The sequence below is a fragment of the Paenibacillus melissococcoides genome (assembly GCA_944800085.1).
Taxonomy (GTDB): Bacteria; Bacillota; Bacilli; order Paenibacillales; family Paenibacillaceae; genus Paenibacillus_B; species Paenibacillus_B melissococcoides.
In genome coordinates, this window is record CALYLO010000003.1 from 115344 (window position 1) to 173014 (window position 57671).

A 57671-nucleotide genomic window follows, 5' to 3' on the forward strand; every position below is an offset into this window, starting at 1 on the left:
GTTCGGACAGGGCGTATCGGTGACGCCGATCCAGCAGATTGCGGCCGTCTCGGCGACGATTAACGGAGGGAAGCTGTACCGTCCGCATGTGGCGAAGTCGTTCGAGCATCCCGAGACGGGGATGATCATCGACGAAGTCGAGCCGGAACTGGTCCGGCAGGTCATCTCTCCGGAGACGTCGGCGAAGGTGCGGGACGCGCTGGAGCATGTCGTCGCCCAAGGCTCGGGACGCAACGCGTTCATCGACGGCTACCGGGTCGGAGGAAAAACGGGCACGGCGCAAAAGGTTGTGAACGGACGTTATTCGCCGAATGAGCATATCGTATCTTTTGTCGGGTTCGCGCCGGCGGACGATCCGAAGATCGTCATCTATACGGCGGTGGACGATCCGCAAGGGATTCAGTTCGGGGGGCTGATTGCCGCTCCTATCGTCAAGCGCATCATGGAGGACGCGCTCCATTATATGGGAGTGGAACCGCGTCAGAAACAAGTACCCCGCGAATATAGATACAATGAGACGCCGATTGTGGCGGTTCCCAATCTGGTCGGCAAGACGTTGACCGATATTTACGAAGACATGAACATGAATTTTCAACTAGCCAAATCCGGCACGGGCAATACGGTCATACACCAGGCGCCCAAGCCGGGAACCCGTGTGGAGCGGGGATCGACGATCCGCATCTACATGGGCACGGAGACGGAGGAATAACTATGCAGGAAATGCGATTGTCCGAAGCATGCAAGCGAATGCTGAATGTGAAATGTACAGGAGACGAAGCTACGGTGGTGACCGGATTGGCGGTCGATTCACGCCAGGTCCGGCCGGGCGATCTGTTCTTCTGCGTCTCGGGCACGGCGGATGACGGCCACCGTTATGCGGAGCAGGCCGTGGACAAGGGAGCGGCGGCGCTTGTCGTGGAGCGGGAGCTGCCGCTTGCCGTTCCCCAGATTATCGTCCGCCAGGCCCGCCATGCGTTAGCGGTGCTGGCTGATGCCTTCTACCGTTCGCCGAGCCGGGACTTGAAGCTGATCGGCGTGACGGGAACGAACGGCAAGACGACGACGACTTATCTGATAGAGCGGATATTGACCGATGCAGGCCGCAAAAGCGGCGTGATCGGCACGATCGAGATGCGCTATGACGGGCGCAAGCTGCCGATGTCGGGCACGACGCCGAATGCGCTTGAGCTCCAGCGTTCGCTGCGGGATATGGCCGACTGCGGCGTGGGGGCGGTCGCGATGGAGGTGTCTTCTCATGCGCTCGACCAAGGCCGCGTGGAAGGCTGCCGCTTCCGGACAGCCGTATTTACGAACCTGACTCAGGATCATCTCGATTACCATGAGACGATGGAGTCGTACCGCGACGCCAAGGGCTTGCTGTTCTCCCGGCTCGGGAACACGTTCGCCGAGCAAGAGGCGGAGCGTTCCTATGCCGTGTTGAACGCGGACGATCCGGCATCGGCGCATTTCGCCAAGCTGACCGCCGCAGAGACGCTGACGTACGGCTTGTCGGCGTCCGCCGATATTCGGGCGGAGGACATCCGCATGAACGGCAAGGGAACGAGCTTCCGCGTCCATACGTTCCGCGGATCGGCCGACGTGCAGCTTCGCATGGTCGGCAAGTTCAATGTCTGCAACGCGCTCGCCGCCATCGCGGTCGGGCTGATTGAAGGCATCGCGCTGGACGACATTTGCGCCAGCCTCGAAGCGGTGCCGGGCGTGGCCGGGCGTGTCGAGGCCGTGGAGGCCGGACAGCCGTATACGGTCATCGTCGATTACGCGCATACGCCGGACGGCCTTGAGAACGTGCTGCAGAGCGTCAAGGAATTCGCCGAAGGCCGCATCATATCCGTATTCGGCTGCGGCGGGGACCGCGATCGGACGAAGCGGCCGATTATGGGCCAGATTTCGGCCCGATATGCCGACTACTCTATTATTACGTCCGACAATCCGCGCACCGAGAATCCGGACCGGATTCTCGAGGATATCGAACGGGGGCTGACGGAGATGAAGGTCAGCCGTGACCGTTATGAATGCATCGTTGACCGAAGAGCCGCCATTGCGAAGGCTATTGATATGGCAAGCCCGATCGATGTAGTATTGATTGCGGGGAAAGGGCATGAGACCTATCAGATTATCGGCCGCGAAACCTTTGATTTCGATGACCGCTTGGTAGCAAAAGAAGCGATAAGGGGAAAAGTGCAGTGATAGAGACAACCTTGGAACATATAGCGGAGCTGTGCGGCGGGACGTTGGCGGATCCGTCCGCAGGCTCGGCGAAGGTGCGCGGCGTATTTACCGATTCCCGCTCCGTGCTGCCCGGAGGGCTGTTCGTTCCTCTCGCCGGCGAACGATTCGACGGCCATGCTTATATGGAGGAGACGCTAAGCGCCGGGGCGGCCGGATCGCTCTGGCAGGATGATCGGGCGCTTCCCGGCGCTTCCGCGCCGCTGATTATCGTGGAGGACACGTATGCAGCGCTGCAGCGGCTGGCCGCCGCTTATCTCGCGGAAGCCTGGGTCCAGGTGGTCGCCGTTACCGGGAGCAACGGCAAGACGACGACCAAGGATCTGGTTGCGTCCGTCTTGTCGCAACGATATCGGGTACATAAGACCGATGGGAACTTCAACAATCATATCGGGCTTCCGCTGACGGTGCTCTCGATGCCGCCGGAGACGGAGATTGCGGTGCTCGAGATGGGCATGAGCGGCCGGGGAGAGATCGAGCTGCTCTCGAAGCTGGCGAGACCGGACCTGGCCGTCATCACCAATATCGGGGACGCTCATCTGCTCCAGCTCGGCAGCAGGGAGGAGATCGCCCGGGCGAAGCTGGAGATTACGGCCGGGCTGCGCGACGGCGGCTTGCTCGTCTGCCACGGGGACGAACCGCTTGTCGATCTGGCGCTGTCCGAACGGGAGCCGGGGGAGCGCATCCGCTTGCTCCGCTTCGGTGTGGGCGAACGATGCGAGCTGCGGCTGTCGCGCATGAGCGGCGACGGCAGCGGCACCGCATTCGCCGTGCCTTCCGCTGGCGGACAAGGCGAGGCTGTCTTCCGCATCCCGCTGCTGGGGCAGCATAATGTGATGAACGCCATGGCCGCTCTGGCGGTTGGACGCCGCTTCGGCCTGACGGACGAACAGATTGCCGCCGGACTGGCCGGGGCGCGCATCAGCGGCATGCGCTTCGAGCGTCATGTCACGCCGCAGGGCTGGATCGTGCTGAATGACGCGTACAATGCGAACCCGACCTCGATGCGGGCGGCCTTGTACGTGCTGGCCGACATGAAGGGCGGGCGGCGCATCGCCGTGCTGGCCGACATGCTGGAGCTGGGACCGCAGGAAGCGGCGCTCCATTACGAGATCGGAGCGGAGCTTACCCCGGATACGGTCGATCTGCTGCTCACGTACGGCGAATTGGGCAGACATATCGCCGAAGGAGCCCGCGGCTCGCTGCCTGCCGAGGCCGTGCGCCCGTTCCAAGATAAAATGTCTTTGAAAGCATATTTGAAGCAAGAAGTGAGACCCGGCGATATCGTGCTCGTCAAGGCATCCCGGGGAATGAAACTTGAAGAAGTTGTAAATGACTGGATCCGTAACACGGATTCGTCTGTGGGGCCACGGGAGGTGTAGGGATTGGACATCAAATTGATGTTAATGACAATGGGCGTATCTTTCATCTTGGCTGTCATCCTCGGTCCGCTAACCATTCCGCTGCTTCGCAGACTCAAGTTCGGACAGCAGGTCCGCGATGACGGCCCGCAAGGCCATTTGAAAAAAGCAGGCACCCCTACGATGGGCGGCGCCATTATTTTGCTCGCCTTCACGCTTGCTTTTTTGAAATTTTCGGTAACCGACATTGATTTTTATGTGCTGCTCATCGCGACGCTCGGCTTCGGACTGATTGGATTTCTTGACGATTATATCAAAATCGTGTTCAAGCGTTCTCTCGGCCTGACCGCGAGACAGAAGCTGATCGGGCAGCTGGCGTGCTCCGCCGTGATTTGCGTGCTGCTGTGGCAGTCGGATCACAGCACCGTGCTGGCGGTTCCGGGCACGTCGTGGGGCCTTGACCTCGGTTGGTTCTATTATCCGTTCATCATTTTGATGATGCTGGCGATCAGCAATGCGGTCAATTTCACGGACGGCCTGGACGGCCTGCTCTCCGGCACAAGCGCGATCGCGCTGGCGGCCTTCGCGCTGATCGCGATGCAGCTGTCCGAGATCGCGGCCGCGGTGTGCGCGGCAGCCATGATCGGCGCCGTGCTCGGTTTCCTCGTCTTCAATGCGCATCCGGCCAAGGTGTTCATGGGCGATACCGGTTCGCTCGGCATCGGAGGCGCCATCGGGGCGATTGCCATTTTGACGAAGACGGAGCTGCTGTTTCTCGTTATCGGCGGCATATTCGTTATCGAGATGCTGTCGGTCGTGATTCAAGTCGTCTCCTTCAAGACGCGAGGCAAGCGCGTATTCAAAATGAGTCCGATTCATCATCATTTCGAGTTGTCCGGCTGGTCGGAATGGCGCGTCGTCATCACCTTCTGGCTCGCGGGCATCGTGCTCGCCGGACTCGGATTATGGATCAACAAGGGGTTGTAGCAGATGGAACATCCAGATACGTACCAAGGAAAGCGCGTCGTCGTTCTCGGCCTGGCCAAGAGCGGCGTCAGTGTGGCTAAGACGTTTCATGAACGCGGTGCCCTCGTTACCGTCAATGATAAGAAAGAGCGCCACAAATGCCCTGAAGCTTCGGAGCTGGAAGCTTTGGGCATTTGTGTTGTATGCGGCCATCACCCGGATGATCTGCTCGATGCCGGCGTCCAGCTCGTCGTCAAAAATCCGGGCATTCCGTATACGGCGCCGCCTGTGCGCCAGGCGCTTGAGCTCGGCATCGAGGTCGTGACCGAGGTGGAGGTCGCTTACCATCTCAGTACGGCGCCGATCATCGGCATCACGGGCAGCAACGGCAAGACGACGACGACGACCTGGGTCGGCAATATGCTCGAAGCGGCAGGGCTTCGTCCGATCGTCGCCGGCAATATCGGCACGCCGCTCTGCCAGGCGGCCGCAGAAGCGAGCGCGGACAACGTGCTGGTCGCCGAGCTGAGCAGCTTCCAGCTCAAGGGGACATTCGCCTTCCGTCCGCGTGTCGCCAGCTTGCTGAACATGTCGGAGACCCATTTGGATTATCATGGGACGATGGAGGATTATGTCCAGTCCAAGGCCCGCTTGTTCCGCAATATGGCGAACGGGGATGTCGCCGTGCTCCATGCGGACGATGCGACCTGCCGGGCGCTCGCTCCGGAGATCGGCGCCCGAATCTGGTGGGTGTCATCCACGCAGCGCGTCGAATGCGGCGTATACGTCGAGCCTCCCTATCCGGCAGGGGCCGGGGAAGGGAAGGAGGAAGAACGTCAATTGGTGTACGCGGATGAAGCCGGGCGCTTGCATCCGATCATCGGCGTGCGGGAGATCGGCGTTCCCGGGCGTTACAATGTGGACAACGCCTTGGCGGCCGTGGCCATCTCGATTGCGGCGGGCGCCGAACCTGCGGCGCTGGCGGAGCCGCTCCGTTCGTTCCGGGGCGTGGAGCACCGGCTCGAGTACGTGGGCGAGGTGAACGGCGCATCGTACTATAACAACTCCAAGGCGACGAATACCAAGGCGACGCTGATGGCGCTGGAGGCGTTCGAAGCGCCGGTCGTCCTGATCGCCGGCGGCCTGGACCGCGGGCTTGATTTCCTGGAGCTCGTTCCGGTGCTGAAGGAGCGGGCCGCGGCCGTCGTCACGATGGGCGAGACGAGAAAGAGTTTGGCCGCCATCGCCGCGAAGGCGGGTTTAACGAACGTAGCGGTCGTCGACAATGTAGATAATGCATCGGAAGCCGTCTCGGAAGCGGTGCGCCTGGCGGCCGGCTATGCCAAGCCGGGCGATGTCGTGCTGCTGTCGCCGGCTTGCGCGAGCTGGGATATGTTCCCTTCCTATGAAGAGCGCGGACGAATGTTTAAGGCGGCGGTGCATAGTCTTTAAGTAGGGGGGTGTTCAAGCCCCTACATTGTCCAATGAGGTGTACCGCAATGGTCAAAGCACGGACCGCTCCCGATTTGTGGCTTATCGGCTCTATTCTCTCTTTGCTGGCGATAGGCATTGTCATGGTGTACAGTGCCGGCGCCGTCATCGCCTTTCACGATTACGGCGACTCGTTCTATTTCGTCAAGCGGCAGCTGCTGTTCGCCGTACTGGGACTGGCTGCCATGTTCGTCACGATGAACACCGATTACCGGATATGGGCCCGGTATGCGAAGGTCGGCTTGCTGATCTGCTTCGGGCTGCTGATCATCGTGCTTATTCCGGGCATCGGAGACGTCCGGGGCGGCGCGCGCAGTTGGCTTGGCATCGGATCGTTCGGCATCCAGCCTTCGGAATTCATGAAGCTCGGCATGGTTATTTTTCTGGCTAAAATGCTGTCCGACGAGCAGATAAAAATCGATCGGTTCATGACCGGGCTGCTGCCGCCGCTCGGGGTGATGGGGGCGGCGTTCGGGCTTATTATGCTTCAGCCCGATCTTGGGACAGGCACGGTCATGATGGGCGCTTCGCTGCTGCTCATCTTCACGGGAGGGGCCCAGATCAAGCATCTGGCCTCGCTGGCCCTCGTCGGGGCGGCCGGGTTCGTCGGCCTGATTCTCGCGGCGCCTTACCGTTTGCAGCGCATCACCGCGTTTCTCGATCCGTGGCAGGACCCGCTCGGCGCGGGGTATCAGTCGATCCAGTCGCTGTATGCGATCGGACCGGGCGGATTGGTCGGCCTCGGATTGGGGGCAAGCCGCCAGAAATACAATTATGTGCCCGAGCCGCAGACCGATTTTATCTTCTCCATCTTGGCGGAAGAGCTTGGGTTCATTGGCGGCGTTACCGTAGTAATGTTATTCTTGATTCTAGTATGGCGCGGCATGCGGGCGGCGATGACGGCCCCGGACACGTTCGGCAGCCTGTTGGCCGTCGGGATCGTCGGCATCGTGGCCGTGCAGGTTCTTATCAATATTGGCGTTGTCATCGGCTTGATGCCGGTGACAGGCATTACGCTGCCATTAATAAGCTATGGCGGCTCTTCCTTGACATTGATGCTGACTTCACTGGGCATCTTGTTGAACATATCACGTTATGCGAGGTGAACGAGATGCGCGTCGTGCTGAGCGGCGGCGGCACGGGTGGTCATATTTATCCGGCTGTCGCCATCGCGAGGGAATGCGAGAAACGCTATCCCGACTGCACTTTTTTATATATTGGAACCGATAGAGGCCTGGAGAGCCGGCTTGTTCCCGAGGAAGGTCTCCCTTTTGCCTCTATCGACATCACCGGATTTCGCCGCAAGCTCTCGTTTGACAACGTCAAGACGGTTATGCGCTTCCTGAAGGGCGTGAGCAAGGCTAAGGCGATGCTGGCCGAATTCAAGCCGGATGTCGTCATCGGAACCGGAGGGTATGTATGCGGGCCGGTCGTCTACGCGGCCGCCAAGATGGGCATCCCGACGGTCATCCATGAACAGAATGTCATTCCCGGGCTGACCAACAAGTTCCTCAGCCGATATGTCAGCCTGGTGGCGGTCAGCTTCGAGCAATCGGCCGCCTATTTCAAGAAGGCGAAGCAGGTCGTCTGCACCGGCAACCCGCGGGCGACCGCGGTCGCGCAAGCGAACCGGGAGCGGGGCTTCGCCTCGCTCGGCCTGCCGATGGACAGCCGCGTGGTGCTGATCGTCGGCGGCAGCCGCGGCGCACAGGCGGTCAACCAGGCGATGATTGGAATGGTCCCGCTGCTGAAGCGGCTGCCGGACGTTCATTTCGTCTATGTTACCGGCCAGCATTATTATGAGCATACGCGGGCAGCCGTCCTCAAATCGAGCGCGTCCGTGCGCAATCATCTCCATGTGCTTCCCTATATCGGCAATATGCCGGAGGTGCTGGCCGCGACGACGCTCGCGGTAAGCCGGGCGGGGGCCTCCTCGCTGGCGGAGCTGACATCGCTTGGCATCCCGTCGGTGCTCATTCCTTCGCCCAATGTGACGAATAATCACCAGGAGGCTAACGCGCGATCGTTGGCCGACGCCGGAGCGGCCATCATGATGCTGGAGCGGGAGCTCAGCTCGACCGCGCTCTTCGATACGATCAAGCGGTTGATGACCGACGAGGAGGCGCGAAGCCGAATGTCGGCCCGGGCCAAAGCGTTCGGCCAGCCGGACGCCGCGGAGCGCGTCGCAATTGAATTGGAACGATTGACGGGCAAGTGAACCTTGCCCGATTTGTGCGTCTCGGACCAGATGCAGGGAGGGCGTCCGCTCTCGCTGCGCACAGGTGCTTCCACCACGTTGCAGGGCTGCGGCGAGCGGGGTTAGCCGGGGGCCGTCCGTCGAAGGGCAGGGGCGGCCGGTATGGCGAAGCGACGCGCCCTTTCCGTCTGGGCACCTGTCACACAACGTGTTACGGCTACATAAGATACCCTATACATCGTGACAGCCAGTGCCGGTTGCCGGACACGGACGTTGCATCGTTCTATCGCGGACGACAGGATGAGTGGGTTTAAGGAGGTTCATCATATGCTGCAGCAATTTATATCCCGTTATTCGGATTTGAACTTAGGCAAGTACAAGGTAAATGAGCCGCTTGCACCGTATACGACCTGGAAAATCGGAGGTCCGGCGGATGTGCTCGTCGAGCCTGCCGGCAAAGAGCAGATCGTTCAGACTGTCCGGCTGCTTCATGACATGCAACTGCCATGGATGGCTATAGGGCGCGGCTCCAATATGCTCGTATCCGACAAAGGGGTGCGAGGCGTTGTCATTCATACCGGGCATGCGCTTGATTATGTCCGGCAGGAAGACAATCTGGTGCATGCCGGAGCCGGGCTTTCCTTCATCAAGCTGTCCGTGCTCACCGGCAATATGGGGTTGTCGGGGCTGGAATACGCGGGCGGCATTCCCGGCACGGTCGGCGGAGCCGTCTATATGAATGCCGGCGCGCACGGGTCTGACGTGTCACGAATATTTGAATCTGCTGAGATTGTACTGGAGACAGGGGAATTGGTGCGATACAGAACGGAAGATATGAAGTTCGCGTACCGCCATTCCGTGCTGCACGAGATCAGGGGCATCGTACTGGAGGCGACGTTCCGGCTGGAGCACGGAGACCGGCATGAGATTAAAGCCTTGAACGCAGCCAATAAGGAACGGCGTCTGCGGACGCAGCCCCTGCAAGCCGCATGCGCGGGGAGCGTGTTCCGCAACCCGCCGGGAGATTTCTCGGCCCGGCTGGTTGAAGAAGCCGGACTGAAGGGATTCCGAATCGGCGGAGCCGAAGTATCCACGTTACACGCCAATTTCATTGTAAACACCGGGCAAGCAACAGCGTCAGACGTGCTCACCCTGATGGAGCGCATCCAACAAACGATAAAAGACCGATATGGTGTCGAGTTGGTGCCGGAAGTGTTGGTGGTGGGTGAGCGGTAATCACGGAGGTGATACATTGGACAAATTGGTGATTGAGGGTGGGAAGCCTCTATCGGGAACCATTCGTATCCATGGAGCCAAAAATGCCGCTTTACCGATTTTAGCAGCCGCGATCCTGGCCGACGGTGTCGTCAAGCTCGATAATGTTCCGCAATTACTCGACATTGAAGTAATGCTGCACATTTTGCGCCGCTTGGGCTGTCGGGCCGTTCAAGACGGTTATACGGTCACAATGGATGCAGCCGGTACTCATTCGGTCCATGTGCCGGAAGATTTGATGCGACAGATGCGCTCATCCATTTTTTTAATGGGACCGCTCCTTGCGCGTTTTAAGGAAGTTCATATTTATCAGCCGGGCGGCTGCGCCATCGGCGAACGCAAGATCGATTTGCATCTGCGGGGCCTGCAGGCGCTTGGAGCGGAAGTGGAGCAGTGCGGCCACCGCGTCACATGCCGCGCAACGCGGCTCGTCGGAACGGATGTTCATCTTGATTTCCCGAGCGTGGGGGCGACGGAGAACGTGATGATGGCCGCCGTGCTGGCGGAAGGCACGACCGTCATCACGAATGCCGCCCGGGAGCCGGAAATAACCGACCTGCAGAACTTCTTGAATCAGATGGGGGCCAATGTAAGCGGAGCGGGCAGCGGAACGATCGTGGTTGAAGGCGTCAGCAATCTGTACGGCTGCCAATATTCGATCATCCCGGACCGGATCGTGGCCGGCACGCTGATGATTGCGGCGGCCGCGACCAGGGGGGCGGTGACGCTGACCAACGCGCATGCGGGACATTTGACCTCATTGATTCATATTCTTCGCCGCGCCGGTGTTCAGATCGCCACGAGTGATGGTATAATCAATGTAACCAGCTTCGGCAGGGCGAAGGCCGTTGATCGGATCGTCACATCGCCGTATCCGGCATTCCCGACCGATCTGCAGTCGCAGCTGATGGTGTTGATGGCGCTTGCCGACGGGGTCAGCGTGCTGAAGGAGACGATATTCGAGGGCCGCTTCAAGCATGTGGATGAATTGTCCCGCATGGGTGCCGATATCCGCGTCGATCTGAGCACGGCGTTCGTGCGCGGCGTGACTACGCTGTACGGCACGACGGTGGAAGCGACCGACCTCCGCGCGGGAGCCGCTCTCGTTATCGCGGGATTGGCCGCGCAGGGCCGAACGATTATTGAAAATGTCCATCATATTGATCGTGGCTATGACCGGATTGAGCATATATTCAGCCGACTTGGCGCGAACATCGAGAGGTTCGCCGCGGTACCCAAGCTTGACCTTGCCAATGGATAAAGCTACAGCGAGTCCCCTCCCCTAACAAGGAGGGGATTGTGGGTCTTGCGGCGAACTAACATTTAAGGAGAAAGAATGGAGGGGGTGAGCGGTTGCATTTACGTAGTATTCCCCCGCTTCCAGGGAAGCCGCCGAAGAAGAAGCGCGCAGCTGCGAAGCTCATTTGGCTGCTGTCCATTCTATGCATCGTGCTTCTGGTCGTGCTGTTCTTCCGTTCGCCGATAAGCAAGGTGACGGAAGTGCGTTGGATCGGAGAGCACTTCGTGACGAAAGCCGAATTGGGCGAAGTCAGCGGGCTGAAGCCCGGCGAACCGTTCTTCGGGACGAGCGAGGCAACGGTCAGCGCGCGAATTCAAGACAAATTCCCTTATGTCAAATCGGTGAAGATGGTCAAGCATTTCCCTGGCGTGGTCGAAGTATATGTTCATGAGTATGCCGCCGTCGCCTACGAATTGAGCGCCGACGGGCAGATTCTGGCCTGTCTGGAGAACGGAACCGTAGTGAAGCCGAGCGCGGAGCTGAAGACCGTCATGGAGAAGCCGGTTCTGACCAAATGGGATGGACAGGCCGAGATGAGAGGGCAGTTGAGCCAACAGTTGGCCAAGATTCCGAAGGGGCTGCTGGCCGACATTTCCGAGATTAGCTTCTATCCGTCTCCCTCGTACCCGGACCGGATCAAGATGTATACGCGCTCCGGATTCGAGGTCGTCACGACGGTAACGGCGCTGCCCGACAAGATCACCTATTTAAGCGGCGTGGTGGAGACGCAGGAGCCCGGCCGCATCACGATGCTCAAGGCCGATTCGTATATTCCGTATTCCAGCCTCCCGGAGGAACCGGACGAGATAGGCGCAGTCGAGGAACAAACGGATGCAAATGAGCAGGAAGTGGAAAAAAAATGAGAAAAACATGCAGAATGAACAAGATCAACAAAATGTGGATGAAGAAAAAAACTCTACTCAATAAACGGAATAAATGCTAGAATAAAGTTTATGGTATTTCCTGAACTCCCCTTCTTTTTGATCTGCATTTTTCAGAGTGTGGAAGACAAGACGGACCGGAAGTGGCACATGACAAATGGAAGGATTTTGTCTTTTAAAAAAAGTGTAGAAAAAAGAGGGAATGACCAATCCTTTGTTGAATACATAGTGAGTGTCCGGGGATACAAACATACCAATTGACTGGGAAGTAGGAGGTGCCACGGGTTGAGCAGCAATGACATCATTGTGAGTTTGGACATCGGTACATCCAAAGTGCGTGCTATCATTGGAGAAATTAACAACGGAACGCTGCAAATCATCGGCGTTGGATCTGCTGATTCAGAAGGTATTCGCAAAGGTGCGATTGTAGATATTGATCAGACTGTGCAATCCATTCGTAATGCTGTGGAGCATGCGGAACGCATGGTCGGTATAGAGATTACGGAAGTGTACGTTGGCATATCGGGCAATCATATCGGACTTCAGTCCAGTCATGGCGTCGTCGCGGTCTCGAACGAGGATAGAGAGATTGGCGAAGAAGACATCGAACGGGTCCTGAAGGCGGCCGAAGTCATTGCGCTCCCGCCTGAACGGGAGATCATCGACGTCGTTGCGAAGCAATATGTGGTCGACGGACTGGAGGACATCCATGATCCGCGCGGCATGATCGGTGTCCGCCTCGAGGCGGATGCGACCATTATTACAGGGGCGAAGACCGCGATACATAATTTGACCCGATGCGTGGAGAGAGCGGGGCTGCAGGTCAAGGAGCTGGTCCTGATGTCTTTGGCCGGGGGCCATCTGGCGCTGTCCAAGGATGAGAAGCTAATGGGTTCGGTATTGGTCGATGTAGGTGCCGGCGCCACGACGATTGCCGTGTTCCAAGACGGGACGCTAGCAGCTACTTCGACCCTGCCGATCGGGGGCGACTTCGTCACGAACGATATCGCCTACGGCTTGCGGACGATGTCCGATCAGGCGGAGAAGGTCAAGCTCAAGTTCGGCTGCGCCTGGGTGGACGATGCGTTGGAGGACCAAGTGTTCAAAGTCGTCCGCATCGGCAGCAACGTGGAGAAGGAATTCAATCAAGTGTTCCTCGCGAATATTATTGAACCACGCGTTCAAGAGATTTTTCACCTTGTGAAGAATGAAGTGAAGCGTCTAGGTTTCACAGAGCTTCCTGGCGGGTACATTCTTTCGGGAGGCACCGTCTCTATGGCTGGTGTGTTGAATGCCGCACAGGCCGAGCTGCAGACATCGGTTCGGATTGCGGTACCTGATTACATCGGAGTGCGCGATCCAGGATTCGTAAGCGGTGTTGGAGTGCTGCATCATGTGATGCGCTCCGTCCGACCACGCAGTGCAGGTGGCACCAAGAAAGCAGCCGCACGAAAGCCGGCTCCTGCAGAATCATCGAACAAGCCTGGTTTTATCGAACGGTTAAAAAATATGTTTAGCGAATTTATTTAAAGGGTCTTTGACTTCATGCCATCCATGCACAATGAAGGGGAGATGGAGAGCTCATGTTGGAATTTGAATTCGAAATGGAAGCATTAGCCCAGATTAAGGTAATCGGCGTCGGCGGCGGGGGGAGCAACGCGGTCAACCGCATGATCGACAACGGTGTCAAGGGCGTTGAATTTATTACGGTAAACACGGATGCGCAGGCGCTTCACTTTGCGAAATCCGAGCACAAGCTGCAGATCGGCGACAAGCTGACGCGCGGCCTCGGGGCGGGCGCGAATCCCGAAGTGGGGAAGAAGGCGGCCGAGGAGTCCCGCGAGCTGATTATGAACACCCTGAAGGGGGCTGACATGGTCTTTGTCACCGCCGGCATGGGCGGAGGCACGGGAACCGGTGCGGCTCCGGTTATCGCCGAGATCGCGAAGGAATGCGGGGCGCTGACGGTAGGAGTCGTTACGAGGCCATTTACGTTCGAAGGCCGCAAGCGTCTGACGCAGGCGGAGATGGGCATTGAAGCCTTGAAGGAGAAGGTGGATACGCTTATCGTCATCCCGAATGATCGCCTCTTGGAGATTGTGGACAAGAAGACGCCGATGCTGGAAGCGTTCCGGGCGGCTGACAACGTGCTGCGGCAGGCGGTCCAAGGCATCTCCGACTTGATTGCCGTGCCGGGATTGATTAACCTCGACTTCGCGGACGTGAAGACGATTATGACCGAACGGGGCTCGGCCCTGATGGGAATCGGCATCGCCAACGGGGAGAACCGGGCGGCAGAGGCCGCGCGCAAGGCGATTATGAGCCCGCTGCTGGAGACGTCGATCGATGGCGCGCGCGGCGTTATCATGAACATTACCGGCGGAGCGAATTTGTCGCTCTACGAGGTCAATGAAGCGGCCGAGATTGTGACCGCTGCCTCGGATCCGGAAGTGAACATGATCTTCGGCGCGATCATCGACGAGAACATGAACGATGACATTAAGGTGACCGTTATTGCGACAGGATTCGAGCATAAGCCGGCTCCGATGATGCCAGGGCGCCGCCCTGCGAGCAGCGGCAGCGAGACGAGTGGAGATTCCCGCGCTCAAGCGCCGCTTCGTCCGTTCGGCAATGCGCCATCCGGCGGAGATCAGCTGGACATCCCGACGTTCCTGCGGAACCGTCCGCGCAACAATAATAACGAATGATGATAGACGCGAGACGTCTGCCTTCCGAGGCAGGCGTCTTTTTGCATGCTTGTCCATGATCATGGTTCGCTGCTCCTCGACAAAAAAAGTAACAATCCCCCACCCACCTTTAGACAGACTTCGGATATCCGCCTCTATATACTTATCCTTATCTCACGATAGATTGGCGGTACAAAAGGAGGGAGCGCTGTGACCGTCATCTATGCCGATCTCGTATTCGGGCTGAATCTAGCACTGGATTGGACGCTGCTGACGATGACTGCCTGGATGCGCGGACTCTCTCATTCCCGCTGGAAGGTAGCGGCCGGAGCGGGACTTGGAACGCTCTATGCCCTCGTCTTGTTTATTCCGGCTTTTCCGCTGCTGTATACCTATGCGGGAAAGATACTGATATCCATATTTATGCTGCTCATTGCTTTTGGATTTCGCAATCCCGGATATTTTTTTAAAAATGTCGCCGTTTTTTATTTTTCCGCCTTTGTGCTCGCCGGCGGCGCCATTGGAATTCAATATATGCTGCAGGATGCCAGGCTATGGTCGATCGCCCACCGCACCTCGGAGTGGCTGTCTGCCAACGGCCAGCGGATGCAGGCCGGCATGGGGCTGGTCATGGCGGCCCTCCCCGCCTCGTATGGGCTGTTCCGCCTCGTCTGGAAATGGAGCAAGCGGCAGCAGCAAGTGGCGCGGCAGTTAGTAACCGTCGATATTCGCATCGGTGACATTCGCCGCCAGGTGACCGGATTGGTCGATACGGGCAATCATCTTAATGATCCGCTGAGCGGGGCGCCGGTGATGGTGACGGAAGCGAGGATATGGGAGGGCTGGCTGCCGGCGGATTGGCTGCAGCGGCTCGGCGCCTCGCAATCGCTCGATATGCTGGAATCGCTTAGCGGCGTCATCGATGTATCGAAGCTCCGGCTGCTGCCCTATCGCGGCGTGAATCAAGGAATGCAATGGATGATTGGCTTCAAGCCGGATGAGATCCGGATTGCGACAGAGACGGAGACGCTTCTCTGCGACCGGGCGATTATCGGGCTCGACGGAGGCGTCCTGTCACGGGACGGCGCCTTCCAGGCGATTGTCCATCCCGATATGCTCGAGACCGGGAAGCAGAAGCCGTCTGATCCGGTTCCGCCGGCCCACCGGGCATCGTGACGCTACACTTGGGCCATGCGGCGCCTTGGGCAGCTATCGGATTCCCGGGAAGAAGGAAAGCCTTTGCAGCAAATGCGTTCGGTGATTACAACGTATATAGGAGGAGTAGCCATGCGCTTGAAATGGAAATTGATCATGCAGCTCTATTATTACCGACTCTTGTTCTTATTGGGGTTGAAGCGCGATGAAATCTATTATATTGGCGGCAGCGAAGCGCTTCCTCCCCCGCTGACAAGAGAAGAGGAGGAGTACCTGCTCTCGAAGCTGAGCAGCGGGGAAGCCGCCGTGAGAGCGATGCTGATCGAACGCAATTTGCGGTTGGTCGTCTACATTGCCCGCAAATTCGAGAATACAGGCATCCACATCGAGGATCTCGTCTCCATTGGGGCCATCGGGCTGATCAAAGCGGTCAACACATTCGATCCGGAGAAGAAAATCAAGCTGGCCACGTATGCGTCGCGCTGCATCGAAAATGAGATTCTGATGTATTTGCGCCGCAACAGCAAGACGAGAACGGAAGTGTCCTTCGATGAGCCGCTGAACATAGACTGGGACGGCAACGAGCTGCTGCTGAGCGATGTGCTTGGCACCGAGAACGATACGATATATAAAAATATCGAGGAGCAGGTCGACCGGAAGCTGCTTCACAAGGCGCTTGACAAGCTGAGCGAGCGGGAGCGGCTCATTATGGAGCTGCGGTTCGGCTTGTCCGACGGAGAGGAGAAAACGCAAAAGGATGTGGCCGATTTGCTCGGCATTTCCCAGTCCTATATTTCCCGGTTAGAGAAACGAATCATAAAGCGTTTGCGCAAGGAATTCAATAAAATGGTGTGACCGTAATTTTTGCTTGATCCATAGCGAATTTGGGCTCATCCCCCGCTTGCGGGGAGACGGCGAAGGAATAAAATTGCACCCCGGGGAGATAATGTACATTAATGTTTCACCCTGGGAGGTAGTCACGAATGACCCGAAACAAAGTCGAAATTTGCGGTGTCAATACATCGAAGTTGCCCGTCCTCACGAACGCCGAAATGAGAGAATTGTTCGTGGCTCTGCAGGAGCGGAATGAACGTTCCGCACGGGAGAAGCTGGTCAACGGCAACTTGCGTCTTGTCCTTAGCGTGATTCAACGCTTCAACAATCGCGGCGAATTCGTCGATGATTTGTTCCAAGTCGGATGCATTGGCCTGATGAAGGCCATCGACAACTTCGATCTGGGGCAGAACGTTAAGTTTTCCACCTATGCGGTACCGATGATTATCGGCGAGATCCGGAGATATTTGCGGGACAACAACCCGATCCGCGTATCCCGCAGCTTGCGGGACATTGCCTACAAGGCGCTGCAGGTTCGTGATTCCTTGACCAATCAAAATTCGCGGGAACCTACGATTATGGAAATCTCGGAAGCGTTGAACGTTCCCAAGGAGGATGTCGTCTTCGCATTGGACGCCATTCAGGATCCGGTGTCGCTCTTTGAACCGATTTATCATGACGGCGGCGATCCGATATACGTCATGGATCAGATAAGCGACGATAAGAATAAGGACGTGTCCTGGATCGAGGAGATTGTGCTCCGGGAGGCGATGCGGAAATTGAACGAGAGAGAGAAAATGATTTTATCGATGCGTTTTTTTGAAGGGAAAACCCAGATGGAGGTAGCGGATGAAATCGGCATCTCTCAAGCTCAGGTATCCCGGTTGGAGAAATCGGCTATCAATCAAATGCAAAAGCATGTGCGAACATAATCCGGTTACGACCATTTTACAGCCGTCCGCCTTGAAGCGGCGGCTTTTTTTGTGCCGGAGCGCCGGGGAGAGGACATTTTGGCGGCTTCGGACATATATCTATATAAAAGAGGATGTTCCTCCAAAATAAATGCATAGTGGGGATCCCGATGAAAATATCCGATTTTCAAACGAAAGACGTTGTCAATATTGTAGACGGGAAAAAATTAGGGCAAGTTAGTGATGTCGAGCTGGATTTGAAGCAAGGGCGCATCGACGCGATCGTCGTGCCCAGCTACAGCAAGTTCCTCGGCTTCTTCGGCGGCGGCACCGAGCTGGTCATTCCGTGGCGGAATATTGTCAAAATCGGCGCCGATGTCGTGCTCGTCAAGATGGAAGAGGCCAAGGCCTCCCAGCGGGCGGAGGAATACGAGACAACGGTTATGCTTCCGAGACCGTAGGCTTCCGGCCGGAGTTTGTGGTACACTGGAGGTTGAGGTGAACGGTATGGAACCTTTTGTACGACGTCTAGGCGAGAAGCCGGATGAACCGGGCGTGCTCGAATTGGCGGGCTGGATGGCCGACACGCCCGGGCTGGCGGCCGGGTTCACGACCCGGCTGGGCGGGGTGAGCCAGGGCTGCTTCGATTCGCTCAATTGCGCGCTTCATGTGCGCGATGCGGAGGAGGATGTCATCGCGAACCGCCGGCGAGTCGCCGAGGCTGCCGGCATTCCGTTCGAGAACTGGGTATGCGGAGAGCAGGTGCACGGCAATCGCGTGCACGCCGTTACCGAGGAAGACCGGGGCCGGGGCTGGTTCGACCGGGCCAGCGCGATTCAAGATGCGGACGCGCTCGTGACCGATGCGGAAGGAGTGATGCTGGCTTCCTTTTACGCCGATTTCGTGCCGCTTATTTTTCTGGATCCGGTGAAGCGGGTCGTGGCGTTGGCGCATGCGGGCTGGAAGGGAACGGTAACCCGGATTGGCCCGGAGACGGTACATATAATGCAGGAGCGTTATCACAGTTCGATCGATCATATAAGAGCGGCCATCGGACCTTCGATCGGTCCGTGCTGCTATGAGGTGGACAACCGGGTGCTGGAGCAGGTCCGGGCGGTATGGAACGAACAGGAAGGCGAAGCGGAGCGCCCTGTCATTCGATCTTCCAGGCCGGGACATGCATGGCTCGATTTGAGAGAATTGAATCGACAATTGTTGAAGCAAGCAGGAATTTTGCCAACAAATATCGAATGTACTACTTTGTGCACCGGCTGCGATACCGGCATGTTTTTTTCCCACCGCAAGGAGGGGGGAGCAACTGGCCGCATGATGAGCTTTATTGGTTGGAAGAAGGGATGACGACATGACGCTGCAGCAGAGAATCGAAGCTGTGGAACGACGGATACAGGAAGCATGCGCCCGATCGGGGCGCAACCGGGAGGACGTCCGGACGATCGCGGTGACCAAGTATGTGTCGCTGGATCGGACAGGAGAGGCGATTGCGGCCGGTTTGAAGGACGTCGGGGAGAACCGGTGGCAGGATGCGGAAGCGAAGTGGATGCGGTACGGCAATCAGACGACCTGGCATTTTATCGGAACGCTGCAGTCGAACAAGGCGAAGGACGTGGTCGGCAAGTTCGCATACATCCATTCGCTGGACCGCCTCTCTCTGGCGAAGGCGATAGAGAAGCGCGCTGCCGAATTGAATCAATTCGTCCGCTGCTTCATTCAGGTTAATATATCAGGAGAAGCTTCGAAGCAAGGGTTGCCGCCGCAGGACGTCGCGCCTTTCCTCGAAGAGTTGAAGGCATTCCCGCACATTCAGCCGATCGGGCTGATGACGATGGCCCCGTATGAAGCGGAGCCGGAGGAGACGAGACCGGTATTTCGCGGTCTGCGCCAATTGCGGGATGAATTGAACGGGACGCGGGCTGAACCTCTTGCCCATCTCTCGATGGGCATGTCGAACGACTTCGAGATCGCCATTGAGGAAGGAGCGACGTGGATTCGGCTTGGCTCCATTCTGGTAGGGAAAGAGAGGGATGAATGATGGGCGTAATGAACCGTTTCATGAGTTTTCTCGGATTGCAGGAAGAGGAAGAAGTCATCGAACGAGAGCAGATCACCCATACGGATGACCAGGAGCTGGAAGCGCCTGCCTTCGATCAGCGCAAGGGCGCAAGAGGGTCCAACATCGTGAGCATCCATTCGCAGAAGGCTTCCAAGGTCGTCCTGTACGAGCCGCGATCCTATGATGAAGCTCAGGAGATCGCCGATCATTTGCGTTCCCGGCGGTCTGTCATCATTAATCTGCAGCGCGTCCGCAATGATCAGGCGCTGCGCATCATTGATTTCCTGAGCGGAACGGTGTATGCGCTGAGCGGCAACATTTCCAAGCTTGGAAGCAATATTTTTATCTGCACTCCGGACAATATCGAGATCCAAGGTTCGATAACGGAGATGTTTGCGGAGGATTTCGAATACACACAAACGAGGTGACCTGCTGTTGCTGGAATATACGATTATTCAATATTTGGGCTATCTGTATGAAATCTATACGTGGCTCATCATTATTTATGTGTTGATGTCCTGGCTCCCGAATGTCCGCGAGAGCTTTGTCGGCGAGATTTTGGGCAAGATCGTCGAACCGTATTTGAGCCTGTTCCGGCGCATTATTCCGCCGATTGGCGGCATGCTCGATATTTCCCCGATCATCGCCCTTTTCGCGCTCCGCTTCGTGTATATGGGACTGGTCGCTGTCGTGCAGTACCTGTTCTAGACATGATGATGCGCTCGGCACAGGAGAATGGCAGAAGGCGGAATGAGGAATGAAGGGTAACGAGAAGCTGTATGTCCACTTCCATCCGGACGAGCGGGAGTTCGTCGATCGCGCGTGGGAGTGGGTACGGCGCGCGTCCGAAGGACATGAGATAAAGCGGACGGACTTTCTGGATCCGAGACAGGCTTATATTACGGCGACGCTGGTTAACCGGAGCCGGGATGTACAGCTCCGGCTGGACGGCGGCTCCGAGCGGGCAGAGCGCAAGCGGGCCTTGATCGCGCCCGACTATGTCTATGCCGAAGGGGAAGATATGGGAATCTCCGTACTCCAGATCACCTCACCCGACCGGAAGTGGGACGAGCTGGAGCATGGTGATTTTCTTGGCGCGCTCCTTGGCTTGGGCATCAAGCGGGAGAAGATTGGGGATATTCATGTCTCCTCCGATCGTTGCCATGTCCTGGTAACGGAGGAGATGGCGCCGTTCATCAATACGCATCTGCGCCAGGTTCACCGGGTGATCGTCTTGACGGATATCCTTCCTCTGTCTGATTTGCGAGCGGCGCACGCGGAGATGAAGACGGCGAAGCTGAGCGTCGCTTCTTTGCGCCTGGACGGAATTGCTAGCGACGTGTTCCGCTTGAGCCGCACGAAGATCGTGGCGCCCATTAAGGCGGGCCGCTGCAAAGTGAATTGGAAGGTGGAAGAGAACCCTTCCGCCCCGCTTCAAGCGGGCGACGTCGTCTCCTTGCAGGGCTTCGGCCGGTTCAAGGTGATCGATGTGGAAGGGTTGACGAAGAAGGGCCGCTATTGGGTTACGGTCGGGACGTTCACCTGATGATCTTGCGGCACGCTTGTGCAGGAATTTTGGCAAGGGATGTCGAATTGCATATTAATCGCTGCAAGGCTTGTAATTATTAGGAGGTGCACAGCATGCCATTGACACCGCTCGATATACATAACAAGGAATTTAGCCGCAAGCTGCGCGGTTACGATGAAGATGAGGTAAATGAATTTCTCGATCAGATTATTAAAGATTTCGAAGCGCTTATCCGGGAGAACAAGGAACTGCAGAACCATGCGCTCAATCTGCAGGAGAAGCTGGATCACTTCGCCAACCTGGAGGAGACGCTCAGCAAGACGATCATTGTCGCTCAGGAAGCGGCCGATGAAGTGAAGAACAACGCGAAGAAGGAAGCTCAGCTTATCCTGAAGGAAGCGGAGAAGAATGCCGATCGCATTATCAACGATTCGCTGGCCAAATCGCGGAAGGTCGCAATCGAGATCGAGGAGCTGAAGAAGCAGGCTTCCATCTACCGCACGCGCTTCCGCACGCTGGTCGAAGCGCAGCTCGAGCTGCTGAGCCAGGACGGCTGGGACGGACTGGAACACGCGGAACGGACCGAAGTGAAGGAGCTCTATTGAGCGTCTGCCCAAATCGTTTGACATTTCGCCCAAAACGCGATATAACTATGTATTATTCGATACGTTATATGTTCGATACGGCCCGGGCCGATTTCCGGCCGCATCGTATATCTCATATTCAATGACGGGAACGCGCCGTCACGACTGTTGTTCGACCAGAGAATCGGGATGGGTGGGAACCGATGAACACAACGTGACCGGACATCATCCCGGAGAAGGCAAGCCGAGAACCCGGCGGTGCGCGGCATCGCGGCGGAGTTAAGCTTGTCCGGCAGCCGGCCGTTATCCGGGAGCGCCAGCAGCCTGCTGCGCGCACAGAGTGCCATTGCGCCCGATTCAGGGGCGGTAATGGAACAAGGGTGGTAACGCGAGAGACCTCGTCCCTTTTGGGATGAGGTTTTTTATGTTGGCGCGCCTAGCCAAGCTAGGCACAACTAGCCGGTGTGAGTCCGGTCGAGGTAAGAGCCAAGTCGCCTCGTAGCTGACAGGCAACTGGTGGAGAGACCCTAAGGTTGAAGCCCTGTGACAAAGTAACTCTCAAGAGAGTGCGAGCAAATCAGCAGGCCGTAACATGAAGTGAATCCTGCCGCATCGTCAAAAAGAACCTGCAAAGGACAAGAGAGAGCCGAGCCTCGGAACATTGGGCGAAGGCCATGGAACGCGTGAAGCTCTTGGAAATGCAGCGCGGAAGAACTCTCCGGTGTATGGGGAACGGCATGTTGAGAAAGTTGTGTCTGGAACTGGGGAAACCCTACCTCGCACGGCAACGCCGTAAAGAGCGACCCTATAAGCCCGAAAGGTGAAGTGGCGAGCTGCGAGAAGGGTGGCGGAGGGGGTTGTAGTACCCGTGAAGCAAGGACAACATAACCTTGTGGAGGAAAGAGCCCCTGCTTTGTTCACGTACTGGAGGAGGTAAGAGTCAGTGAATGCCCAAAAGGCTAACTACGCCAAAGTAAAAGCTCAACAACTCCAAAACGTACTATATCTAGCGGCCAAGGAAAATCCGAGGCGGCGATTTCATGCGCTGTACGACAAGGTACACCGCGGCGACATTCTTTGGGAAGCATGGAAACGGGTCAAGGCGAAGGGCGGAAGCGGTGGAGTAGATGGCATAACCATCGACCACATCGTCAAAGAGTTCGGGGAAGAGCGATTTGTCGATGAAATCCAAGGTAAGCTGAGGAACGGAAAATACCATCCACAGCCTGCAAGACGGAAAGAGATACCCAAACCGGACGGCAAGATGCGCCCGCTTGGTATCCCTGTCATCCGAGATAGGGTCGTTCAAATGGCGACCAAGATGGTTATAGAACCGATCTTCGAAGCGGATTTCAAGGATTGCTCCTACGGATTCCGGCCCAAGCGAAGCCAGCATGATGCAATCCGGCATATCCGCCGAGCAGTAAAGAAAGGCGTATACTGGGTCGTCGACATCGATATCACCGGATATTTTGACAATATCCCGCACGAGAAACTGATGCGACTGGTGGAACAGAGAATTAGTGATCGACGAGTGTTACAACTCATCCGCAAGTGGCTCAAGGCAGGATTCGTGAAAGATGATCAGTTTCATGAAACCGACCTCGGGAGCCCGCAAGGCGGAGTCATAAGTCCGCTCTTGGCAAATATCTACTTGAACTATCTGGATACCATCTGGGAGAAGAAGTTTGCGGAAGCAGGAACACTGGTGCGTTATGCCGATGATCTGGTCATCCTGTGCAAAACCAAAGAACAAGCTCTGAGGGCGATTGATGTCCTCAAAGCGGTATTTGGAAAGCTGGAACTTGAAATGAACAAGACGAAGTCCAAACTTGTTAACCTCTGGGGAGACAAAGAAGGCTTCGACTTTCTGGGGATGCATCACCGGAAAATACCGAGGATGATGAAAAGGAACAAGGAAGTTCATGTTCTTCGCAGTTACCCGTCAAAGAAGGCGATGAAGAACATGAAGCAAAAGGTAAAGGAAGCAACAGAACCGCGCAATCGTCTATTCTGGACGATGAACCGGATGGTAGATGAACTCAACCCGAAGATACAGGGATGGAGGAACTACTATGGTATAGACTCCTTTACTGACCAGTACCTGAACAAAATCGATTGGTACATCCGTAAGCGTCTCACCCTGTTCTGGAACAAGAAACGTAGCCGTCGTAACAAACACAGCAATTCCCGGCAAGCAGCCATTGCTGCACAACTTGCGGGATTAAAGAAACTCGCCAGCTAAGGGAAGTACCGTAATGCCGGAGGAAGAAGAGCATCGGAAAGCCGTATGAGGGAAAACCTCACGTACGGTTTGATGAAGGGGGAACTGAAAAAGTAAAGAAGAGGGTTTTCGCCCTCCAATGAAATTTCAGTTCTCTACTCTACAATCCGAGATGCATTTGCATGAGAAAGGAAGAGGAAGCGTGAAAAAAGTAGATGTAAAAGAGCGGGCCCGCGAGCGGGAGCTGCGGGTGCTGCAGAGATGGAATGAACAGAATACGTTCCAGAAATCGATCGAACAGCGCGAAGGCAAGCCGAACTATGTGTTCTATGAAGGACCGCCGACGGCGAATGGAGCGCCGCATATCGGGCATATGCTGGGCCGGGTTATCAAGGACTTCGTCGGCCGTTACAAGACGATGACCGGTTATCGCGTCCTCCGCAAAGCCGGCTGGGATACGCACGGCTTGCCTGTCGAGCTGGGCGTGGAGAAGCAGTTGGGGATCTCCGGCAAGCAGGAGATCGAGAACTATGGTGTCGAAAAATTCGTCAAGAAATGCAAGGCCAGCGTCTTCGAGTATGAAAAGCAGTGGCGGGAGCTGACGGAAGCCATCGGCTATTGGACCAATATGGACGATCCGTATATTACGCTGGATAATCGCTATATCGAAAGCGTATGGCATATTTTGTCCACGATTCACAACAAAGGCCTGCTGTATCGCGGCCATCGCGTCAGCCCGTACTGTCCGTGCTGCCAGACGACCCTCAGCTCGCATGAGGTGGCGCAAGGATATGAGACGGTCAAGGATCTGTCGGCCACCGTCAAGTTCAAGCTGAAGGACAGCGGGGAGTATGTGCTGGCCTGGACGACGACGCCATGGACGCTGCCGGCCCATGCGGCGCTGGCGATGAACCCGGACATGGATTATGTGCGGGCGCAGCAGGAGGACGGCGTCTATATCGTGGCCAAAAATCTCGTGGACGACGTCATGCAGGGCGAGTACACGATCCTGTCGGAGCATAAAGGGGCCGAATTTATCGGCAAGACCTATGATGCGCCATTCACCTACATCAAGCCGGAGAAAGGCCATCTTATCGTCGCGGCCGGGTTCGTCACGGATGCGAGCGGAACCGGGATCGTCCATATGGCGCCGGCGCACGGGGAAGACGACTACAAGAGCTGCCGCGACAACGGCATCAGCTTCGTCAGCGTCGTGGACACCCACGGGCGCTATACGCCGGAAGTGACCGACTTCGCGGGCCGCTTCGTCAAAGATTGCGATATTGACATCGTCAAGGCGCTGTCGGAGCAGAAGACGCTCTACAGCAAAGAAAAATACGAGCACAGCTATCCGTTCTGCTGGCGCTGCAAATCGCCGCTGCTCTATTATGCGACGGAATCCTGGTTCATTAAGACGACAGCGGTTAAAGATCAATTAATTGAAAATAACAGCAAGGTGGACTGGTATCCATCTCATATTCGCGAAGGCCGCTTCGGCAATTTCCTTGAAGATCTCGTCGATTGGAACATCAGCCGGAACCGCTATTGGGGTACGCCGCTCAATGTATGGGTATGCTCCTCCTGTAAGGAAGAATATTCGCCTGGCAGCCGCCAAGATATGATCGCGCGCGCGGCCGGGCCTGTATCGGAGGATATCGAGCTTCATAAGCCGTATGTCGACGAAGTGAAGCTGCGCTGCCCGCACTGCGAGCATGGCGTGATGGAGCGTACGCCGGAAGTCATCGACGTATGGTTCGACAGCGGCTCCATGCCGTTTGCCCAATTCCATTATCCGTTCGGCAATGAACAGGCGTTCCGCGAGCAGTATCCGGCCGATATGATCAGCGAAGGGATCGACCAGACGCGCGGCTGGTTCTTCAGCCTGCTGGCCGTATCGACGCTGTTCACGGGTCAGGCCCCATACAAGGCCGTCATTGCGACAGGGCATATTTTGGATGAGAACGGCCAGAAAATGTCCAAATCGAAAGGCAATGTCATCGATCCGTGGGAAATTATTAATGAGTACGGCACGGATGCCTTCCGTTGGGCGCTCCTGTCGGACAGCGCGCCTTGGAACTCGAAGCGCTTCTCGAAGCAGATTGTCGCGGAAGCGAAGTCCAAGGTGATCGACACGCTTGTCAATACGCATGCGTTCTATGTGCTCTATGCCAATATCGATCAGTACGATGCGCAAGCTTATGAAGAGCGCACATCCGCCAACAAGCTGGATCGCTGGATTCTGTCCCGGCTGCACTCGCTTATCGGGACGGTGACGAAGGGGCTGGAGGCGAACGACTTCCTGAATCCGGCCAGAGCGATTGAAGCTTATGTGGACGAGCTGAGCAACTGGTACATCCGCCGTTCCCGCGACCGCTTCTGGGGCAGCGGCATGACCGACGACAAGCTGTCGGCTTACCAGACGCTGCGCAAGGTGCTCCTGACCTTGGCGAAGCTGGTGGCGCCTTATGCGCCGATGGTGGCCGACGATATCTACGTCAATCTGGGCGGGGAACGCGAGAGCGTGCACCTGGACGACTATCCGCGGGCAGACGCGTCGCTCATTGATACGGAGCTGGAGCAGGATATGGAGACGGCCCGCCAGATTGTCGAGCTGGCCCGCAACGTGCGCAACGAGACCGGAATCAAGACGAGACAGCCGCTCTCCGAGCTGATCATCTCCCTTGACCGCCCGTTCCATCTGGCGGACTATGAGGCTGTCATCCAGGACGAGATCAATGTGAAGCAGATTCGTCTGGAGACGAGCGACAGCGGATTTGTCGACTTCGTCTTGAAGCTGAACCTGAAGGTGGCGGGCAAGAAGTACGGCAAAAACGTTGGCCCGATGCAGAACGCCCTGAAGTCGATGCCGGCTGACGAGACGCGTCGCATCGTGGAGCAGGGACAGTGGACATTTACGGCAGCGGATGGCGAGGAATTGACCGTAACGCGCGATGAGCTGCTCGTGGAGAAGCAGGCGAAGGCCGGCTTTGCATCGGCTTCGGGCTATCAGATGACGGTGGCGCTCAACACCGAGATTACGCCGGAGCTGGAGCAAGAAGGCTGGGTGCGGGAGGTCGTCCGCGGCATTCAGGATACGCGGAAGAAGCTGGATCTTCCGATTGAGAAGCGGGTCGATCTCGTCATTGACGCCGACGCGGAGCTTACCGCCGCCATTCAGGCGTTCGATGGGACGCTGCGCGATAATGTGCTGGTCAATTCGGTCACCTTCGGCGCAGTCGAAGGCATGGATACGATCGAAGTCGGTTCCAAGACGATCCGGGTGCGGATATCGTAATGCCCTTCGGGCGGATCGATTCTGTGCGGAATGAGCAGCCTGACTCGTGGCAACAATAAGACAGGCGCTTGAATCCGGAATGTGGCATGGAAGAAGAGCGTGGACCTTGGGGGAACCGGAAGGTCACGCTCTTTTTTGTCATTCGGCTTGTACGAGGGAGGCGTAATATTGGCATGCGCAAACAAGATGAGAAGGATAAGCGGGACATTCGAACCGAGAAGGAAAAAATTTGTACGGAACTTCCTGCCGATGTGCCGCAAACTGAGTGGGAAGAACGAAAAATGATGAAGACGATTCATGATTATACGGTCAGTCTGGCGCAAAAAATGGAGAAATCCCGCCTGGACGAGTATACGGCATTGCTCTTCAATCCGCGCAAGCTGATCTGGGTCAATCTGATGGGCGGCATCGCGCGGGGAGTCGGTATCGCCATCGGAGTCACGTTGTTCACCGCTCTGATTGCCTATATTTTACAGCTCCTCGGCGCCTTGAACTTGCCGATTATCGGCGATTTCATTGCGGATCTCGTCCACATCGTGCAGCGCCAGCTGGATACGAAGATGTATTGAGCCGGGCGAGCGAACTTTTAATGATAAGCATCGCCGGTATCATCGGAGCCGTCCTGCGAATAACCTGTCTCATCGGGCTCGAGCAGCGGCTCTCCTTCCCCGCTGTCCATATAGTGACGGTACCGCCGATTGCGAACGATGTACACATCGCTTCCGGTCATATCCGTGGCGAGGAAGCTCTCGAACGATTCGACGAAGCCGTCGACATCGTCGGACGCTTCGATGTACATATTGTCATAGTCATCGATATTGCCATCTTCCTGCATCGCCGGAGTGTTCGACGTGCCCCACGATTCGACAATCTGCCAGGCGTCCTCCCCGTCGAAGCCGTTCTGGGTATCCAATTCATCCAGACTGGTGCGCCCGAAGGGAGGCATCAGGAATTGCTCCTCCACCGGCCGGCGATCGGACACTTGGCGCTGCGGCTCATGCTCGATGCAGTACATCGTAAAAGGCACGGCTTCTAACCGCTCGAAAGGAATCGGGCGCCCGCAGACGGCGCAAATGCCGTAAGTGCCCTTATCGATCTGCTCCAGGGCGTCGTGAATGCGGTTGAGCAGAAATTCATCATGCTCGTTCAAGGCGATGTCCTTGCCCCGTTCGTACAGTTCGGTGGCGACATCCCCCGGGTGATTGTCGACATTGGACAATTCTCCGGTATTTTCGCGGAGCGAACCGGATAGTCCGTAATGGTTGTTGTCGGCCAGCTTGCGGCTAAGTTGAGCCTCTTTGTCGCGCAGCATCTGCTTGAGCGACTCCAATTGCTGTGATGTTAACGAATTCATGGCAGCCGTACTCCTTCCTTAAGGTGTCGTCTGCTTTATAGCATGTGCGATCGGGCGGAAAAACTACGTGGAAAAACGGTGACGGATTGGGTTGTATTGGACGTTATTTTTCAACCTGTGATACAATGAGCGGGGAGTCCGTGCCGTTCGGCCCCCATTTTGAGTTCAGCTTACATCCTGTAAATGAGGTGACAATTGTCTGTGTGGTACTACCTTATCGCTTTGATCGTGTTCCTCATCGATCAAGGCACGAAATGGGTTATCGCGACCCGATTGACGCTATATGAGCAAATTCCGGTAATCGGCAATTTTTTCTTAATCACGTCGCATCGCAATACAGGAGCCGCTTTCAGCATCCTTGAAGATCAGCGCTGGTTTTTCGTCATTGTCACGATCGTTGTCGCTATCGGAATCATTTGGTATATGTACAAAATCCGGCATCAGCAAGGGCATATTTTGCCCATCGGCCTGAGTCTTATCCTTGGAGGAGCGCTCGGCAATTTCCTTGATCGGCTGCTGACGGGCGAGGTTGTCGATTTTCTTCAATTTAATTTCGGAACGTATACGTTCCCGATCTTCAATGTCGCCGATATGGGCATTACGATCGGCGTCGGCTTGGTATTGCTTGACGCGATGCTGTCCGTGAAGCGGGAAAAGGCGCTCGAGGCGGAGATTCAGCGGCATGAAGCCGAGCAAGGCCGTCCAGAAGACGGACAATCGAAGGAAGGATCGGCGCAATGACAGACTTACGAACACCATCGTCAGAGGAAGAAAATCAAGAAGGCTTGGAACAAGATGCGCTGCATTGGACGGTAACCGAGGCGGAAGCCGGGGAGCGCATCGATAAATACATAACCGAATCGTTGGAGGAACCGGTATCCCGTTCGCAGGTGCAGCTCTGGATTCGGGACGCTCATTTGCTTGTGAACGGGCGGAGCGTCAAGCCGAATTACAAGGTCAGCTCCGGCGACGGGATCAAGCTGCGGATTCCGGAGCCGGCTTCGACGGATATTGTGCCGGAGGCGATTCCGCTCGATATTTATTATGAGGATGCCGATGTCATCGTCATCAACAAACCGCGGGGAATGGTGGTTCATCCCGCGCCGGGTCATCTGTCGGGAACGGTGGTGAACGCCCTTATGCACCACTGCAGCGATCTGTCCGGCATTAACGGCGAGCTTCGTCCCGGCATCGTGCATCGCATTGACAAGGATACGTCCGGCCTCCTGATGGCAGCCAAGAACGACCGCGCCCATGCGGAGCTGGCGGCTCAGTTAAAGGCGCACACGGTGCTGCGGAAATATAAGGCGCTCGTTCACGGCAATCTGGCGCATGATCAAGGCACGATTGACGCGCCGATCGGCCGGGATCCGCATGACCGGAAAATGTTCGCGGTGACCGACCGCAACAGCAAGCGGGCGGTGACCCATTTCCAGGTGGCCGAGAGGTTCGGGGATGTCACGTTGGTGGAGCTGCAATTGGAGACGGGGAGAACCCACCAGATTCGCGTCCATATGAAATATATCGGCCATCCGCTCGTCGGTGATCCGATGTATACGCGCGGCGTGCGCGGCATCACGATGGACGGCCAAGCCCTGCATGCGGCCACCTTAGGGTTCATTCATCCTGCCAGCGGTCAATTGCTGCAGTTCGAGGCTCCGCTGCCGGACGATATGGAGCATCTGCTGTACATGCTGCGCAACCGGTAAGACGGAACCGAAGACGATCTTCTCCCGGTTCAAGAAAACGTATTGACAAGTCGCGAGCAAAGTGGGATAATTCATAGCGAACCAAATATTGAACCTTTAAATCAGTCCCGAGAGGCTGGCAAGGTAACGTTCGTAACGAGAAGATTCGTGACGCGAGAGAACGGAGGGGTATGGTCTGCCCGTGAGCAGAGTACTCTTCGTCAACCTATCTCTTGCTGGATGTCGCGGCCTTCTGCGCTGTCATCAAGTAATGGACTCCTTGCCTGTGGGCAAGGAGTTTTTTTGTGCCCCGCGATGTGAATGGTAATAATAACGCCTCTGTGGAACATGCCAAATGCAACGTATAAGCGAAGGGAGTTATGCATTCATGAGTACGGCGGAGTGGAACATCATTATGGATGAGATAGCGATACGAAGAGCCTTGACCCGCATCACACATGAGATTCTGGAACGGAACAAGGGGATAGACAACTGTGTGCTGGTTGGGATTCGCACGCGCGGCATTTACTTGGCGCACCGGATTGCCGAACGAATCCGGCAGATTGAGAATGTGGATATCCCGGTCGGCGAGCTGGATATTACGCGCTACCGCGACGACGCCAAGCGCGAGCCGGAGCAGAACGGCGAGCTGAGCGCATCCTTTCCGATTCACGACAAGAAAATCATTCTGTGTGATGATGTCCTGTATACGGGTCGCACCATTCGGGCGGCGATGGACGCCTTGATGGACCAAGGCCGGCCGCAAATGATTCAATTGGCTGTCCTGGCAGACCGCGGCCACCGCGAGCTGCCGATACGACCGGATTATGTGGGCAAGAACGTTCCTACCTCTAGAACCGAAGAGATTGTAGTGGCCTTGAAGGAAGTCGATGGTTCAGATGAAGTGAAAATCATACATCACAGGGGGTAATCAACATGGCGGTAGTTCAACTGGAGCGTTCTCTGAAAGAACGGAGCTTGCTTGGTTTGAAGGAGATGAGCAAGCAGGAAATGGAGTCCATTTTGGACCGTGCCGATTACTGGAATCGTCAGCCCAACAAAGTAAGCCATGTGCTCAAGGACAAATTCGCCACGAATCTGTTCTTCGAGAGCAGCACCCGAACCCGCTGTTCGTTCGAAGTGGCCGAGAAGCGGCTCGGCGCGGAAGTCATTAATTTCACGGCCCAGGCTTCCAGTGTGGAAAAGGGAGAATCCATCTATGATACGGTGCGGACGCTCGAATCGATGGGGATGGATGCGGGCGTTATCCGCCTGAAGCCGGTAGGTCTCTTGGAACAAATTGCGGAGCGGGTCAAAATGCCGCTGGTCAATGCCGGAGACGGCAACAACGAGCATCCGACGCAGGCGCTCCTGGATATGTACACGATGCGGAAGCATTTCGGAGAGCTGTCGGGGCTGAACGTCGCTATCGTGGGCGATATTCAGCATAGCCGGGTGGCGCGCTCGAATCTGTGGGCGCTGCGGAAGTTCGGAGCGAACGTCAGCTTCTGCGCGCCGGAGCATATGCGGGCGAACGACCTGGATGCCCCGTATATCCCAATAGAAGAAGCGGTGCAGGCCGATGTCGTCATGATGCTGCGCCTTCAACTGGAGCGGCACGAAGGGGATAAGGTGGGGCCGGCGGAGCAATATCGGGCCCAGTATGGATTGACACTTGAACGCGTTGCAGGAATGAAGCCGCATAGCATCATTATGCATCCGGCTCCGGTGAACCGCAATGTCGAAATCGACGACGCGGTGGTGGAATGCGAACAGGCGCGCATCTTTGACCAGATGGCAAATGGAGTGCCGGTGCGGATGGCGGTAATGGAGCGAGCTATGGCGTAACCCTGCCGCGGCGCGGGCAGGTTGCTGAGATAGTCGGAGTCAAGTACAGAGATGAGAGGGGATCGTCTTCATGTTAGTGATTGCGAATGCGAACATATTAAATGAAGCAGGCGAACTTCAGCTTGCGGACTTATGGATAGAGGATGGACAAATTAAAAAAATCGTTCCGGCCGGCTCGGAACCGGCCGGAACGGCGGAAGTACGCGATGTGCAGGGGAAATTCGTCTCGGCGGGCTTCATCGATATGCATGTGCATTTGCGCGAGCCCGGCTTCGAACATAAGGAAACGATCGCTACCGGGACGCGTTCGGCTGCCAAAGGCGGCTTTACGACGATTGCCTGCATGCCGAATACCCGCCCGGTCCTGGGGACTGCCGAGACGATTCGCTCCATCTATGACAAAGCGGAGACGGAGGGCGTCGTGAAGGTGCTTCCGTACGGCTCCATCACGGTCAATGAGCTGGGCCGGGAGCTGACAGACTTCGCGGCCTTGAAGGAGGCCGGCGCGATTGGCTTCACCGATGACGGAGTCGGTGTCCAGAATGCGCAGATGATGAAGGACGCCATGACCTTGGCCAAGGAGCTGGACATGCCCATCATCGCTCATTGCGAGGATGATTCGCTCGTCAAGGGGCGGGCGGTCACCGAAGGAGAGTTCGCCCGCAAGCACGGATTGAAGGGAATTCCGAATGAATCGGAAGCGATTCATGTCGGGCGGGACATTCTGCTCGCGGAAGCGACCGGTGTCCATTATCATGTGTGCCATGTGAGCACGGAGCAATCGATTCGCCTTATCCGGCAGGCGAAGCAGTTGGGCATCCGGGTCACTGCGGAAGTATGCCCGCATCATCTGCTGCTCTCCGATGAAGATATTCCGGGAATGGACGCGAACTGGAAGATGAACCCGCCGCTGCGCTCGCCTCGCGACGTCGCAGCCTGCATCGAAGCGCTGGAGGACGGAACGATTGATATTCTCGTCACTGACCATGCGCCGCATAGCGAAGAAGAGAAGGCCAAAGGAATGGAGCTGGCGCCTTTCGGGATCGTCGGACTGGAGACGGCATTCCCGCTGCTCTACACCCGCTTCGTGGCCACCGGGAAATGGACGCTGTCCTTCCTCATCCGGCGGATGACGACGGATCCGGCCAATGTATTCGGACTCTCGGCCGGACGGTTGAAGCCGGGAGCGCCTGCCGATATTACGGTCATTGACCTGGAGGCGGAGCATGAGGTGAACCCGGAAGAATTCCTGTCCAAAGGACGGAACACGCCGTTCTCCGGATGGAAGCTGAAGGGATGGCCGGTCATGACGCTGGTAGAGGGACGCGTCGTATGGAGCAAGTCATAAAGCGGCCTCGGACTATATCTTATACATCTCAAAAGCACGATTATACATCTCAACGATTTCTTTTGATACCATCGTATTCTGGCTGTCAGGATACCGACATAATAGAATGACCGTCCCGCAAGGACCGACAGAGAGCGAGGAGTGAGAGATATGCAGACTAGATTATTATTGGAGGATGGCACGCTGTTCACGGGGTCCGGATTCGGCGCCGACGGCGAGACGACGGGAGAGGTCGTGTTCAGCACCGGGATGACAGGATACCAGGAGGTGCTGTCCGACCCGTCCTACTGCGGTCAAATCGTGACGATGACCTACCCGCTTATCGGCAATTACGGCATTACCCGGGACGACTTCGAAGCGATCCGCCCGCATGTGCACGGCTTCGTCGTCCGCCGACATGAGCTGGTGCCCAGCAACTGGCGCGCCGAATATTCGGTCGACCGCCTGCTGAAGGAATACGGCGTCGTCGGCATCAGCGGCATCGATACGCGGATGCTTACCCGCAAGCTGCGCCACTACGGGACGATGAAGGGAATCCTGACGACCGGAAGCGAGCCGGTCGAAGCGCTGATGGAACGGCTTGCCGGCACGGAATCGCGCACGGACCAGGTCGCGCTGACTTCCACGAAGCATATTTACTCCAGCCCCGGCCATGGCCCGCGCATCGTGCTGGTAGACTATGGCGCGAAGACCGGAATTCTCAGAGAGCTGACGAAGCGCGGCTGCGATGTCGTCGTCGTGCCGCATGATACGACGGCCGATGAGATTCGGCGCCTTCGTCCGGACGGCATTCAATTGTCGAACGGGCCTGGGGATCCGAAAAATGTGCCGCATGCGGTCGCTACCGTCCGCGAGCTTATCGGCGAATTCCCGTTGTTCGGCATCTGCCTCGGGCATCAAATCTTCGCGCTCGCTTGCGGAGCGGATACCGGCCGGCTGAAGTTCGGACACCGCGGGGGCAACCACCCGGTCAAAGAACTGGCGACGAACCGCTGCTATATTACATCGCAAAATCATGGCTATACCGTATTGGAGGATTCCGTCAAGGGCACGGACCTGCAGGTTACCCATATCAATAATAACGACAAGACGATCGAAGGATTGAAGCATGCGACGGCGCCTGCCTTCTCGGTGCAGTATCATCCGGAAGCTTCGCCGGGACCGTATGACAGCAGCTATCTGTTCGACCAATTCCTCGATATGATTCGCGAGCATCAGAGCAATCGGACATCGGTACCGCGACAGGCGGAGCTGGCCGCACAGCTGAAAGGAGCGCGTTAATATGCCGAAGAACACAGACCTCAAAAAGATTCTCGTCATCGGTTCCGGACCGATCGTCATCGGCCAGGCGGCAGAGTTCGACTATGCCGGAACGCAGGCATGCCAGGCGTTGAAGGAAGAGGGCATCGAGGTGGTGCTCATCAACAGCAACCCGGCTACGATTATGACCGATACCAATATGGCGGATAAAGTATATATCGAGCCGATTACGCTTGATTTCGTCACGCAAATCATCCGCCAGGAGCGTCCGGACGGCTTGCTGCCGACGCTCGGCGGGCAGACCGGCCTCAACATGGCGGTCGAGCTGGCGCGAGCAGGCGTGCTGGAGCAGGAAAACGTGAAACTGCTCGGCACGCAGCTCGATGCGATTGAACGCGCCGAGGACCGGGATATGTTCCGCGACCTCATGCGCGAGCTGGAGCAGCCGGTGCCGGAGAGCACGATCGTGACGTCGGTGGAGGAAGCGGTCGAGTTCGCGAACAGCATCGGCTATCCGATTATTGTGCGCCCTGCCTACACGCTCGGCGGCACAGGCGGAGGCATCTGCGACAATGAGGAGGAACTGCGCGACATCGTCGCCTCCGGCATCCGCTACAGCCCAATCGGGCAATGTCTGATTGAGAAAAGCATCGCCGGCATGAAGGAAATCGAGTACGAAGTCATGCGCGACGCCAATGACAACTGCATTGTCGTCTGCAATATGGAGAACTTCGACCCGGTGGGCGTCCACACGGGCGACAGCATCGTCGTGGCGCCAAGCCAGACGCTGTCGGATCGGGAGTACCAGATGCTACGTTCCGCCTCGCTCAAAATCATCCGCGCGCTCAACATCGAGGGCGGATGCAACGTGCAGTTCGCACTGGACCCGCACAGCTATCAATACTATGTCATCGAAGTGAATCCGCGGGTAAGCCGTTCGTCGGCGCTTGCGTCCAAGGCGACGGGCTACCCGATTGCGAAGATGGCGGCCAAAATCGCGGTCGGCTACACGCTGGATGAGATTGTGAACCCGGTGACGGGACAGACTTATGCATGCTTCGAGCCAACGCTGGACTATATCGTATCCAAAATCCCGCGCTGGCCGTTCGATAAATTCACGCAAGCGAACCGGAAGCTTGGCACCCAGATGAAGGCGACCGGGGAAGTGATGGTGATAGGCCGCACGTTCGAGGAGTCGATACACAAAGCAGTGCGATCGCTCGAAATCGGCCTCCATCGCCTCTGCCTGCCGGAAGCGGCTCAGCTCGAGAATGACGAGCTGGAAGCGCGCCTCAAATCGCCGGACGATGAGCGGCTGTTCCTGCTGGCGGAAGCGTTCCGCCGCGGCTATGAGCTGCAGCGTCTGCATGATATCACGAAGATTGACTGGTGGTTCCTGGATAAAATCGAAGGCATGATCGCCTTTGAAGCGCGGATTCAGGGAGAGTCCGCTCTAAGCGAGCAGACGCTGTATGAAGCGAAGCGCATGGGCTTCACGGACCGCGCCATTGCGGAGCTCCGCCAGGCCGCCCATCATGGCGCGGCGCATACGACGGAAGCGGAGGTGTCCGCGCTCCGCAAGGAGCTCGGTCTCCGGCCGGTCTATAAAATGGTAGATACGTGCGCGGCGGAATTCGAAGCTTCCACTCCTTACTATTACTCGACCTACGAGACGGAGAATGAAGTCTTGTCTACCGAGAAGGAGAAGATTCTCGTCCTCGGCTCCGGCCCGATTCGGATTGGGCAAGGCATTGAATTCGACTATTCGACCGTGCATGCGGTATGGGCTATCCAGGACGCAGGCTACGAGGCGGTCATCATCAATAATAATCCGGAGACGGTCTCGACGGACTTCAACACATCGGATCGCCTCTACTTCGAGCCGCTCTTCTTCGAAGACGTAATGAATGTCATCGAGCAGGAGAAGCCGGTCGGGGTCATCGTCCAGTTCGGCGGCCAGACCGCGATTAATTTGGCGGCTCCGCTGGCCAAGGCAGGGGTGCGGATTCTCGGCTCCAGCCTCGAGAGCATCGATGAAGCGGAAGACCGCAAAAAGTTCGAAGCGCTCTTGTCGCGTCTCGGCATCGCGCAGCCGACCGGAAGCACCGTCACTTCGATCGACGAAGCGGTCGGCACGGCACAGCGCATCGGATATCCGGTGCTTGTCCGCCCGTCCTACGTCCTCGGCGGACGCGCGATGGAAATCGTCTACTCGGATACCGAGCTGCTCAACTATATGGAATATGCCGTGAAAATCAATCCGGAGCATCCGGTCCTTATCGACCGCTACATGCTGGGCAAGGAAGTCGAGGTCGACGCGATTTGCGACGGCGAGACGGTGCTCATTCCGGGCATTATGGAGCATATCGAGCGGGCCGGGGTGCACTCGGGCGACTCGATTGCGGTCTATCCGCCGCAGCATCTGTCCAGGGAGCTGCAGCAGCAGGTGGTCGACATTACGATTCGCATCGCCAAGGAATTGAAGACCGTTGGACTTATTAATATCCAGTTCGTCATCTATCAAAATCAAGTCTATGTCATCGAGGTCAATCCGCGCTCGTCCCGCACGGTGCCGTTCCTGAGCAAGGTAACCAACATTCCGATGGCCAACGTGGCGACCAAGCTAATTCTTGGCGCGAAGCTGAGCGACCTTGGATATCAGGAAGGACTGTGGCCGGAAGACGACCATGTATCGGTGAAGGTTCCTGTCTTCTCCTTCGCCAAGCTGCTCCGGGTCGAGCCGACGCTCGGACCGGAGATGAAGTCGACCGGGGAAGTGATGGGGCGCGACAAGCAGTATGCCAAGGCGCTGTACAAGGGCCTCATCGGTTCAGGCATGAAAATACCGGCAACCGGCGCGATTATTTGCACGGTGGCGGATAAAGACAAGGAAGAAGCGGTGCAATTGATGAAGGGCTTCGCCGGTCTCGGCTATAAGCTGATAGCGACAGGCGGCACCGCCACGGCGCTGGAGGAAGCGGGGCTGAACGTCAAGCGCGTCAACAAGCTGACGGAAGGGACTCCGAATATTCTCGACCTTATCCGGAACGGGGAAGCGCACTTCGTCGTCAATACGCTGACGAAGGGCAAGACCCCGGAACGGGACGGCTTCCGCATCCGCCGCGAGGCGGTGGAGAACGGCGTCGTCTGCATGACCTCGCTGGATACGGTGCGGGCGCTGCTCGAGATGCTGGAGCAGATTAACTTCTCCTCGCGTCCGATGCCGGCCATCCGGAAATAACCGAGATAGACAAGATGCGCGACAAGCAATCGGGGAGGCCTGCGGGCCTCCCCGATTGGCGGGATGCGCATGGGACGGAAAGCATGAACGAGATCGGGAGGAAGAAAATGAGTCATACAGTATCATTTGAACAGGCGGCAGGCCGGGTAATGGTCGCGCTGGATTATGCCGGGACGGCGGAGGCACGGCGCCTCATTGAGCGGCTGGAGGGCATTCCTTGTTATATGAAGGTAGGCATGCAGCTGTTTTACGCGGGCGGCCCTTCCTTCATCCGCGAGCTCAAGGAGCGCGGGTACAGTGTGTTCTTGGATGTGAAAATGCATGACATTCCGAATACGGTAAAGGGCGGAGCGAACAGCATCGCGAAGCTGGGCGTCGACATGTTCAATGTCCATGCGGCCGGGGGCAAGAAGATGATGCAGGCGGCCATCGAAGGCGTCGAGGCGGCGCGCGCGGCCGACCCTTCGCTGCCGCGTCCCGTTGTTATCGCCGTCACGCAGCTCACGAGCACCAATAACGAAGTCATGAATGTCGAGATCGGAATTCCCGGGACAGTCGAGGAGACCGTCGTCCGCTATGCGAAGCTGACGCAGGAAGCCGGGCTTGACGGCGTCGTCGCTTCTCCGCATGAAGTGAAGAGCATCAAGGCGGCATGCGGCGATTCGTTCCGCACGGTGACTCCGGGCATCCGGCCGAAGGGCGCTCCGCTGCAGGATCAGTCCCGCGTCATGACGCCGGCGGAAGCAATGCGCCATGGCACGGATTATATCGTCGTCGGCCGGCCGGTTACGGAAGCGGAGGAGCCTAGGGCAGCCTTACTATCCATTATCGAGGAGTTGATGTCATGATGACCACGACGAAGAGAGAACGCGAGATTGCCGGACATTTGTTATCCATAGAAGCGGTGGCGCTGCGGCCGCATGAGCCGTTCACCTGGACGTCCGGAATCAAGTCCCCTATCTACTGCGATAACCGCTTGACGATGTCTTACCCTGAGATTCGGGGGGCTATCGCGGAAGGCTTCGCTTCCCTGGTCAAGGAATATGCGCCGGATGCGGAAGTCATCGCCGGGACAGCGACCGCCGGCATACCGCACGCGGCCTGGGTGGCGGACAAGCTGGGGCTCCCGATGGCTTACATTCGCGACAAGGCGAAGGGACACGGGAAGCAGAATCAGATCGAAGGCTTGATTCGGCCGGGGCAGAAGGTCGTCGTCATCGAGGATCTGATCTCGACCGGGGGCAGCTCGCTCAAGGCGGCGATGGCTGTCCGGGAAGCGGGTGCGGAGCCGCTTGCCGTATTCGCCATCTTCAGCTATGAGCTGGAAAAAGCGGAGCAGGCGTTCCGGGATGCCGGAATCCCGCTGCACACGCTGTCCCGCTATACCGCCCTCATTGAGACGGCTCTGGACAGAGGCGTCATTCAAGCGGCGGACCTCGATGTACTGGCATCCTGGCTCGTCAACCCGGCTGGCTGGGGCAATTAGCGGAGGAGAGCATCAGTCGAGCCTAACCGACATAACGGTTAGGTTTTTTTTCTTTTATGACAAACATTTAACAGAAAATCTAGTATAACGTAGTAGTATAAACAGGAAATGAACGGAAGCCGGGAAACCTTATTTTTAAGGGAAATGACGGAATAGCATTACAAAGATTGTAACTTTTCTTTCTTTCCTATCGTTTATACTTAGAATTAGTTTTTGACGATATGTCCGAGAAAGGGGCGAATAATGGAATGAAATGGCTTCGCAAACGGAAGAAGTCAGACCGTGCCGAGGCATCCCCGGCTCTCGCGGCGAACGAGCAGGAAGAAGTGGCGCAAGAGAAGACGGAATACATACTGGACAAGACACAAGCTGCAGCATGGCCTGCCCGGGCCCATCCGATCTCTCCGGATGAACCGCTCCTTGAAGTTCGCGGTGTGGAGAGGACGTTCCAGGTCGGCAGCCAGAAGCTGCATGTGCTCAAAGGAATCGAGATGGAAGTGCACCCGGGTCAACTGGTCATGCTGAAGGGCCGATCCGGGTCAGGGAAGACGACACTGCTGAACATGCTTGGAGGGCTCGATCTGCCCACGAAGGGAGAGATCCGGTTCCGCGGAGAACCGTTCTCGACATGGAGCGATGACAAGCGCACCGTGACGCGGCGCAGTGAAATCGGGTTCATTTTCCAAGCTTATGCGCTGATGCCGCTATTGTCCGCTTATGAGAACGTTGAATTGTCGCTGCGGATGGCTAACGTGCCCCGCCATTTGTGGAAGGAGCGGGTCCAATATTGCCTGGAGATGGTTGGTTTGGGCAAGCGCATGAGCCACCGTCCCTTCGAAATGTCGGGGGGAGAGCAGCAGCGGGTTGCGATAGCCAAATCGATTGCTCATAAGCCGCTGCTCTTATTGGCCGATGAGCCGACAGCGGAATTGGATTCACAAATGGGGGCTCAGGTCATGGGCGTATTTCGGCAAATCATTCGTTCGGAGAAAATCGCCATCTGTATGACCACCCACGATCCCACAATTTTGGAGGTAGCTGATCATGTTTATGAAATGGTCGACGGAAGATTCATCACCTAGACGCGGGCGCAAATGGCGCCGTGCCGCTCTGGCACTGATGTGCGGAATGCTGCTGTTCACGTCCGCCTGCTCGCTTCTGCCGGATGAAGAGGAAGAGGAAGTGTTGCCGACCATCACACCGCCTTCGGTATCGAAGAAGCCGGAATATGAAGTGGTTCGGAAGGATATGATTGTTCCTGTCTCCATGACGGGCAAGTTGATGTCCGATCAGGAAGATATCTTGTTCTTCACGCTGGATAATAAACCGATTAAGGACATTTATGTCAAGAACGGCGATTCGGTGAAAAAAGGCCAGGTCATCGCGGAGCTTGACGTGGATGACCTGAAAAAGGATCTTCGTCAGAAGCGTCTGCAGCTGCGGGCCGAAGAAGTGAAGATGAAGGAAACGCTGCGCAAAAAAGACGAGATGGATCCGGTGGAGTTCGAGGAAGCCCAAATTTTGTTCGAACAGAAGCAGCAGGAGCTGGCCGATCTGCAGACGGATATCGACAAGGCGACGCTCACCGCTCCGTTCACGGGCACGATCGTGTCGTTGACGGCGAAGAAGGGCGCGATGTCGAAGAAATACGATCCGGTGGCGATTGTGGCCGATACGACCCGGTTAACCGTAGCCGCGCAGCCGTCGAAGGACGATCTGAAGAAAATTACGCCGGGGATGGAAGCCGAGGTCAGCATCAACTCGGTTGAAGGCGTCATTAAGGGCAAGGTCAAGGCGCTTCCGCTGCCATCGAACGATAATAATGGGGGCGGCCAGGGCGAGCAGCCGGAGCAGGACCGGATCGACAAGTATATGACGATCGAGGTGGAGAAGCTGCCGAAGGGAGTCACCCGAGGCACGATGCTTAGCGTCACCGTCGTGACGAACAAGATCAAGGATGCTCTCGTCATTCCTCCTTCCGCTCTTCGCACGATCGGCTCGCGTACCTATGTCCAGGTCGTCGATGAGAACGGGAAGCGGGAAGTGGATGTCGAGGTTGGAGTGCAGCGGCCGACCGAGATTCAAATAATAGCCGGACTTGAACCGGGTCAGAAAGTAGTGGGCCGATAATATGGGAATTCCGTTACTGCGTTTTTTGTTCCGTAAAATGTGGAATACCCGCTGGCTGACGGTGAGCACCTTGGTAGGGCTTATCGTCGCGGTATCTTTTACGGTCAGCATCCCGATGTACTCCGACGGGGCGTTAAAGCGTGTCGTAACGAAGACGCTGCAGGAGAACAGCGGGGGATTGCCGGCGGGTTCGCTGTTGATGAGGTATCAAGGCTCGAGCGGATCGAAGCTTGATCCGAACGCGCTGCAGGAAGTCGACCGGTATATCCGGGAGGACGTGAAGGAGCAGATCGGCTTCCCGGTTCAGGAATTCGTCAACCTGCGCATTCTCCGCACGACGGAAGTCTATCCGGTCGATCCGACGAAGGTCGATGCGAGCCGGGTCCGTTCGATGACGTTAGGATCCCTGTCAGATCTGGATGACAAGGTTGAATGGACGAACGGCAAGCTGTATGGAGACGGAGAATCCGGAGGCGTCATCGAAGCGGTGATGCTCGAGGAAGCGATGTACCGGAACGACCTTCATGTCGGCGCAGAGCTGGAATATCCGATCAGTGGTTCTAATCCGACGACGCTGCGCATCAAGATCGTCGGGACCTTCAAGCCGAAGGACGAGACGAGCCCGTATTGGTTCCAGGGGCTGGAAGGATTGATGAGCTCGCTCATCGTCTCGCCGGATACCTTCGACAAGACGATTATGGGCGATCACAAAGTCGCTCTTCAGCAGTCAAGCTGGTATTATGCTTTCGATCTGCGCGAGGTGCAGACCAGTCACTTGTCGCCGTTGGAGCGGACACTGAATCGTCTCGGCATCGAACTGTACCAGAAGCTGCCCGGAACGCAGGTGGAGATCTCGTTCGCGAAGGTGCTGGAGGAATTCCGCAGCCAGAGCATCCAACTGCAGATGATGCTGTTCACGCTGGCGGCGCCAATGATCGCCATGGTCTTCTATTACATAGCGATGAATGCCAATCAGGCATTGGAGAAGCAGCAGAGCGACATTGCGGTTCTGCGGAGCCGCGGTGCCAGCACAAGGCAAATTATATGGCTCTATTTGCTGGAGGGCCTTATTCTTGGAGCGGTAGCGCTGGCGGTAGCGCCGCTCATAGGCTGGTTCATGGCCAAATCGATCGGCTCCGCCAACGGATTTCTTGAATTCGTCAACCGCAAATCGATTCCGGTCGGATTCACGACCGACGCGGTCATCTTCGGTACGGCTGCGGTCCTGATCGCGCTCATGGCCAGCGTCATCCCGGCCGTCGTGTTCGCGCGCCAGTCCATCGTCAATCTGAAGCAGAAGCTGGCACGCAAAGACAAGAGTCCGGTCTGGCAAAAATGGTTCCTTGATGTTCTGCTTCTTGCCGCAGCAGGATATGGATATTATATGCTGAACCAGCAGCAGCTCCTGTCCTTCAAGACGGGAATGACCTCGGATCAGCTGCAAGTGCAGCCGTTCCTGTTCTTTATCCCGGCGCTCGCGATATTCGCTTGCGGCCTGTTCTTTTTGCGGCTGTTTCCGCTGCTGCTGCGCCTGTTCCAATGGATTGGCGGCAAGCTGCTGCCGGTTCCGCTGTACTTGACGCTGACCCAATTGTCCCGCTCCGCCAAATCATATTATCCGCTTATGATTTTGCTTATTCTGACGCTCGGGCTTGGCGTATATAATGCATCGGCTGCACGGACGATCGACACGAATTCAACGGAACGCACGCTGTATCAATATGGCGCCGATGCCGTCATCGAGACGGTATGGGAAAGCACGCTCGTCGTCGATCGGAAGGATCAGGGGGGCAATCAAGGCGGTAACAATGGAGGCAACAATGGAGGAGGCGGTGCCGGAGGACCGGGAAGTCCAGGCGGACCTGGCGGGCAGCAGCCTCCGAAAGGGAAGCAGATTTTGAACGAACCTCCATTTGAAGTGTTCCGCAAGCTGCCGGGCGTCGAGGCGGCAGCCAGAGTCATGCAGACGAAGGCCAATGTCGTTGTCTCCGGACGTTCTATCGGCCAGGGGATGGTCGTCGGCATCGATAATGACGAGTTCGCGAAGGTGGCCTGGTTCCGGAACGATTTATTCCCGCAGCATCCGTTTAAATATTTGGATGCATTAGGGAAGTATTATGAGGGCGCGGCCGTCATTATTCCGACCAATGTCGCGAAGACGTATGAGTTGAAGCCGGGGGATGTCATTTCTATCTCCCTTCAGGATCAGATGGTAGAGTTCGTTGTCGCGGCGATACTCCCGTACTGGCCGAGTCAATATCCGGATCAGACGCCGTTTTTTATTACGAATCTGGAATATATTTATGATCAGGTGCCTCTTATGAAATACGATGTATGGCTCAAGATGAAGGAGAAAGCGCCGCTTGCGCCAGCGCTTGAAGAGCTTCAGAAAGCAAACATCGAGATCGTCTCCTACAAGGATGTGCGGAGCGAACTGGCGAGACTGAGCAAGCATCCGACTCGCGGAGGCATCTTCGGCATCCTGAGCATGGGCTTCCTGATTTCGGTAATCATTTCGCTTATCGGTTATTTGCTGTACTGGTTCTTCAACTTATCGAGCCGTGTCGTGCAGTTCGGGATTTTGCGGGCGATGGGTCTGTCGCGCCGGCAGTTGACAGGGATGCTGCTGCTGGAACAAATCTTCACCGCGGGTTTATCGATCGGAATAGGTATTTTGCTTGGGAAGCTGGCTAGCCGCCTGTTCCTTCCGTTCCTGCAATCTGCCGAAAATGCGAAGATGCAGGTGCCGCCGTTCCGAATCATTTTCGATGCGAAAGATACGATGCAGCTATATGCCGTTGTCGGGGTCATGATTCTGACTGGCGCGACGCTGCTGTTCATGCAGATTCGCAGGCTGCGGGTGCATCAAGCCGTGAAGATGGGAGAGGAGCGTTAAGCGATGATTCATTGTGAAGGTCTTGTCAAAATTTACAAGACAGACGAAATCGAAGTCGTAGCCCTGCAAGGCTTGAACTTGACCGTCAAGCAAGGAGAGCTGATGGCGATCATCGGGAACAGCGGCAGCGGCAAATCGACATTGCTGAATACGTTGGGCGGCTTGGACCGCCCTTCTGCCGGTACCGTGCGGGTCGATAAATGGGATCTGCTGAAGATAACCGATGAGCAGTTGGTCGAATACAAGCGGGATACGGTCGGATTCATTTGGCAGAACAATGCCCGGAATCTGCTTCCTTATTTGACCGCACTGGAAAATGTGGAAGTGCCGATGATGCTCGCAGGGAAGATGGACCGGGCCTATGCGAAGGAGCTGCTGGAGGCGGTCGGCCTGGGCCATCGGATGAACAACAAGCTGCACCAGCTCTCGGGCGGGGAACAGCAGCGGGTGGCCATCGCCATCTCGCTGGCGAATCGTCCTCAATTATTATTGGCGGACGAACCGACGGGGTCGGTAGACACGCAGACTTCCGATATGATCATGGATATTTTCCGCCGCATGAACCGGGAGATGGGAGTCACGGTTGTCATTGTCACCCACGATCTGGCGCTGGCGGGCAAGGTCGATCGGGTCGTTGCGATTCGCGACGGCTTGACCAGCACCGAGTTCATCAAGCGGAATCCGAACCTGAACGGGGAGGAGGAGCAAGGGTTTGCAGGGCAAGGACTGCAGGATCATCATGAAGCGTATGTCGTCGTCGACCGCGTTGGACGCCTGCAGGTGCCGAAGGAGTACCTGGAGGCTCTCCAAATTACAGATAAGGCATCCATGGAGATAGACGGAGATAAAATTATTATCCGCACACCGAAAGAGTTGGAGGGGTAACCAGTGGGTTCAAAAAAATGGGTACGAAAGCTGTTATTGGCGACCATGGCCATGGCGATGATTATTCCGATGCTGGCAGCTTGCACGAAGACAGATGAAGTGAAGCCGGGCCAAGAGCGCGTGCTTCGCATCGGCGTCTTATACGGCGGGAATGACGACACTTATTTCCGTTCTCAGTATACCGACGTGTACGAGTTTTCGAAGCAGGGGGCCGTTCGCATTGAGATCGTCCCTGCTGTGGATCAATCCGACCGATGGGGGTCGAATGGGGAGTATAAGCAGCCGGATTATGTAGAGGCATTGAAGAAGATTATGACCGGAGCCAACCCGGTGGATGTGGTGGTTGTCGATGCCAGCCAGTATCTCCAGCTTGCCCGGGACGGCCTGCTTAAGCAGCTCGATCCGCTCATTCAACAGGATAAAATCGATACGAACGAATTCGTGCCGACGGTCATTGACGGGTTGAAGGCGATGGGAGACAATAACTTGTACGGCTTAGCCCCTACATTCAGCTCTCAGGCTTTATTCTATAATAGAACATTATTCAATGAAGCAGGGGTCGAGCCTCCGACCGACAATATGACATGGGATCAAGTGTTCGACAAGGCTAAGCTTGTATCCAAGGGCGAAGGCAAGGATCGCGTCTATGGCTTCTCCTTCAATCATTATTTCGGCAGCGACCCGTTCTGGGATATGGTAAATACCTATGTTGATCCGCTTAATCTCCGGTTGATCGATGACAAGGCGGATAATATGACAGTCAATAGTCCGAAGTGGGAGAACGTCTGGACGACGATCTCCAAACTGGTCGCTGAAAAAACAATTCCAGGTCCCAATGCGGAAATGCCGGAGACCCCGGATGGCCAATTCAATCCATTCCAGTATGATAGCTTCCTGTCCGGACGAGTCGCGATGGTGCTCGGCGATTACTCGTTCATCAATTCCGATCTGTCGGACGCGATGAAGAACGCGGACAAAATCAAAGGGTTTACGAAATTCGATTGGGATGTCGTCACGCTTCCTTCCCATGCGGAAGCCCCTGGCGTATCCGGGTTAGTCTCTCTGAACAATATTTTTTCGATCAACCAGAAGGCTCCGAATCCGGAGGATGCCTGGGATTTCGTAAAATTTGTGTCAAGCGAAGAATGGGCGAAGCTCCGCTCCCGCAGCAGCTATGAGCTCGTAGCGCGCCAGAAGTATATTCAGCCCAAGGATGGGATTGACTTTAATATTTCCGCTTTCTACACCGTGAAGCCAATTCTGCCTTCAACGCACGATGAGGACGAATTATTTGGAAAGTATAGTTTATACGAATTGTACGAGATCGGGCGCAACTTGTTCCAGGAAGTGATGGACAACAAGAAGGGCGTAAGCGAAGCACTGAAGGAATGGGAGACGAAGGGAAATCAGGTCTTGAAAAAGAAACAGGCCAATCCCGTCTACAGCAAATAAAGAACTTCACAAGGACCGGCATGCCTGTATAGGCATCGCCGGTCTTTTTCCGTTGCGGCAGCCTCTACTGCCGATCTGCAGCCGCCGCTGGCCGTCCGCCATTGGCCGTCCACCGCAGCTGCCCCGTCCGCCCAACATGGCTGCATGATTGTCGAGCATATCGAACACAATAGTAGCGACTGATGAAGAAAGGAGCCAGGATGGCAATGCATTGGATTTATTGGGGCAAGCTGTATAACACGAAGTTCCAGGCCCGCTGCCTGCAGGAACGGCTGGAGCAGGATGCATGGATTTATGGATATGACACGCCGTATGAAGTTGAGGTCTTCCGCTCCCGCAAAGGAAAGTACGGAGTCCGCTTCGTTCTCTGAAGCGGAAAGGTAAGAAAATATCATTTTTTTATACATTTTTCTGTCAATCGTCTGTGAAAATGTCACTTTAACTGTGCTATGAAAATGTCACTTGTGTGATCAGAGGTCAGCCTTACCAGGTGACCTCTGCATAGCTATTATGTTGCGAATACATTGCATCTTGGAACGAACTGTTTTTTGTGGTACGCTTATTTTTAGTGTTATCATACGTGGTTTTCCACGGATGATTCTGGGCGGGTTTGCGTGGCGACGCAGAACTCGCCTTTTTTGATCCAGACGTCTTGCGCTGTGGCTTCTGAGTTTCTTTGAGTGCCCAGGGCTGGCCTTGGTGCCACAACAATACATCCCCTGTTAACGTCTCCCGCACTTCAACCGTCGTTTTTGCATCCAGACGAAGGGAAGCAGGCTGGGCAAGGGTATAGCACTTTCCGTTGTACGAGAGGGTGTTTCCGGTCCCGAGTTGCCGATAATTGCGAAGCGTGAACACATGATTTAAATCGATAGACGGATCAAGCTTCAGGTAAGCCGAATCGGTCATTTTTGGCTCTATGGCAAATTTGTGATTGTGCTTCTGCAATAGGCTGGGCAGAGCCGCGTTCGCCTCTTCCAGCGTCTTGATGCCAAGAAGCCGCAGTTCGATCACCAAGCGATCCTGAAATGTTTGCCAGAGGCGTTCTACCCGTCCCTTGGCTTGCGGTGTAATTGCCTTGATGTGCTCAATATGCAAGTCAGCCATCGCTTTGCCGAAGTGGGAGAGCGGTTTGGTCTCCCCAGCGAGCTCTTGCTCGAGCGTCAGCTTTTCGTTAGGCGACCGGAAAATCGTATGCCGATCACTGTAAAGCCCAAGGGGAACCCCGTATTTTTCTATCCCTTGCTGCATGACTAGAGAGTAGGCCTCCCGGCATTCGTTCGGACGAAAGACGGCACCGACAACGGTACCTGTTGCATCGTCAATCGCAGCATGCAGCGTAAAGGATGAAGCCCGATCCTCCAACCATGCATAAGGAGTTGCGTCAATCTGCCACAGCATGCCGGCTTGCGGTTTGCGTTCCCGTGGCGGATGGGCTTTACTGCGACGCCGCTGCTTGGCTTGCTTGAGCCCACTAGCCAGAAGGATACGTCTCACGCTGGAAGCGCTCAGTGTCAACGATTCATGCTCCTCAAGAAGCTCTGCGAAGTGGCAGCAATTGCTTCCGTAATACTTGGCTGTGTACAGCTCAACGATTCGTTCCTTCACTTCATTGGGAAGGGCGTGATGAGGCTGTTTCCCCCGATTCTTGTGTATAAGTTCTTGTGCTCCTTTTCCGGATTGGTATTTCTTCTTTAGCCGAATGACTTGGCGTTCTGATAAACCCAGCGCTGCCGCTCCCTCCCTATTGGTCATCCGCCCATCTATGATTTTCTCCACAACGAGTACCTTCTTCATTTCTGCTTTCGTCAATGTCAATATCTCCTGTCCCATAGTGACATTATCTCAGAACAGTTATAGGGTGACATTATCACAGAAGAACAACATTTTTTATACATTTTTCTTGACTGTTCATGTAATGATATAGTATACTAATACTTGTCGCTGCGAAAGAAAGACCGTAATAAAATGTCGCGGGGTGGAGCAGTCCGGTAGCTCGTCGGGCTCATAACCCGAAGGTCGTAGGTTCAAATCCTGCCCCCGCAACCAATATTTTGCAATAAGCAATGGCGTAGGGGCCCTTAGCTCAGTTGGTCAGAGCGGTCGGCTCATAACCGATTGGTCGTGGGTTCGAGTCCCTCAGGGCCCACCAAAACCGTTGTTTTCAAAGATTCATAGTGTTCGCACACTGATGTGCCGGGGTGGCGGAATTGGCAGACGCACAGGACTTAAAATCCTGCGGTAGGTGACTACCGTACCGGTTCGATCCCGGTCCTCGGCACCATTAATTGAAATGCCTGTACATAGAGAGTTCTGGATGACAGCGGTCATTGGCAGAGCTTTTTTTTCTGTGAAAATCCAAACGCACTCATGAACGATTATCGTCTTTAAAAAGCTGCAGTTTTCTGAGAAATGACCATAAGATGCCCGGTCCACCTTCTTTGAAGGGGCCTTGTTTAAAATCGCTATGTTTCGTCAATGCTGTAAGGTTAGTTGATCTGCATGAGTGGTGCTTGTGGTCCACCTTCGATGTAAATTTGTTTGTTCTTCAGCATGTGGTAAGCAATGATAAGTATCTTACGTGAAATGGCAATGCAAGCTTTTTTCTTTCCTCGTCGTGAAGCAATCTTCCAGAACTTTGTTGCCAAGACCGTGTTTCGTGAGCGAGCGATTGCCCAAGACGCTTCGCATAGTGTCACTTTTGCATGAGGATTGCCTTTTACGCTTTTTGTACTTTTTTTTTGCCTGCACTCTCGTGGTTGCCGGGTGCTACGCCAGCCCAAGAGGCAAGGTGATCTGCGGATGGAAATTGCTCCATATCGGCCCCGATTTCTGCAAGGAGTGCTGCAGCTGTTCGTTCGCTAACACCTGGAATGGTCTGAAGCAGTTCGTACTCCGTACGATAGGGCTCCAAGTGATCGTTAATTTCGGCTTCCAACCGAGCAATGGACTTCTCTAAGTATTCGATATGCTCCCAACAATCTTTAATCAATCGAATTTGATGCGGGGTCATCGTGCCAAAAAGAGAGTCAGTAACTTCACTTTTTTTGTTCTTGATCGAACCCTTGACGCTCGCTTCAACATCTTCCGCGTCAACGTAACCTTTTTCGATTAAGCGTTGCAACAAACTGCGCCCGGATACACCGAATACGTCTGAGATGACACTGCCTAGCTTGACGTTACCTGCTTCAAGATACTTCTGGATTCGGTTTTTCTCCGCTGTTAGGGAGCCGATTCGTTTTTTTCGAAGTCGGCAGAGGTCCCGTAGCTCCCTTAAGTCCTCGGATGGCACAAAGCTGGGCTCAATTAGACCGACTCGAAGCAGCTTCGCGATCCATTCGGCATCACAAACATCCGTCTTGCGGCCAGGAACATTCTTAATGCGCTGCGCATTCGCCAGTACGACGGTGAAGTAGCCTTCAAGGATGTTGTAGACAGGTTTCCAATAGATTCCCGTGCTCTCCATTGCGATGTGTGTAACGCCTTGGGACTCCAGGTACTTAAGCAGTTCGAAAAGATGTTTGGTCATCGTTCCAAAGGTTCGGATCTCGCTGTGGGCCTCCCCCGCAGCATCTGTGGTCATCACACAAACGACGATTGTCTCTTGGTGAACGTCCATTCCAGCACAGCGTTCAAGCAATACTTCCATCTTGGCTTCCCTCCATAACTGAAATACATGACGGCGGATGAATTCGAGCTTGAGCATTTTTCTGTTCGCGGTTCTCTGATTGGGCATACAGAGCCAGCACAGGTTTGTACACAGAACTCATCCTCAACAGTTTATTTGTCGGGGTTACACCACCATTAAAAAGAACGTGTTTCGCGTCATGTAGTAGCAGTATGGGAAATAGGTCCGACCACTAAACCCTCGCTATTTTCATGCTAGGTTTGCGAACGAGAGTTCATGAATGTTTATTTTCATCGATATGGCAAGGAAGCTGCCGTACGCTGTTATATTGCTTATTAATGTGACGAAAGGGGAGGAAGCGGTTATGGCGATAAAGATTCAAGAGGATTGGGCAGCATTGCTGCATGACGAGATTAGGCAGCCCTATTTCAAGCAGCTATGGGGATGGCTGAAGCAGGAGTATGAGCGTACGGTGGTATATCCGCCATTCGATCTTATCTTCTCTGCGCTCCATTATACTTCGTATGCGGACACAAAAGTGGTTATCGTTGGACAAGACCCGTATCATGGACCTGGACAGGCGCATGGACTGAGCTTCTCTGTGCAGCCGGGCGTCCGCATTCCGCCCTCGCTCGTGAACATGCTGAAGGAGAGCGCAAGCGATATCGGCACGACGATGCCGCAGCATGGCTGCCTCATACCTTGGGCGAAGCAGGGCGTGCTGATGCTAAATACGGTGCTGACCGTGCGCCAGGGGCAAGCGGCATCCCATCGCGGCATGGGGTGGGAGCGATTCACCGATCGCATTATTCAGCTGTTGAATGAGCGGGAGCAGCCGGTTGTCTTCGTGCTGTGGGGATCCTTTGCCCAAGCGAAGCAATCCATGATCGATACGAGACGGCACGGCATCGTCAAAGGCCCGCATCCAAGCCCGCTGTCGGCGCACCGCGGCTTTTTTGGGAGCCGCCCGTTCTCGCAAGTTAATGAATGGCTGCGCTCATGCGGAGAAACCGAGATCAATTGGCAGCTTCCTCCCGTTTCCGATATGGCTGTGGAAGAATTGCCGCAAATGGATAAGAACGCCTAGAGTTGACGGAAGCCCTCTGTCTGTGCAGGTCCCGAAACCCAACGGACAGAGCGGCTTCCCTCCATACCGGCCGGGGCTCAGCGGCCTTATGGAAGGAACTGACGGGGCAGGTACGAATAATTTGTTGACAAGAGCACTTCCCGATGATAAGATATGTCTATCGATGTGTTCTGATAGCTCAGTAGGGAGAGCACCATCTTGACAGGGTGGGGGTCGGCGGTTCGAGCCCGTCTCAGAACACCATACTGTTACTGACGACGTCCTTGAATTTTCAAGGGCTTTTTTATATTTTCTATCCTTCTAGCCGCGCTCAAGCCTCCCGGTAATACTCATATATTAGCAGTGATATTTTAAGGTGGGGTTTCTTCAACAACGCAGGAAAGTGAAATCCTTGGGTCTGTCTCTTATGCTCAGTATCCCAATAACGCAGGAAAGTGGAATACACCATCTGCCCTTATCCACTGCAAAGGAAGGTGGTTGTTGGGCGTATAGCTGGGACGAATGGTTCGGTGTAAGGCTCCGTGGAAACCTGACTCATTGGGAGAATGAGCTTAAATCAATTAATGTAAGGATGTTGTCCAGAGGCAATGGGGAATTAGTAATTTGCTAGAAACGGTCGTACTGAGCCAAAGGGAGAATATACAAAAGAACTGGAGAAGGGCCTGCTGTGTCGACGGGAGGATGAACAAAAGGAACGGGAAACGGGGCGAGCGAAAGAACTAAAAGACCGCCTTACTGCAATAGTTCTCTCCAAAATCATGCACCAGGGTTATGGGTCTGGGAAGACGTAATCAGAAAACATAAGCGAAGGGGAGAATATTTAAAAAAGACGGAGAGCGGCTTTTGAACACGGCGAGGGTAAGTAAAGATGGGTTCAGATACTAGGCCGTTCGAGAGCGAATGGAACGGGGCGGTATTCGGGTGTTCAGGTTTAAAAGCACAGGGTTCAGGGGAAAATGCCAATAGTGATTTTTCACGTTGCGGAGCATTCGGAGGGATTACGGATGAATAATCGCATGCAGTGGCTGGTCTTTATGGCTGCGATGGTGAGTATCCTATTGGTTGCTGTCGGCTGTACCGCGTGGGCTCGCGGCGCCGCTCCCTTGCCGCAGCCGGATCGTCTAGGACCGTCTTCACCCGTGATTCAACTGGATGTGTACGGTACCGGCGTCCCGGCCCGTGTATACTCGCCATAACTTGACAGAAGGCCTTGTTCCGGTCCAGAAATTCACTTTCTGCGGCGCTGGAACAAGGCCGTTATTGTGATGATTAGGGCTTCGCGACGGCGCCGCCTCCCTGCTCTTCTTCACGGGCTTGATCGGTATCAAGGAATGTCGTCTCCTCTTCCCATCTGCGGGAGTAAGCCTTCTTGGTGACGAACAGACATAGCCAAATGGTTAGAATGAAGAAAATGACCGATACAATAATGGTGACCATTATTGAATTCAATGCGTTCCCTCCTTCAAATCACTGTGAGATGGATCACATCTAACTATACATGAAATCTAATTTTTTGTATAATGATATCTTATCTAAAACCGAAAAATTGTGCACAATTTTGACAAATGGTTGACAAGGAAGGTGCAGCAATGGCAGCAGAAGTGATTGAAGTGAAAACCGAAGGACAGCTTCAGCAATGTTTGGAGATTCGCAAGGAAGTATTTGTGGAAGAGCAGCAGGTGCCGCTAGAAGAAGAAATTGATGAGTTGGATAACCTGGACGCGGAAAGCAATCATATTCTTATCACGGTAGACGGACAAGTCGCGGCGACCGGTCGTATTAAATGGTTGGACGAGACGACAGCGAAAATGCAGCGCATCGCTGTATTGAAGCCGTTCCGGGGGAGCGGGATCGGCCGTTCGCTCATGGTTGCGCTCGAGCAGCTTGCCCGTTCCATGGGAGCGGAGAAGAGCGTGCTGGACGGGCAGTGCCAGGCAGAAGGATTTTACCACTCGCTTGGCTATACGACTGTGTCGGAAGAGCCATTCTACGATGCCGGCATTCTGCATGTCCGTATGGAGAAGAAGTTATAATATTCCCCAGTTCTCCGGGCAAGCTAAGATAGTCTGCTTGATGCAGAACATCTTCTTCAGGAGGCGAGCGAATGGACAACCGAGAGACGATCGTGGCAGTGCAGAAAAATGGGGATGGCGATTTGACCGCATTCCAGACAAGCACGGGAAGACAGCTGTCCTACGAACAAGCTCTGAATGAGGTTCAGGCGGGGAATATTGCCGGAGTCAATGTCTTCAAAGGCAGAGACGGAGGGATGTATCTGCGCGGGGACGCAGACGGAGACCCGACGAATAATTTGGATAATCTGCCGCTGTTCTGACAGGAGGAATGGCCCGGCAATAGATCACCGGCAAGCGGTGCGCGGTAGCGCTGCTTGCCGTTGCTGTGTCTGCTAGTGAACCTCCATCTGTTCTTGCTGCTTCACGAACCTCATTCGCCCGGTCCGGCCATCGAAGTCCTCCCGTTCGTCCCCATAATGCATCAGCCACAATCTCTCCTGAATGAAATCCGGCAGGGTGAGCAGATCGTCAAGCCCCGCGTGTACTTCGGCTTTACCGCGCAATTGGCAATCGTGGAAGATGGTCGTTACGCCTTGCTCTTGAACGAGCCAACGGAGCAGATCTGGCTGGAACTGCATGTCTGCGCTGTAGAAGAATGTGTCATTGAATAAAAACGAAAAGCTTCGTTTCCCGGGAATATGCGGGGTCTCCAGCAGCTTCACCTTCAAGCCGGGCAGCAGCTCCGAAGTCTGCCCAGGCTCTAACGGTTGCACCTCGAAGGCATCCTCCAGGCAAGTCAAGCCTTCTTGCGTCAACCCGCCCTTGAGCGTATGCTCCCAGAGCGGAGCAACGAGCGGGGCGGCGATGAACATCTTCGGCTTGCGATGGTATCGGAATTTCATCTGGAAAGCGTATTCCTCCAGCCCGCCCACGTGATCGCCATGTATATGGCTGATCAGGACGCCGTCCAATTCATCGAAGGATACGCCCAATTGGTATAGCGCATGGGGGGCAGTGATGCCGCAGTCCACGAGCAGCTTGCCGATGTTCGTATATATTAACGCATTATTATTGAAATATTTTTTGGCGAAGGCACTTCCTGTGCCAATCATTTGTATGCGCAGTGTCATCCAATCCCTCCGTCACGGTTCATCAACAAATTGTCGGCATGATTTTGCTTTTACTCTAACACCTGCATCGGGAATTCACAAGTCAACGAGCGGGCGGAGACAGAGCATGCGGAAACGCCGCGCCGCAAAAAACACCGGAAGCGAAAGGTTTTTTCCGCAACTCTCTATGCTTAGCTGAGTATAACTTAACAACTAAGCAGTTGGAGGTATCGCGATGACAAGCAGAAGAAGAATCGCAGCACTGGCTCTGCTCGGTACCATCATGAGCGGAATGTTCGCAACGGTACAAGTCTCGGCGCAAGAGGCAGCATCGACGGCTACAGTAGGAGAAAAAGTACAGGTCGTCGTCAACGGGAGCACGGTTCAGGACGGGGGGCTTATGGTCGATGGACGAGCGTTTTTGTCCGTTCGCCAATTGAGTGACACGCTGCAGGCGTTCGTCACATGGGATGATGCCAATAAAAAAGTCATTATCGAGAAGCCTAACGTAGATATCCTTTTATCCAAAGACAATTCCCCGTTCGGAAAAGTTCAGACGGGTAAAGCTTCGTTTTCCATATTTGCGCAAGTCGATAATTTTCCTTCTTCCTTAGAGGCCGTAAAATTTACGATTACCGACCCGAAAGGGAATGCGACGGAGATTCAGCAGTTTAACGTCGAGGACAAAAAAGATGACCCTCTCTGGCTGCGTACGGACGATTTCAAGTATGATTTCAAGTCGAAGGGCGACTACCTGATCTCTTGCTATCTCAAGCAAAAGGATGGGGAATTTACACTGGTGTCGCAGAAGAAACTGCCGGCCATCTGATTGCGCACATCCCATTCGTTTCACTAATATGTGAACTTATGAACGGATCATCCGCCGCCTACATACGTGACATCGCTCCTGCTTCGTTGACCTGCCCTTCAGAAAGTGGTACGATACGGAAGTGTAACCAACACATTACCTGAAAACAAAGGAGATTCACGCATGAGCGAACATCAACATAACCATGACCATGACTGTGGCTGCGGACATGATCACGAACATGACGAATTGGTCGTCACACTCGTAGATGAAGAAGGAAATGAGATCGATATGGCTCTCGTTGAGACGTTCAATGTAGGCGAGCAAGTATACGCTCTGTTGCTGGAACGCAACAATCCGGAAGCGGATGGCATCATTGTGCGCGTGGACGAAGAGGATGAAGATATGGTTCTGAATCCGATTGAAGACGACGAGGAATGGGAGCGCGTCCAGCAAGCCTACGATCAACTGGTTGCTTCCCAGGAAGACTAATCTGAGCAATGCAGGTCTTCATCGGCAGGCCCGGTGAAGACCATGAAGCTCCGAGCGGCCGCTCGGAGCTTTTTGCTGCTATCACGTTTGTAATCTGCCGTTGTTGCTCGGAATTATTTCCGCGGATTGAAGTACATGGTCCGGCCGTTGAACAAGGTCAACTCAGCCTTCCATTTCTTCGCTAAATATTTGCACAGCTCGTTGCCTTTTGCTTTGTCGCCATGGGTCGCTCCTTCCGGGAGGACCACCTGCACGCGGGAACGGGGCGGATCTCCCTCCTTCGTCCCGGTGCCGAACACGATATAATGATATTGGGGAGAGGTCCCCTTCAGGTAGAACCAATGCTCTTCCTGTTCGGGCTTCGTCTCGATCGTATACGGGAACGCGGCGTCGGCGTATTCCCATCCCAATTGCTCTCCGGTCAAGCTGGTCTGGTGTTGGTAACTGAGGAGCTGTTCTTTCAGTTCATCCAGTGTGACGGATGGTACGGCCGATCCTTCCACAAATGTAATGAATGCGCTTTGGCTCATCCTTCCACCTCCATGCAACCTCGGATCATCCTCATCATATCATCGCGCCCATCCGTTGGCAATATTTTCATGACGCATCAGAGACAGCCGATCTGCTCCTGTAGATACAGGACAAGCCGCCCATAGCTGGGCGGCTGCTCCTTTAAAAGATCGCGGTTTCTTCCACGATGACTTTGACGTATTCTATATTCCGATCTTCCGGACCCTTGACCGGCAATCCGATGTCGACGTGGTCCCGAATGTAATCGATATTTTGCTGCGAAATGACCTCGCCCGGCAGGAGAATCGGAATTCCGGGCGGATAAACATAAATAAACTCGGCAATAATGCGTCCAGCAGACTCCTTGAACGGGACGACTTCCGTGTCGGCGTAGAACGCATCCCGCGGAATGAGCGAGAGCTGCGGGATTTCCGGTATTTTAACGATAAGCTCTTGCACCTCGTTCTTCTCGAAATGCGTTGCGGACAGCTCCCGCAGAGCTTCTAGAAGCGTCTCTATCGTTTCCCTGGAATCGCCCGGCGTCACGAGGCACAAAATATTGTACATATCGCTGAGCTCGACTTCGAGCTGGTAATGATCCCGGAGCCAATTTTCGGTCTCGTAGCCCGTGATGCCAAGGTGGCGCACGTGAATGGTCAGCTTGGTCGGATCGAAGTCATAGGTCGCTTCGCCCCCAAGAATGTCCTCCCCGAAGCAGTACAAGCCCGGAATCCCGTTGATCTTCACTCTCGCTTCCTCGGCCAGTTCAATGGTGTGCTCCGCGATCGCGTGGCCGTTCAGGGCCAGATTGCGGCGGGACGTATCCAGTGAAGCGAGCAGCAAGTAAGAAGTCGAGGTCGTTGTGAGCATGCTGAATATGGTCTGGACCCGGTACGGATTGACGAGCCCGTTCTTGACATTGACATTGAGAACCGAGCTCTGGGTCATGGAGCCTCCCAGCTTGTGGACGCTGGTCGCCGCCATATCCGCGCCCGCTTCCATCGCCGATATCGGCAGCTTCTCATGGAAGTGGATCAGGACGCCGTGGGCTTCATCGACCAGCACCGGCACGCCGTAGGAATGGGCCAGATCGACAATCTCCTTCAAATTGGCGCAAATGCCAAAATAGGTTGGATTGATGACCAGGACCGCCTTCGCATCCGGGTGCTTCTCCAGCGCCCGGCGGACCGATCGGGTCGTGATGCCGTGATCGATGCCGAGATTGGCGTCCCTTGCCGGCGATACGAACACCGGGCGCGCCCCGGCGAAAATAATGGCCGTCATAATCGATTTATGGATATTGCGAGGCACGATAATTTTGTCGCCGGGTGAACAGACGGACATAATCATCGTCATGATGGCCCCGCTTGTGCCCTGTACGCTGAAAAACGTATAATCTGCGCCAAAGGCATCCGCAGCCAAGGCTT

The 57671-nt window shown here is 55.5% G+C and carries 52 protein-coding genes, 4 tRNA genes and 1 pseudogene (2 of these 57 cut by a window edge); 50 read left to right on the plus strand and 7 right to left on the minus strand.

Features of this window, described 5'->3' with window-relative positions; genetic code table 11:
• From OCY70_RS12160 to OCY70_RS12285, 26 genes are all read left to right on the plus strand, one after another.
• On the plus strand, positions 1–709 hold the end of the coding sequence (locus tag OCY70_RS12160) for a stage V sporulation protein D (RefSeq protein ID WP_213427910.1). Its footprint begins 1220 nt before the window's first position; only the last 709 of its 1929 coding nucleotides appear in the window; the start codon falls outside the window, past its left edge; the stop codon is at positions 707–709.
• A 2-nt stretch (positions 710–711) separates the two neighbouring features.
• A complete protein-coding gene (locus OCY70_RS12165; protein WP_213427909.1) occupies positions 712–2208 on the plus strand; it encodes a UDP-N-acetylmuramoyl-L-alanyl-D-glutamate--2,6-diaminopimelate ligase in 1497 nt (498 codons plus the stop codon).
• Positions 2205–3629 (plus strand): UDP-N-acetylmuramoyl-tripeptide--D-alanyl-D-alanine ligase, encoded by a 1425-nt coding sequence (locus OCY70_RS12170; RefSeq protein WP_261944883.1) that lies wholly within the window; start codon positions 2205–2207, stop codon positions 3627–3629. Before OCY70_RS12165 ends, OCY70_RS12170 begins: the two co-directional genes overlap by 4 nt.
• Positions 3630–3632: 3 nt before the next feature.
• Positions 3633–4595: a phospho-N-acetylmuramoyl-pentapeptide-transferase gene (gene mraY, locus OCY70_RS12175; RefSeq protein ID WP_213427907.1), complete on the plus strand. Its 963-nt coding sequence runs from the start codon at positions 3633–3635 to the stop codon at positions 4593–4595.
• 3 nt (positions 4596–4598) lie between these two features.
• Positions 4599–6026, plus strand: a complete 1428-nt coding sequence (gene murD, locus OCY70_RS12180) for a UDP-N-acetylmuramoyl-L-alanine--D-glutamate ligase (protein ID WP_213427906.1) — start codon at positions 4599–4601, stop codon at positions 6024–6026.
• A 47-nt stretch (positions 6027–6073) separates the two neighbouring features.
• Positions 6074–7171 (plus strand): stage V sporulation protein E, encoded by a 1098-nt coding sequence (spoVE, locus tag OCY70_RS12185; RefSeq protein ID WP_213427905.1) that lies wholly within the window; start codon positions 6074–6076, stop codon positions 7169–7171.
• Between the two features lie 5 nt (positions 7172–7176).
• A complete protein-coding gene (gene murG, locus OCY70_RS12190; protein ID WP_213427904.1) occupies positions 7177–8283 on the plus strand; it encodes an undecaprenyldiphospho-muramoylpentapeptide beta-N-acetylglucosaminyltransferase in 1107 nt (368 codons plus the stop codon).
• A 306-nt stretch (positions 8284–8589) separates the two neighbouring features.
• Positions 8590–9498 carry a UDP-N-acetylmuramate dehydrogenase gene (gene murB / locus OCY70_RS12195; protein WP_213427903.1) on the plus strand — a complete coding sequence of 303 codons (909 nt, stop codon included), beginning with the start codon at positions 8590–8592 and terminating at the stop codon, positions 9496–9498.
• 16 nt (positions 9499–9514) lie between these two features.
• Positions 9515–10798: a UDP-N-acetylglucosamine 1-carboxyvinyltransferase gene (gene murA / locus OCY70_RS12200; protein ID WP_213427902.1), complete on the plus strand. Its 1284-nt coding sequence runs from the start codon at positions 9515–9517 to the stop codon at positions 10796–10798.
• 92 nt (positions 10799–10890) lie between these two features.
• Positions 10891–11700: a cell division protein FtsQ/DivIB gene (locus OCY70_RS12205; protein WP_249724950.1), complete on the plus strand. Its 810-nt coding sequence runs from the start codon at positions 10891–10893 to the stop codon at positions 11698–11700.
• A 303-nt stretch (positions 11701–12003) separates the two neighbouring features.
• Entirely contained in the window at positions 12004–13248 is a 1245-nt protein-coding gene (gene ftsA / locus OCY70_RS12210; protein ID WP_213427901.1) for a cell division protein FtsA, read from the plus strand.
• A 53-nt stretch (positions 13249–13301) separates the two neighbouring features.
• A complete protein-coding gene (gene ftsZ, locus OCY70_RS12215; protein WP_213427900.1) occupies positions 13302–14426 on the plus strand; it encodes a cell division protein FtsZ in 1125 nt (374 codons plus the stop codon).
• A gap of 189 nt (positions 14427–14615) precedes the next feature.
• Positions 14616–15581: a sigma-E processing peptidase SpoIIGA gene (locus OCY70_RS12220; protein ID WP_213427899.1), complete on the plus strand. Its 966-nt coding sequence runs from the start codon at positions 14616–14618 to the stop codon at positions 15579–15581.
• Positions 15582–15692: 111 nt separating this feature from the next.
• On the plus strand, positions 15693–16415 hold the full coding sequence (gene sigE / locus OCY70_RS12225; protein ID WP_006675641.1) for an RNA polymerase sporulation sigma factor SigE: 723 nt from the start codon (positions 15693–15695) through the stop codon (positions 16413–16415).
• Positions 16416–16543: 128 nt separating this feature from the next.
• The gene (gene sigG / locus OCY70_RS12230) at positions 16544–17326 is read left to right on the plus strand and encodes an RNA polymerase sporulation sigma factor SigG (RefSeq protein ID WP_213427898.1); all 783 of its coding nucleotides are present in this window, start codon (positions 16544–16546) and stop codon (positions 17324–17326) included.
• Between the two features lie 149 nt (positions 17327–17475).
• Positions 17476–17766: a YlmC/YmxH family sporulation protein gene (locus tag OCY70_RS12235; RefSeq protein ID WP_213427897.1), complete on the plus strand. Its 291-nt coding sequence runs from the start codon at positions 17476–17478 to the stop codon at positions 17764–17766.
• A gap of 46 nt (positions 17767–17812) precedes the next feature.
• Positions 17813–18664 carry a peptidoglycan editing factor PgeF gene (pgeF, locus tag OCY70_RS12240; RefSeq protein WP_261944927.1) on the plus strand — a complete coding sequence of 284 codons (852 nt, stop codon included), beginning with the start codon at positions 17813–17815 and terminating at the stop codon, positions 18662–18664.
• Between the two features lie 4 nt (positions 18665–18668).
• Complete coding sequence (locus tag OCY70_RS12245) at positions 18669–19355, plus strand: YggS family pyridoxal phosphate-dependent enzyme (RefSeq protein ID WP_213427896.1); 687 nt, start codon at positions 18669–18671, stop codon at positions 19353–19355.
• Positions 19355–19804 (plus strand): cell division protein SepF, encoded by a 450-nt coding sequence (locus OCY70_RS12250; protein ID WP_197258311.1) that lies wholly within the window; start codon positions 19355–19357, stop codon positions 19802–19804. Before OCY70_RS12245 ends, OCY70_RS12250 begins: the two co-directional genes overlap by 1 nt.
• 7 nt (positions 19805–19811) lie before the next feature.
• On the plus strand, positions 19812–20084 hold the full coding sequence (locus tag OCY70_RS12255) for a YggT family protein (protein WP_168178934.1): 273 nt from the start codon (positions 19812–19814) through the stop codon (positions 20082–20084).
• Positions 20085–20133: 49 nt separating this feature from the next.
• Positions 20134–20922, plus strand: a complete 789-nt coding sequence (locus OCY70_RS12260; protein ID WP_213427895.1) for a YlmH family RNA-binding protein — start codon at positions 20134–20136, stop codon at positions 20920–20922.
• Positions 20923–21017: 95 nt separating this feature from the next.
• Entirely contained in the window at positions 21018–21509 is a 492-nt protein-coding gene (locus OCY70_RS12265) for a DivIVA domain-containing protein (protein ID WP_213427894.1), read from the plus strand.
• 237 nt (positions 21510–21746) lie between these two features.
• The gene (locus OCY70_RS12270; RefSeq protein WP_261948766.1) at positions 21747–21875 is read left to right on the plus strand and encodes a hypothetical protein; all 129 of its coding nucleotides are present in this window, start codon (positions 21747–21749) and stop codon (positions 21873–21875) included.
• 556 nt (positions 21876–22431) lie between these two features.
• Positions 22432–23733: a group II intron reverse transcriptase/maturase gene (gene ltrA / locus OCY70_RS12275; RefSeq protein WP_261944884.1), complete on the plus strand. Its 1302-nt coding sequence runs from the start codon at positions 22432–22434 to the stop codon at positions 23731–23733.
• A gap of 181 nt (positions 23734–23914) precedes the next feature.
• Positions 23915–27007, plus strand: a complete 3093-nt coding sequence (gene ileS, locus OCY70_RS12280; protein WP_261944885.1) for an isoleucine--tRNA ligase — start codon at positions 23915–23917, stop codon at positions 27005–27007.
• A 173-nt stretch (positions 27008–27180) separates the two neighbouring features.
• Positions 27181–27576, plus strand: a complete 396-nt coding sequence (locus OCY70_RS12285; RefSeq protein ID WP_213430051.1) for a DUF5665 domain-containing protein — start codon at positions 27181–27183, stop codon at positions 27574–27576.
• Between the two features lie 17 nt (positions 27577–27593).
• Here OCY70_RS12285 and OCY70_RS12290 read toward each other — a convergent pair whose 3' ends face one another.
• Positions 27594–28361, minus strand: a complete 768-nt coding sequence (locus OCY70_RS12290; protein WP_213430052.1) for a TraR/DksA C4-type zinc finger protein — start codon at positions 28359–28361, stop codon at positions 27594–27596.
• A gap of 201 nt (positions 28362–28562) precedes the next feature.
• On the opposite strand from OCY70_RS12290, the gene lspA reads away from it, so the two are divergent.
• The 15 genes from lspA (at position 28563) to OCY70_RS12365 (ending at position 46966) form a co-directional block, all read left to right on the plus strand.
• A complete protein-coding gene (gene lspA / locus OCY70_RS12295; protein WP_213430065.1) occupies positions 28563–29102 on the plus strand; it encodes a signal peptidase II in 540 nt (179 codons plus the stop codon).
• Positions 29099–30070 (plus strand): RluA family pseudouridine synthase, encoded by a 972-nt coding sequence (locus tag OCY70_RS12300; RefSeq protein ID WP_213430053.1) that lies wholly within the window; start codon positions 29099–29101, stop codon positions 30068–30070. The genes lspA and OCY70_RS12300 overlap by 4 nt, the downstream gene beginning before the upstream one ends.
• Before the next feature lie 367 nt (positions 30071–30437).
• Entirely contained in the window at positions 30438–30980 is a 543-nt protein-coding gene (pyrR, locus tag OCY70_RS12305) for a bifunctional pyr operon transcriptional regulator/uracil phosphoribosyltransferase PyrR (RefSeq protein ID WP_213430054.1), read from the plus strand.
• A 5-nt stretch (positions 30981–30985) separates the two neighbouring features.
• Positions 30986–31897 carry an aspartate carbamoyltransferase catalytic subunit gene (locus OCY70_RS12310; RefSeq protein ID WP_213430055.1) on the plus strand — a complete coding sequence of 304 codons (912 nt, stop codon included), beginning with the start codon at positions 30986–30988 and terminating at the stop codon, positions 31895–31897.
• A gap of 70 nt (positions 31898–31967) precedes the next feature.
• On the plus strand, positions 31968–33245 hold the full coding sequence (locus tag OCY70_RS12315; protein WP_213430056.1) for a dihydroorotase: 1278 nt from the start codon (positions 31968–31970) through the stop codon (positions 33243–33245).
• Positions 33246–33395: 150 nt separating this feature from the next.
• Positions 33396–34526: a carbamoyl phosphate synthase small subunit gene (locus tag OCY70_RS12320; protein ID WP_213430057.1), complete on the plus strand. Its 1131-nt coding sequence runs from the start codon at positions 33396–33398 to the stop codon at positions 34524–34526.
• A 1-nt stretch (position 34527) separates the two neighbouring features.
• A complete protein-coding gene (gene carB, locus OCY70_RS12325) occupies positions 34528–37746 on the plus strand; it encodes a carbamoyl-phosphate synthase large subunit (protein ID WP_261944886.1) in 3219 nt (1072 codons plus the stop codon).
• 107 nt (positions 37747–37853) lie between these two features.
• Positions 37854–38594, plus strand: coding sequence for an orotidine-5'-phosphate decarboxylase (pyrF, locus tag OCY70_RS12330; protein WP_213430059.1), 741 nt, complete (start codon positions 37854–37856; stop codon positions 38592–38594).
• Entirely contained in the window at positions 38594–39232 is a 639-nt protein-coding gene (pyrE, locus tag OCY70_RS12335; RefSeq protein WP_213430066.1) for an orotate phosphoribosyltransferase, read from the plus strand. The genes pyrF and pyrE overlap by 1 nt, the downstream gene beginning before the upstream one ends.
• 248 nt (positions 39233–39480) lie before the next feature.
• The gene (locus OCY70_RS12340; RefSeq protein ID WP_249725462.1) at positions 39481–40314 is read left to right on the plus strand and encodes an ABC transporter ATP-binding protein; all 834 of its coding nucleotides are present in this window, start codon (positions 39481–39483) and stop codon (positions 40312–40314) included.
• Positions 40277–41362 carry an efflux RND transporter periplasmic adaptor subunit gene (locus tag OCY70_RS12345; RefSeq protein ID WP_213430061.1) on the plus strand — a complete coding sequence of 362 codons (1086 nt, stop codon included), beginning with the start codon at positions 40277–40279 and terminating at the stop codon, positions 41360–41362. Before OCY70_RS12340 ends, OCY70_RS12345 begins: the two co-directional genes overlap by 38 nt.
• Position 41363: 1 nt before the next feature.
• Positions 41364–44258, plus strand: coding sequence for an ABC transporter permease (locus tag OCY70_RS12350; RefSeq protein WP_213430062.1), 2895 nt, complete (start codon positions 41364–41366; stop codon positions 44256–44258).
• A gap of 3 nt (positions 44259–44261) precedes the next feature.
• On the plus strand, positions 44262–45143 hold the full coding sequence (locus tag OCY70_RS12355) for an ABC transporter ATP-binding protein (protein WP_213430063.1): 882 nt from the start codon (positions 44262–44264) through the stop codon (positions 45141–45143).
• A gap of 3 nt (positions 45144–45146) precedes the next feature.
• Positions 45147–46595 carry an ABC transporter substrate-binding protein gene (locus OCY70_RS12360; RefSeq protein WP_213430064.1) on the plus strand — a complete coding sequence of 483 codons (1449 nt, stop codon included), beginning with the start codon at positions 45147–45149 and terminating at the stop codon, positions 46593–46595.
• Positions 46596–46801: 206 nt separating this feature from the next.
• Positions 46802–46966, plus strand: coding sequence for a hypothetical protein (locus tag OCY70_RS12365; RefSeq protein ID WP_164776213.1), 165 nt, complete (start codon positions 46802–46804; stop codon positions 46964–46966).
• A gap of 112 nt (positions 46967–47078) precedes the next feature.
• Here OCY70_RS12365 and OCY70_RS12370 read toward each other — a convergent pair whose 3' ends face one another.
• Positions 47079–48407 (minus strand): ISNCY family transposase, encoded by a 1329-nt coding sequence (locus tag OCY70_RS12370; protein ID WP_261944557.1) that lies wholly within the window; start codon positions 48405–48407, stop codon positions 47079–47081.
• A 160-nt stretch (positions 48408–48567) separates the two neighbouring features.
• Here OCY70_RS12370 and OCY70_RS12375 point away from each other — a divergent pair.
• From OCY70_RS12375 to OCY70_RS12385, 3 genes are all read left to right on the plus strand, one after another.
• A tRNA-Met gene (locus OCY70_RS12375) sits at positions 48568–48644 on the plus strand.
• 26 nt (positions 48645–48670) lie between these two features.
• A tRNA-Ile gene (locus tag OCY70_RS12380) sits at positions 48671–48747 on the plus strand.
• A gap of 43 nt (positions 48748–48790) precedes the next feature.
• A tRNA-Leu gene (locus OCY70_RS12385) sits at positions 48791–48879 on the plus strand.
• Positions 48880–49084: 205 nt separating this feature from the next.
• Here the strand turns inward: OCY70_RS12385 and OCY70_RS12390 are convergent.
• Positions 49085–50244 (minus strand): annotated as a pseudogene (locus OCY70_RS12390) (IS110 family transposase).
• Between the two features lie 343 nt (positions 50245–50587).
• On the opposite strand from OCY70_RS12390, the gene ung reads away from it, so the two are divergent.
• The gene (gene ung / locus OCY70_RS12395; protein WP_213431005.1) at positions 50588–51310 is read left to right on the plus strand and encodes a uracil-DNA glycosylase; all 723 of its coding nucleotides are present in this window, start codon (positions 50588–50590) and stop codon (positions 51308–51310) included.
• Between the two features lie 167 nt (positions 51311–51477).
• Positions 51478–51553 (plus strand) — tRNA-Val (locus tag OCY70_RS12400).
• Between the two features lie 1026 nt (positions 51554–52579).
• Here OCY70_RS12400 and OCY70_RS12405 read toward each other — a convergent pair.
• On the minus strand, positions 52580–52759 hold the full coding sequence (locus tag OCY70_RS12405) for a hypothetical protein (RefSeq protein WP_133380499.1): 180 nt from the start codon (positions 52757–52759) through the stop codon (positions 52580–52582).
• A gap of 140 nt (positions 52760–52899) precedes the next feature.
• On the opposite strand from OCY70_RS12405, the gene OCY70_RS12410 reads away from it, so the two are divergent.
• Both OCY70_RS12410 and OCY70_RS12415 read left to right on the plus strand, forming a co-directional pair.
• A complete protein-coding gene (locus tag OCY70_RS12410; RefSeq protein ID WP_213431006.1) occupies positions 52900–53343 on the plus strand; it encodes a GNAT family N-acetyltransferase in 444 nt (147 codons plus the stop codon).
• Positions 53344–53414: 71 nt separating this feature from the next.
• The gene (locus OCY70_RS12415; protein WP_087442190.1) at positions 53415–53645 is read left to right on the plus strand and encodes a DUF3892 domain-containing protein; all 231 of its coding nucleotides are present in this window, start codon (positions 53415–53417) and stop codon (positions 53643–53645) included.
• Positions 53646–53717: 72 nt separating this feature from the next.
• Here OCY70_RS12415 and OCY70_RS12420 read toward each other — a convergent pair whose 3' ends face one another.
• Positions 53718–54455 carry an MBL fold metallo-hydrolase gene (locus OCY70_RS12420; protein WP_213431007.1) on the minus strand — a complete coding sequence of 246 codons (738 nt, stop codon included), beginning with the start codon at positions 54453–54455 and terminating at the stop codon, positions 53718–53720.
• A 214-nt stretch (positions 54456–54669) separates the two neighbouring features.
• Here OCY70_RS12420 and OCY70_RS12425 point away from each other — a divergent pair, with 214 nt between their 5' ends.
• Together OCY70_RS12425 and OCY70_RS12430 are read left to right on the plus strand one after the other, a co-directional pair.
• Entirely contained in the window at positions 54670–55263 is a 594-nt protein-coding gene (locus tag OCY70_RS12425) for a stalk domain-containing protein (RefSeq protein WP_213431008.1), read from the plus strand.
• A gap of 162 nt (positions 55264–55425) precedes the next feature.
• On the plus strand, positions 55426–55734 hold the full coding sequence (locus OCY70_RS12430) for a DUF1292 domain-containing protein (RefSeq protein ID WP_168178910.1): 309 nt from the start codon (positions 55426–55428) through the stop codon (positions 55732–55734).
• Between the two features lie 113 nt (positions 55735–55847).
• Here OCY70_RS12430 and OCY70_RS12435 read toward each other — a convergent pair whose 3' ends face one another.
• Positions 55848–56264 carry a DUF1885 family protein gene (locus OCY70_RS12435; protein ID WP_213431009.1) on the minus strand — a complete coding sequence of 139 codons (417 nt, stop codon included), beginning with the start codon at positions 56262–56264 and terminating at the stop codon, positions 55848–55850.
• Between the two features lie 142 nt (positions 56265–56406).
• Positions 56407–57671: the 3' portion of an aminotransferase class I/II-fold pyridoxal phosphate-dependent enzyme gene (locus OCY70_RS12440; protein WP_213431012.1), read on the minus strand. The gene runs 211 nt beyond the window's last position; only the last 1265 of its 1476 coding nucleotides appear in the window; its start codon lies off the right edge, out of view; the stop codon is at positions 56407–56409.

Bases quoted from the DNA above. Each gene is read 5' to 3' on its own strand.
- murD (WP_213427906.1), top strand. From the start codon at position 4,599: ATGGAACATCCAGATACGTACCAAGGAAAGCGCGTCGTCGTTCTCGGC.
- murB (WP_213427903.1), top strand. From the start codon at position 8,590: ATGCTGCAGCAATTTATATCCCGTTATTCGGATTTGAACTTAGGCAAG.
- OCY70_RS12290 (WP_213430052.1), bottom strand. From the start codon at position 28,361: ATGAATTCGTTAACATCACAGCAATTGGAGTCGCTCAAGCAGATGCTG.
- OCY70_RS12300 (WP_213430053.1), top strand. From the start codon at position 29,099: ATGACAGACTTACGAACACCATCGTCAGAGGAAGAAAATCAAGAAGGC.
- OCY70_RS12340 (WP_249725462.1), top strand. From the start codon at position 39,481: ATGAAATGGCTTCGCAAACGGAAGAAGTCAGACCGTGCCGAGGCATCC.
- OCY70_RS12365 (WP_164776213.1), top strand. From the start codon at position 46,802: ATGCATTGGATTTATTGGGGCAAGCTGTATAACACGAAGTTCCAGGCC.
- murG (WP_213427904.1), top strand. From the start codon at position 7,177: ATGCGCGTCGTGCTGAGCGGCGGCGGCACGGGTGGTCATATTTATCCG.
- OCY70_RS12320 (WP_213430057.1), top strand. From the start codon at position 33,396: ATGCAGACTAGATTATTATTGGAGGATGGCACGCTGTTCACGGGGTCC.
- pgeF (WP_261944927.1), top strand. From the start codon at position 17,813: ATGGAACCTTTTGTACGACGTCTAGGCGAGAAGCCGGATGAACCGGGC.
- spoVE (WP_213427905.1), top strand. From the start codon at position 6,074: ATGGTCAAAGCACGGACCGCTCCCGATTTGTGGCTTATCGGCTCTATT.
- OCY70_RS12430 (WP_168178910.1), top strand. From the start codon at position 55,426: ATGAGCGAACATCAACATAACCATGACCATGACTGTGGCTGCGGACAT.
- OCY70_RS12425 (WP_213431008.1), top strand. From the start codon at position 54,670: ATGACAAGCAGAAGAAGAATCGCAGCACTGGCTCTGCTCGGTACCATC.
- OCY70_RS12285 (WP_213430051.1), top strand. From the start codon at position 27,181: ATGCGCAAACAAGATGAGAAGGATAAGCGGGACATTCGAACCGAGAAG.
- sigE (WP_006675641.1), top strand. From the start codon at position 15,693: ATGCGCTTGAAATGGAAATTGATCATGCAGCTCTATTATTACCGACTC.
- OCY70_RS12315 (WP_213430056.1), top strand. From the start codon at position 31,968: ATGTTAGTGATTGCGAATGCGAACATATTAAATGAAGCAGGCGAACTT.
- OCY70_RS12260 (WP_213427895.1), top strand. From the start codon at position 20,134: ATGAAGGGTAACGAGAAGCTGTATGTCCACTTCCATCCGGACGAGCGG.
- OCY70_RS12345 (WP_213430061.1), top strand. From the start codon at position 40,277: ATGTTTATGAAATGGTCGACGGAAGATTCATCACCTAGACGCGGGCGC.
- OCY70_RS12245 (WP_213427896.1), top strand. From the start codon at position 18,669: ATGACGCTGCAGCAGAGAATCGAAGCTGTGGAACGACGGATACAGGAA.
- ftsZ (WP_213427900.1), top strand. From the start codon at position 13,302: ATGTTGGAATTTGAATTCGAAATGGAAGCATTAGCCCAGATTAAGGTA.
- OCY70_RS12415 (WP_087442190.1), top strand. From the start codon at position 53,415: ATGGACAACCGAGAGACGATCGTGGCAGTGCAGAAAAATGGGGATGGC.
- OCY70_RS12350 (WP_213430062.1), top strand. From the start codon at position 41,364: ATGGGAATTCCGTTACTGCGTTTTTTGTTCCGTAAAATGTGGAATACC.
- sigG (WP_213427898.1), top strand. From the start codon at position 16,544: ATGACCCGAAACAAAGTCGAAATTTGCGGTGTCAATACATCGAAGTTG.
- carB (WP_261944886.1), top strand. From the start codon at position 34,528: ATGCCGAAGAACACAGACCTCAAAAAGATTCTCGTCATCGGTTCCGGA.
- pyrF (WP_213430059.1), top strand. From the start codon at position 37,854: ATGAGTCATACAGTATCATTTGAACAGGCGGCAGGCCGGGTAATGGTC.
- ung (WP_213431005.1), top strand. From the start codon at position 50,588: ATGGCGATAAAGATTCAAGAGGATTGGGCAGCATTGCTGCATGACGAG.
- pyrE (WP_213430066.1), top strand. From the start codon at position 38,594: ATGACCACGACGAAGAGAGAACGCGAGATTGCCGGACATTTGTTATCC.
- OCY70_RS12410 (WP_213431006.1), top strand. From the start codon at position 52,900: ATGGCAGCAGAAGTGATTGAAGTGAAAACCGAAGGACAGCTTCAGCAA.
- pyrR (WP_213430054.1), top strand. From the start codon at position 30,438: ATGAGTACGGCGGAGTGGAACATCATTATGGATGAGATAGCGATACGA.
- OCY70_RS12355 (WP_213430063.1), top strand. From the start codon at position 44,262: ATGATTCATTGTGAAGGTCTTGTCAAAATTTACAAGACAGACGAAATC.
- OCY70_RS12310 (WP_213430055.1), top strand. From the start codon at position 30,986: ATGGCGGTAGTTCAACTGGAGCGTTCTCTGAAAGAACGGAGCTTGCTT.
- OCY70_RS12165 (WP_213427909.1), top strand. From the start codon at position 712: ATGCAGGAAATGCGATTGTCCGAAGCATGCAAGCGAATGCTGAATGTG.
- OCY70_RS12250 (WP_197258311.1), top strand. From the start codon at position 19,355: ATGGGCGTAATGAACCGTTTCATGAGTTTTCTCGGATTGCAGGAAGAG.
- OCY70_RS12435 (WP_213431009.1), bottom strand. From the start codon at position 56,264: ATGAGCCAAAGCGCATTCATTACATTTGTGGAAGGATCGGCCGTACCA.
- OCY70_RS12235 (WP_213427897.1), top strand. From the start codon at position 17,476: ATGAAAATATCCGATTTTCAAACGAAAGACGTTGTCAATATTGTAGAC.
- OCY70_RS12265 (WP_213427894.1), top strand. From the start codon at position 21,018: ATGCCATTGACACCGCTCGATATACATAACAAGGAATTTAGCCGCAAG.
- OCY70_RS12420 (WP_213431007.1), bottom strand. From the start codon at position 54,455: ATGACACTGCGCATACAAATGATTGGCACAGGAAGTGCCTTCGCCAAA.